At 39.0% G+C, this 57671-nt stretch carries 50 protein-coding genes (2 of these 50 cut by a window edge); 23 read left to right on the forward strand and 27 right to left on the reverse strand.

The window, feature by feature from the left end:
* The 5 genes from mreC to B7E04_RS04450 all read left to right on the forward strand — a co-directional run.
* Nucleotides 1–626, forward strand: the 3' portion of a protein-coding gene (gene mreC, locus B7E04_RS04430) for a rod shape-determining protein MreC (protein WP_080777550.1). Its footprint begins 229 nt before the window's first position; 626 of the gene's 855 nt are visible here — the last part of the coding sequence; the start codon falls outside the window, past its left edge; its stop codon occupies nucleotides 624–626.
* Nucleotides 619–1125, forward strand: coding sequence for a rod shape-determining protein MreD (locus B7E04_RS04435; protein WP_080777551.1), 507 nt, complete (start codon nucleotides 619–621; stop codon nucleotides 1123–1125). Before mreC ends, B7E04_RS04435 begins: the two co-directional genes overlap by 8 nt.
* Nucleotides 1122–3134 carry a penicillin-binding transpeptidase domain-containing protein gene (locus tag B7E04_RS04440; protein ID WP_080777552.1) on the forward strand — a complete coding sequence of 671 codons (2013 nt, stop codon included), beginning with the start codon at nucleotides 1122–1124 and terminating at the stop codon, nucleotides 3132–3134. The genes B7E04_RS04435 and B7E04_RS04440 overlap by 4 nt, the downstream gene beginning before the upstream one ends.
* Nucleotides 3131–4360, forward strand: coding sequence for a rod shape-determining protein RodA (gene rodA / locus B7E04_RS04445; protein WP_080777553.1), 1230 nt, complete (start codon nucleotides 3131–3133; stop codon nucleotides 4358–4360). Before B7E04_RS04440 ends, rodA begins: the two co-directional genes overlap by 4 nt.
* Nucleotides 4361–4442: 82 nt before the next feature.
* Nucleotides 4443–5021 carry a pentapeptide repeat-containing protein gene (locus B7E04_RS04450; RefSeq protein ID WP_080777554.1) on the forward strand — a complete coding sequence of 193 codons (579 nt, stop codon included), beginning with the start codon at nucleotides 4443–4445 and terminating at the stop codon, nucleotides 5019–5021.
* A 273-nt stretch (nucleotides 5022–5294) separates the two neighbouring features.
* On the opposite strand, the gene B7E04_RS04455 is transcribed toward B7E04_RS04450, so the two are convergent.
* The 4 genes from B7E04_RS04455 to B7E04_RS04470 form a co-directional block, all read right to left on the reverse strand.
* Entirely contained in the window at nucleotides 5295–6005 is a 711-nt protein-coding gene (locus tag B7E04_RS04455; RefSeq protein WP_062651462.1) for a C40 family peptidase, read from the reverse strand.
* Nucleotides 6006–6342: 337 nt separating this feature from the next.
* A complete protein-coding gene (locus B7E04_RS04460; protein ID WP_080777555.1) occupies nucleotides 6343–8538 on the reverse strand; it encodes a glutamine synthetase III family protein in 2196 nt (731 codons plus the stop codon).
* 182 nt (nucleotides 8539–8720) lie between these two features.
* Nucleotides 8721–9059 carry a type II toxin-antitoxin system PemK/MazF family toxin gene (locus B7E04_RS04465; protein ID WP_080777556.1) on the reverse strand — a complete coding sequence of 113 codons (339 nt, stop codon included), beginning with the start codon at nucleotides 9057–9059 and terminating at the stop codon, nucleotides 8721–8723.
* A complete protein-coding gene (locus B7E04_RS04470; protein WP_165439407.1) occupies nucleotides 9049–9543 on the reverse strand; it encodes a Panacea domain-containing protein in 495 nt (164 codons plus the stop codon). Before B7E04_RS04470 ends, B7E04_RS04465 begins: the two co-directional genes overlap by 11 nt.
* 282 nt (nucleotides 9544–9825) lie before the next feature.
* On the opposite strand from B7E04_RS04470, the gene B7E04_RS04475 reads away from it, so the two are divergent.
* From B7E04_RS04475 to B7E04_RS04485, 3 genes are all read left to right on the forward strand, one after another.
* Complete coding sequence (locus B7E04_RS04475) at nucleotides 9826–11517, forward strand: DUF6909 family protein (RefSeq protein ID WP_080777558.1); 1692 nt, start codon at nucleotides 9826–9828, stop codon at nucleotides 11515–11517.
* Nucleotides 11518–11738: 221 nt separating this feature from the next.
* Nucleotides 11739–12209, forward strand: a complete 471-nt coding sequence (locus tag B7E04_RS04480; RefSeq protein WP_080777559.1) for a DUF1572 domain-containing protein — start codon at nucleotides 11739–11741, stop codon at nucleotides 12207–12209.
* Between the two features lie 217 nt (nucleotides 12210–12426).
* The gene (locus B7E04_RS04485; protein WP_080777560.1) at nucleotides 12427–14265 is read left to right on the forward strand and encodes a M1 family metallopeptidase; all 1839 of its coding nucleotides are present in this window, start codon (nucleotides 12427–12429) and stop codon (nucleotides 14263–14265) included.
* A gap of 219 nt (nucleotides 14266–14484) precedes the next feature.
* Here B7E04_RS04485 and B7E04_RS04490 read toward each other — a convergent pair whose 3' ends face one another.
* Complete coding sequence (locus B7E04_RS04490) at nucleotides 14485–15087, reverse strand: hypothetical protein (protein ID WP_080777561.1); 603 nt, start codon at nucleotides 15085–15087, stop codon at nucleotides 14485–14487.
* 237 nt (nucleotides 15088–15324) lie between these two features.
* On the opposite strand from B7E04_RS04490, the gene B7E04_RS04495 reads away from it, so the two are divergent.
* The 5 genes from B7E04_RS04495 to B7E04_RS04515 are packed head-to-tail and all read left to right on the forward strand — an operon-like array spanning nucleotide 15325 to nucleotide 19044.
* Nucleotides 15325–16083 (forward strand): type III pantothenate kinase, encoded by a 759-nt coding sequence (locus tag B7E04_RS04495; RefSeq protein ID WP_062651450.1) that lies wholly within the window; start codon nucleotides 15325–15327, stop codon nucleotides 16081–16083.
* 50 nt (nucleotides 16084–16133) lie between these two features.
* Nucleotides 16134–16676, forward strand: a complete 543-nt coding sequence (locus B7E04_RS04500) for a GNAT family N-acetyltransferase (protein ID WP_080777562.1) — start codon at nucleotides 16134–16136, stop codon at nucleotides 16674–16676.
* 44 nt (nucleotides 16677–16720) lie between these two features.
* A complete protein-coding gene (locus tag B7E04_RS04505) occupies nucleotides 16721–17287 on the forward strand; it encodes a hypothetical protein (RefSeq protein ID WP_139785336.1) in 567 nt (188 codons plus the stop codon).
* A 43-nt stretch (nucleotides 17288–17330) separates the two neighbouring features.
* Nucleotides 17331–17903 carry a hypothetical protein gene (locus B7E04_RS04510; protein ID WP_080777564.1) on the forward strand — a complete coding sequence of 191 codons (573 nt, stop codon included), beginning with the start codon at nucleotides 17331–17333 and terminating at the stop codon, nucleotides 17901–17903.
* Nucleotides 17893–19044 carry a hypothetical protein gene (locus B7E04_RS04515; protein ID WP_080777565.1) on the forward strand — a complete coding sequence of 384 codons (1152 nt, stop codon included), beginning with the start codon at nucleotides 17893–17895 and terminating at the stop codon, nucleotides 19042–19044. Before B7E04_RS04510 ends, B7E04_RS04515 begins: the two co-directional genes overlap by 11 nt.
* A 199-nt stretch (nucleotides 19045–19243) precedes the next feature.
* Here B7E04_RS04515 and B7E04_RS04520 read toward each other — a convergent pair whose 3' ends face one another.
* From B7E04_RS04520 to B7E04_RS04565, 10 genes are all read right to left on the reverse strand, one after another.
* Nucleotides 19244–19675, reverse strand: coding sequence for a nucleoside deaminase (locus B7E04_RS04520; RefSeq protein WP_080777566.1), 432 nt, complete (start codon nucleotides 19673–19675; stop codon nucleotides 19244–19246).
* Nucleotides 19676–20302 carry an energy transducer TonB gene (locus tag B7E04_RS04525; RefSeq protein WP_228439813.1) on the reverse strand — a complete coding sequence of 209 codons (627 nt, stop codon included), beginning with the start codon at nucleotides 20300–20302 and terminating at the stop codon, nucleotides 19676–19678. It abuts the gene before it with no gap.
* A gap of 53 nt (nucleotides 20303–20355) precedes the next feature.
* Nucleotides 20356–21276, reverse strand: a complete 921-nt coding sequence (locus B7E04_RS04530) for a helix-turn-helix transcriptional regulator (RefSeq protein ID WP_080777567.1) — start codon at nucleotides 21274–21276, stop codon at nucleotides 20356–20358.
* Between the two features lie 148 nt (nucleotides 21277–21424).
* Nucleotides 21425–23299, reverse strand: a complete 1875-nt coding sequence (locus tag B7E04_RS04535; protein WP_080777568.1) for a hypothetical protein — start codon at nucleotides 23297–23299, stop codon at nucleotides 21425–21427.
* Nucleotides 23300–23361: 62 nt separating this feature from the next.
* Complete coding sequence (locus B7E04_RS21905; protein ID WP_139785337.1) at nucleotides 23362–27093, reverse strand: FliH/SctL family protein; 3732 nt, start codon at nucleotides 27091–27093, stop codon at nucleotides 23362–23364.
* A 27-nt stretch (nucleotides 27094–27120) separates the two neighbouring features.
* Nucleotides 27121–28383, reverse strand: a complete 1263-nt coding sequence (locus B7E04_RS04545) for a hypothetical protein (RefSeq protein WP_080777569.1) — start codon at nucleotides 28381–28383, stop codon at nucleotides 27121–27123.
* Nucleotides 28384–28400: 17 nt separating this feature from the next.
* A complete protein-coding gene (locus B7E04_RS04550) occupies nucleotides 28401–29042 on the reverse strand; it encodes a leucine-rich repeat domain-containing protein (protein ID WP_080777570.1) in 642 nt (213 codons plus the stop codon).
* Nucleotides 29043–29364: 322 nt separating this feature from the next.
* The gene (locus B7E04_RS22080) at nucleotides 29365–29535 is read right to left on the reverse strand and encodes a hypothetical protein (RefSeq protein ID WP_165439408.1); all 171 of its coding nucleotides are present in this window, start codon (nucleotides 29533–29535) and stop codon (nucleotides 29365–29367) included.
* A gap of 233 nt (nucleotides 29536–29768) precedes the next feature.
* On the reverse strand, nucleotides 29769–30806 hold the full coding sequence (locus B7E04_RS04560) for a patatin-like phospholipase family protein (RefSeq protein ID WP_062651428.1): 1038 nt from the start codon (nucleotides 30804–30806) through the stop codon (nucleotides 29769–29771).
* A 189-nt stretch (nucleotides 30807–30995) separates the two neighbouring features.
* Nucleotides 30996–31496, reverse strand: coding sequence for a M15 family metallopeptidase (locus tag B7E04_RS04565; RefSeq protein ID WP_080777572.1), 501 nt, complete (start codon nucleotides 31494–31496; stop codon nucleotides 30996–30998).
* 247 nt (nucleotides 31497–31743) lie between these two features.
* Between B7E04_RS04565 and B7E04_RS04570 the strand changes: the two genes are divergently transcribed.
* Together B7E04_RS04570 and B7E04_RS04575 are read left to right on the forward strand one after the other, a co-directional pair.
* A complete protein-coding gene (locus B7E04_RS04570; RefSeq protein ID WP_080777573.1) occupies nucleotides 31744–33327 on the forward strand; it encodes a Na+/H+ antiporter in 1584 nt (527 codons plus the stop codon).
* Between the two features lie 175 nt (nucleotides 33328–33502).
* The gene (locus B7E04_RS04575) at nucleotides 33503–34774 is read left to right on the forward strand and encodes a Y-family DNA polymerase (RefSeq protein WP_080777574.1); all 1272 of its coding nucleotides are present in this window, start codon (nucleotides 33503–33505) and stop codon (nucleotides 34772–34774) included.
* A gap of 7 nt (nucleotides 34775–34781) precedes the next feature.
* On the opposite strand, the gene B7E04_RS04580 is transcribed toward B7E04_RS04575, so the two are convergent.
* The 3 genes from B7E04_RS04580 to B7E04_RS04590 form a co-directional block, all read right to left on the reverse strand.
* Entirely contained in the window at nucleotides 34782–35432 is a 651-nt protein-coding gene (locus tag B7E04_RS04580) for a YdeI/OmpD-associated family protein (RefSeq protein WP_228439815.1), read from the reverse strand.
* A gap of 51 nt (nucleotides 35433–35483) precedes the next feature.
* On the reverse strand, nucleotides 35484–36617 hold the full coding sequence (locus B7E04_RS04585) for a serine hydrolase domain-containing protein (RefSeq protein WP_080777575.1): 1134 nt from the start codon (nucleotides 36615–36617) through the stop codon (nucleotides 35484–35486).
* 357 nt (nucleotides 36618–36974) lie between these two features.
* Nucleotides 36975–38516 carry a glycine--tRNA ligase gene (locus B7E04_RS04590; protein ID WP_080777576.1) on the reverse strand — a complete coding sequence of 514 codons (1542 nt, stop codon included), beginning with the start codon at nucleotides 38514–38516 and terminating at the stop codon, nucleotides 36975–36977.
* A gap of 206 nt (nucleotides 38517–38722) precedes the next feature.
* Here B7E04_RS04590 and B7E04_RS04595 point away from each other — a divergent pair, with 206 nt between their 5' ends.
* Both B7E04_RS04595 and B7E04_RS04600 read left to right on the forward strand, forming a co-directional pair.
* On the forward strand, nucleotides 38723–39418 hold the full coding sequence (locus tag B7E04_RS04595) for a pseudouridine synthase (protein WP_080777577.1): 696 nt from the start codon (nucleotides 38723–38725) through the stop codon (nucleotides 39416–39418).
* 259 nt (nucleotides 39419–39677) lie between these two features.
* Nucleotides 39678–40715 (forward strand): quinone-dependent dihydroorotate dehydrogenase, encoded by a 1038-nt coding sequence (locus B7E04_RS04600; RefSeq protein WP_080777578.1) that lies wholly within the window; start codon nucleotides 39678–39680, stop codon nucleotides 40713–40715.
* A gap of 29 nt (nucleotides 40716–40744) precedes the next feature.
* Here B7E04_RS04600 and B7E04_RS04605 read toward each other — a convergent pair whose 3' ends face one another.
* Both B7E04_RS04605 and B7E04_RS04610 read right to left on the reverse strand, forming a co-directional pair.
* On the reverse strand, nucleotides 40745–41632 hold the full coding sequence (locus B7E04_RS04605) for a hypothetical protein (protein WP_080777579.1): 888 nt from the start codon (nucleotides 41630–41632) through the stop codon (nucleotides 40745–40747).
* Between the two features lie 19 nt (nucleotides 41633–41651).
* A complete protein-coding gene (locus B7E04_RS04610) occupies nucleotides 41652–42896 on the reverse strand; it encodes a DUF445 domain-containing protein (RefSeq protein WP_080777580.1) in 1245 nt (414 codons plus the stop codon).
* 151 nt (nucleotides 42897–43047) lie between these two features.
* Between B7E04_RS04610 and msrB the strand changes: the two genes are divergently transcribed.
* Nucleotides 43048–43491 (forward strand): peptide-methionine (R)-S-oxide reductase MsrB, encoded by a 444-nt coding sequence (gene msrB, locus B7E04_RS04615; RefSeq protein WP_080777581.1) that lies wholly within the window; start codon nucleotides 43048–43050, stop codon nucleotides 43489–43491.
* Between the two features lie 128 nt (nucleotides 43492–43619).
* On the forward strand, nucleotides 43620–44369 hold the full coding sequence (locus B7E04_RS04620) for a murein L,D-transpeptidase catalytic domain family protein (RefSeq protein ID WP_080777582.1): 750 nt from the start codon (nucleotides 43620–43622) through the stop codon (nucleotides 44367–44369).
* Nucleotides 44370–44673: 304 nt separating this feature from the next.
* Here B7E04_RS04620 and fabF read toward each other — a convergent pair whose 3' ends face one another.
* The 7 genes from fabF to B7E04_RS04655 form a co-directional block, all read right to left on the reverse strand.
* Nucleotides 44674–45915: a beta-ketoacyl-ACP synthase II gene (gene fabF, locus B7E04_RS04625; RefSeq protein ID WP_080777583.1), complete on the reverse strand. Its 1242-nt coding sequence runs from the start codon at nucleotides 45913–45915 to the stop codon at nucleotides 44674–44676.
* Nucleotides 45912–46343, reverse strand: coding sequence for a PaaI family thioesterase (locus B7E04_RS04630; protein ID WP_080777584.1), 432 nt, complete (start codon nucleotides 46341–46343; stop codon nucleotides 45912–45914). The genes fabF and B7E04_RS04630 overlap by 4 nt, the downstream gene beginning before the upstream one ends.
* Before the next feature lie 10 nt (nucleotides 46344–46353).
* The gene (locus tag B7E04_RS04635; protein ID WP_080777585.1) at nucleotides 46354–47622 is read right to left on the reverse strand and encodes an acetyl-CoA C-acetyltransferase; all 1269 of its coding nucleotides are present in this window, start codon (nucleotides 47620–47622) and stop codon (nucleotides 46354–46356) included.
* A gap of 11 nt (nucleotides 47623–47633) precedes the next feature.
* Nucleotides 47634–48239, reverse strand: coding sequence for a TetR/AcrR family transcriptional regulator (locus tag B7E04_RS04640; protein WP_080777586.1), 606 nt, complete (start codon nucleotides 48237–48239; stop codon nucleotides 47634–47636).
* Between the two features lie 187 nt (nucleotides 48240–48426).
* On the reverse strand, nucleotides 48427–48879 hold the full coding sequence (locus B7E04_RS04645; protein WP_139785338.1) for a hypothetical protein: 453 nt from the start codon (nucleotides 48877–48879) through the stop codon (nucleotides 48427–48429).
* A gap of 206 nt (nucleotides 48880–49085) precedes the next feature.
* Nucleotides 49086–49502, reverse strand: a complete 417-nt coding sequence (locus B7E04_RS04650) for an OsmC family protein (protein ID WP_080777588.1) — start codon at nucleotides 49500–49502, stop codon at nucleotides 49086–49088.
* An 87-nt stretch (nucleotides 49503–49589) separates the two neighbouring features.
* Nucleotides 49590–50456 carry a helix-turn-helix domain-containing protein gene (locus B7E04_RS04655; RefSeq protein ID WP_080777589.1) on the reverse strand — a complete coding sequence of 289 codons (867 nt, stop codon included), beginning with the start codon at nucleotides 50454–50456 and terminating at the stop codon, nucleotides 49590–49592.
* A gap of 242 nt (nucleotides 50457–50698) precedes the next feature.
* On the opposite strand from B7E04_RS04655, the gene B7E04_RS04660 reads away from it, so the two are divergent.
* From B7E04_RS04660 to B7E04_RS04675, 4 genes are all read left to right on the forward strand, one after another.
* Nucleotides 50699–51577, forward strand: coding sequence for an AraC family transcriptional regulator (locus B7E04_RS04660; protein ID WP_062651383.1), 879 nt, complete (start codon nucleotides 50699–50701; stop codon nucleotides 51575–51577).
* 399 nt (nucleotides 51578–51976) lie between these two features.
* Nucleotides 51977–54874, forward strand: a complete 2898-nt coding sequence (locus tag B7E04_RS04665) for a SusC/RagA family TonB-linked outer membrane protein (protein ID WP_185117065.1) — start codon at nucleotides 51977–51979, stop codon at nucleotides 54872–54874.
* Nucleotides 54875–54884: 10 nt separating this feature from the next.
* Entirely contained in the window at nucleotides 54885–56510 is a 1626-nt protein-coding gene (locus B7E04_RS04670; RefSeq protein ID WP_080777590.1) for a SusD/RagB family nutrient-binding outer membrane lipoprotein, read from the forward strand.
* Between the two features lie 190 nt (nucleotides 56511–56700).
* A protein-coding gene (locus B7E04_RS04675; RefSeq protein WP_080777591.1) for an MFS transporter crosses the window boundary here: on the forward strand, nucleotides 56701–57671 show its 5' portion. The gene runs 316 nt beyond the window's last position; only the first 971 of its 1287 coding nucleotides appear in the window; it begins with the start codon at nucleotides 56701–56703; its stop codon lies beyond the right edge, outside the window.

The following is a 57671-nucleotide window of genomic DNA, read 5'->3' on the forward strand; positions in this document are numbered from 1 at the left end:
TTATGCTTCAGCTGTATGGTAAGGAAGGGGCGAAAAATCCTGTATTCAGAAAAGTTCATGATACATTGGGCGGTGGCCAGATCTATACCTTTGTGGATGGCGAGATCGTATTCAACAGTATCAACAGACGGAATAATTATTTTACCATCAACCGCGGCCGGAGAGACGGTGTATTCCCTCAGATGGGGGTAATGGCCCCTAAAGGAATTGCGGGAATTGTTATTAACTCTACAGACAGCTATGCCCTGGTTCAGTCTGTATTGAGTGTCAATAAAATCAGAATCAATGCTTCATTGAAAAATTCCGGATATTTCGGAACGTTAACCTGGAGCGGTGATAATTCCAGGGTGATGCATCTTGCAGATATTCCCAAATATGTTGCTTTAAAAGTAGGAGACACGGTTGTTACCGATGGTAAATCAGCTATTTTTCCAAAAGGGGTAATGATTGGAACCATTGCCGGATATTCCGTAGACAATAAAACCGGATTCTGGGATATTTCAGTTGAATTAAGTGAGAAGATGGGTGCTTTGAGTAAAGTGTTCGTGGTGAAAAACCTTAAGAAAGCTGAAGTACAGAGAATTCAGGATACATTACAGACCGTGATAAAAAAAGAAAATGATTAGCAGGACTTTATTTACCGATATATTGATCATGATCTTCCTGGTTGCTTTACAGATTTTTGTATTGAACAGGATCACTATTTTCGGGAAGTATACACCCGTTCTGTATCCGGTTTTTGTCATGTTCTATCCTTTTTTCAGAAATAAATTTCAATTTTTAGCATTAAGCTTTTTAATAGGACTTTCCGTAGATGCATTCCTCTACTCATGGGGAATCAATGCCTTTGCAACGACGCTGATTGCTTACTTCAGAACGCTGATCTTCAGGACTTCCACAGATACTTCCACAGATTTTTTCTCTTTTCAATCCCTTCAATGGGCGCAGTTTTTGCTGTTTCTGTTTTCAAGTATCTTTCTGCACCAGCTTTTAGTGCAGTACATAGAGTTTTTTAAATTTAGCCGTTTTTTTGAAATATTACTTAATGTAGTGATCACAAGTATAATTTCCTTTATATTTATAGTGGCTTACGCATTAATATTTAAAATCAAACAAAAAGTTTGAACACACGTTATTTAAAAATCTTTTCCATTCTCGTAGTTATTGCCCTTATTTTTGTGGCGAGGCTTGCTTATTTGCAGCTGTTTACAGATCGTTATGCCCTGAATGCGGCTAATACTTCCATTAAAATAGAATATGTGATCCCACAGCGGGGTGTCGTTTTCGACAGGAACGGAAAGATCCTGGTAGGAAACCAGCCGGCTTATGAAATTTCCTTTACACAGGCATTAATGAAACCGGACTTTGATACACTTGGCTTTTGTAATCTGATGCAGATCTCCAAATCCGATTTTATCAAGAGAATCGGGATCATCAAGAAGGAAAAATACTACTCCAAGCTGACCCCGATGACTTTTTTAAAAGACCTCAGTAGGGAAGATATTGCCAGGGTTCAGGAGATTATTTTCAAATATCCTGCGTTCAGTATTGTTTCAAGACCTCAGCGTCAGTATGAAGTGAGTACTTCCGGAAACCTTTTGGGATATACCAGTGAGGTGAATGAAAGAGAAATTAAAAAAGATTCCACGTATTATCTGCCGGGTGACTTTATCGGTAAAACCGGTGTTGAAAAATCTTATGAAAAAGATCTTCGAGGAGTAAAAGGAATGAAATATATCCAAAAGGATATTAAACTACGGAATATAGGTTCCTATAAAAACGGAGCTCTGGATAAGGATGTTATTACAGGAAAAGATATTACACTGACAATTGATTATGATCTCCAGAGAATCGCTGAGGAAATGCTGGTTGACAAACACGGAGCCATTGTAGCCATAGACCCGAATAACGGTGAAATCCTGACCATGGCAACAGGGCCGGATATTGACCCGAATTTATTTACAGGCCCTTATAAATCAAAAAATCTCTACGCCTTATCAAAAGATACGCTATATGAAAATAAGCCTACGTTTGACAGGTCTGTTCAGGCGGCTTATCCTCCGGGATCTACCTTTAAATTACTAACTGCTCTGGCGGGTATGCAGATGGGGGTTATGGATGAAAACACCATTTTCCCGTGTGGAGGAGGCTTCTATTATAAAGGTTTAAGAATTAAAGGACACGGCGGAGCAGATCCACTGATTCCTTCTATCCAGGTTTCCAGCAACTGTTATTTCTCCCATGCGTTTATTGCCATCATGAATAAATATCCCGGAGATCCTTCCAAGGGAGTTGATGAGTGGAAAAAGATCATGAGCAGTTTTGGTGTAGGGGAATATCTGAACAATGATATCGCCGTAGGTTCGCCGGGAAGAATTCCTTCCGGGAAGTTTTACGAAAAAAGAAGCGGCAAGAAAAACTGGAGCGCTGATTATACCATGAACGGTTCCATCTTTAACGGAATGGGGCAGGGAGATGTTCTGGTAACACCTCTTCAGCTGGCCAACTATGTGGCAGCTATAGCGAATAAAGGCTGGTATTACACTCCCCATATCGTTAAATCCATCGATGGAAAACCAAATCCGGACCCAAGATTTAAAACAAAACATAAGACTCTTGTAGATCCCAAACACTTCGAGCCCGTACTGAAAGGAATGGAAGCTGTGGTATTGAGAGGTACTGCAAGAAGTTTAAAATCCAATGACTTTACCCAGCTTGCAAAAACAGGTACGGCACAGGTTCCTCAGGGGAAAGATAATTCAATCTTCGTATTGATTGCTCCTGCAGATAAGCCAAGGATTGTCGTAGCAGCTGTGATGGAACATGCCGGGTTTGGAGCCACATGGGCAGGTCCGGCCTGTACAGTGATTGCTGAAAAATATATTACAGGAGATCTGAAAAGAGAAAATCTCTACAAAAAGATGACCGGAGCCAGCTTTATGCCTGAGTATAAAAGACAGTGGATTGCAGATCTGAAACGTAAAGGATTATACAAAGATCCTAAAGAAGATTCTGTAAAACTGAAAAGAAAACAGGACAGCCTGAATTTTATCAAAGAGCAGAAAATAAAACTGCAGAAAAAAATAGACGAGGAAACAAAGAACAACGCTAAAAATAAAAAGGTAAAGCAATGAAATGGGCAGAAGGAATAGATAAACTGGGCCTCGGGCTGTATTTCCTGCTTTGCATCTTTGCGATTGCAAATATTTACAGTGTTGACCAGAAACTGGGCGAAAAGCAATTGATTTTCTTCTGTATTTCTCTATTTGTGGGACTTGTTATCTTCGTTGGAAGGAGCAAGTTCTTCGAGAATATGTCCGGTATTATTTACATTGGCGGGGTCTTGCTGCTGATCGGACTATTCCCGTTCGGTAAGGAAATCCTTGGACAGAAAAACTGGTATAAATTCGGGAGCTTTACCATGCAGCCTGTTGAATTTGCAAAAATAGGAACAGCACTTATGCTGGCGAATTACGTTTCCGGTCCGGATTTTAATTTAAAAGTAAAAAAATCCCTCTGGACTGCACTCGCCATTATTGGGATTCCCGCCGCAGTGGTTCTGGCGATTCCGGATGTAGGTTCAATGCTGGTATTTATCGCGTTCTTTATCGCCCTGTACAGGGAAGGCTTAAGTGGACTTTTATTCGGTGTAGGATTTGTTTTTGCGGGTGTATTCTTGATCTCGCTGGCCATTCCTCCGCTGTATGTAGCATTGGCCGTGGTGATTATTGCCGGGGTTTTAATCGCTATGAATTACCACAGAATGTCATGGGATGTAATCTCCATTGCTGGGATTGCAGGCTCGGTGCTTTTGCTTTGCGGACTGGCTTTCGGGTCACCTTACGTTCTGGAAAAGCTTCCAAAGCACCAGCGTGAAAGAATTGAAGTTCTTTACAAGGGAGAAAAAGCATTCAGAGATACTTCAGGATACAACTTGCTGTATTCAAAAACAGCCATCGGGTCTGGTGGTCTATTAGGGAAGGGATACCGTGAAGGATCCGTTACCCAGGGGAAATTCGTTCCGGAACAGGAAACCGACTATATTTTCTGTACCGTGGGGGAAGAATGGGGATTTGTCGGCAGCGCAGTTCTGATCTTATGCTATATGGTATTCATCGGACGAATCTATTATCTCGCAGAACAGCAGAAATCTACTTTTAACCTGGTATTCGGGTATTGTTTTGCTTCCATCCTCATGATGCACTTTACGATCAATTTAGGAATGGTTATGGGCCTTTTCCCGACCGTAGGAATTCCGCTTCCGTATTTCAGTTATGGGGGAAGTTCGCTTCTTGCCTTTTCCATCATGACCTTTATTTTCTTTAAACTGAATTATTCGGATAAGAATAGTCTGGTGTAGGTTTCCAATTGTATCGTTACACTCAAGTTAGAACGCTGTACCTGCTAATCACGGGAGTATATATCTTATAAATGAAGGACAAATGAAACATGCCCATATCTCAGACCTGGATTTCCAGAATATAAACTATACCGAGCATTCCCCAGAAAAAGGAGAATACGAAAACTGCACCTTCAGAAACTGTCATTTTGAATATACAGATCTTTCAGGTTTCAGTTTTACAAACTGCGAATTTATTGGCTGTAACCTGAGCATGGCAAAATTGGTCAGGACTTCTTTTCAGGATGTTATTTTCAAAGAATGCAAAATGTTCGGCCTCCAGTTCAGCGAATGTAATCCTTTTGGTCTTTCCTTTAAGTTTGATGGATGCCTGCTCAATAATGCTGTATTCTATAAAACCTCAATTAAGAAAACCGTATTCAAAAATTGCAGATTAATTGAAGCTGATTTTGCAGAATATGACCTTTCGCAGTCCGTATTTTCCGGCTGCGATCTTTCCGGAGCCGTTTTCGACCAGACTAACCTTGAAAAAACAGATTTCCGGACTTCTTTCAGCTATTCCATAGATCCTGCCGTAAATCGCCTGAAAAAGGCCAGGTTTTCACTTTCTGAAGTGCATGGACTTCTGTATAAACTGGATATTGAAATAGAAAGGGATTAGAAGCTGAAAAATTAGAAGTTAGAAATTAGAGGTTAGAAGTTAGGAAGAAGGGAAATCTCCTGTACATTATAGGTAACGATAATTCAATAGAGGCAGGTTTTAGCCTGCCTTTGTCAGAGGTAATCCATAAAAGGCTTTAATCAAAACTTAATCATCTTAACCCCTCAATGGTTTAAAAACGTTTTCACTTCCGTTGTTTTTACAAAAAAGTTGTAGGCATAAAAAAACCATCAGAAATCTGATGGCTTCATTATTTAAATCAATTATTTAAAATTAAAAATTTGTTGCGGTGTTTGGAGTAGTAGAAGCAAGATTATTATAAGCTTCTCCGTTCTCATTGATCACTCTCTTGGCAAACCTGAATTTCGGTCCCCAGTAAGAATCATTCAGTGACGAGATCATTACCCCTTTTGAAGTCGCTGCATGGATGAATTTGATTTCACCTTCCTCAGTAACATTTTCTACGATTCCTACGTGAGAAATTCTTCTTCCGTGTGAAAAGAAGATCAAATCTCCTTTCTGAAGCTCGCTTTTATCGATGCTTTCTCCTTCCTGAGCCTGAGAAGCCGCTACTCTTGGTAAGCTAAGCCCTGCTGCTGCCCCGAATACAGAAAGAACGAAAGCTGAACAATCAATACCTCTTCTGGTCATTCCTCCGTATCTGTAAGGAGTTCCAAGGTAAGTTTCAGCTTCTGCAAGGATATTGTCGATGGTTTTATTGTATTTGACTGCTTTTGCAATCTCCGAATTCTTAATGGCTTTTTTCGCGCTGGCGATAGATGCCGCTTTTTCAGCTAAAAAAGAGTCTATAAGTCTTTGCTTATCCTGCTCCATTTTCTTCTGGTCTATAGAAGCTAGTTTGGCATCTGTTTTGTATTCTTTAGTGTAAGTTGCTGGTTGTGAAACTACATAATTTGTAGCACATGATTGAACCGAAACTGTAGACACCAAAGCAACTAAATAAAACAAAACTCTTTTCTTCATATATATTTGATTATCCGTGTTAAAAGGAATATTTATTTTTCAAAAGCATTACAAAAGTAGAGATTCCGGCCAAAAGACCCCAGATATGATTATTGTCAGGTTCTTTATTTAACACATTTTAACATATTATTTAAGTATGTTAAAGAAAAACAAACCGCAACCGCCTGTTTTTGGTGAGTGTGCGGTTTTTTTTATTAAGATTCTTTAACAAAATAAATCGCTTTTCCTTTATTAATCGGATTTTATGATTGAATACTCTAATTTTCATACCTGTTAATAAAACAAAAAAACTCCCCGGAAAACCGGAGAGTTTAACTAATATGGAACTTTACAGATGTTATTTTGTAAATAACATTTCTCTATATTTAGTCATTGGCCAAAGCTCATCATCCACCATCATTTCAAGGTCATCAGATGCTTCCCTGATACCGTCGAATAAAGGTTTTACTTTGTTGCAGTAAGCTTCTGCCTGCTTCTGACTATCTGATACAGCCTTCGCTGCTTCTCTTGCTTTGATAAGATCCTCAACGCCCAGTTTGATCTTGGAAACATTTTCAGAAATATTCGCAATAAGGCTCATCTGCTCTTTTGCCAGCGTTTTGAATTCTTTATCTCCGAAAATTTCTTTAAGACCTTTTACGTTTTCGATCAGCCTGTTCTGATAATTTAAAGCAGAAGGAATGATGTGGTTTCTCGCGATATCACTTAATACTCTTGCTTCAATATCAATAACAGTAGAATATTTTTCAAGTTTGATTTCGTTTCTTGCCTCAACCTCTCTGTGGGTGAATACTCCGATCTCTTCATACAGATCAAGGAATTTCTTATCCATTTCCTGCTTAAGGGCTTCAGGAGTGGTTTTTAAATTGTTCAGACCTCTCTTTTTAGCTTCTTTAGCCCAGTCATCAGAATATCCGTCTCCTTCAAACATGATGTTTTTACACTGCTTGATGTATTCTCTTAACACGTTGAAGATCGCTTCATCTTTCTTAAGTCCTGTTTCGATAAGAGCATCTACTTCTTTTTTGAAATCGTTAAGCTGTTTAGCTGCAATAGTATTCATTACAGTCATGGATTCTGCACAGTTGGCAGAAGATCCTACGGCTCTGATCTCAAATTTATTCCCTGTAAAGGCGAAAGGAGAAGTTCTGTTTCTGTCGGTATTATCCAGAAGAATTTCAGGAATTTTCCCAACAACGTTCAGTTTAAGATCTGTTTTTTCATCAGGAGAAAGTTTTCCTTCCGTTACTTTTTCCAGTTCTTCCAATACTCTGAAAAGCTGGCTTCCGATGAATACGGAAATAATAGCCGGCGGAGCTTCATTGGCACCCAGTCTGTGGTCGTTGCTTGCTGAAGCGATGCTTGCTCTTAAAAGGTCGGCATATTCGTGAACCGCTTTAATGGTATTCACGAAGAATGTTAAGAACTGAAGGTTCTTTTTAGGATTTTTTCCCGGGCTTAAAAGGTTTTCACCCGTGTCGGTTGCTAAAGACCAGTTGTTGTGCTTTCCGCTTCCGTTTACTCCGGCAAATGGTTTTTCGTGGAATAAAATATGGAAATGATGCTTGTGAGCAATTCTTGCCATGATGTCCATCAATAAAGAGTTGTGGTCTACAGCCACGTTTACTTCTTCGAACATCGGAGCGAGTTCAAACTGGTTAGGAGCTACTTCATTATGTCTTGTTGTTACAGGAATTCCAAGTTTCATACACTCAATTTCCAGCTCTTTCATAAAGTTCATTACCCTTGTCGGGATAGAACCGAAATAGTGGTCGTCCAGCTGCTGTCCTTTAGCAGGAGAGTGTCCCAATAAAGTTTTTCCTGTTAAAACAAGGTCCGGACGGGATTGGTATAATGCGGAGTCAACCAAGAAATATTCCTGCTCCCACCCTAAAGTAGGAGTTACTTTTGTTACATTTTTGTCAAAATACTGCATCACGTTGGTTGCAGCTTCATCTACAGCATTTAAAGCTCTTAAAAGAGGCGCTTTATAATCTAAAGTTTCTCCGGTATAAGAAATAAAGATAGAAGGAATACATAATGTAGTTCCCATGATGAATGCAGGAGAAGTAGGGTCCCATGCAGTATAACCTCTTGCCTCGAAAGTGTTTCTGATTCCCCCGTTCGGGAAAGAAGAAGCATCAGGTTCCTGCTGGATCAGTAGGTTTCCACTGAATCTTTCAATAGCTCTGCCTCCTTCAATTGGGGTGAAGAAAGAATCATGCTTTTCTGCAGTAGTTCCTGTCAAAGGCTGAAACCAGTGCGTGTAGTGAGTCGCTCCTTTGCTCATTGCCCAGTCTTTCATAGCTACAGCTACCTGGTCTGCAATATGTCTCTGGATTTGCGTACCTTTTTTGATGGCATCCATAATAGACTGGAATGCTTCTTTCGTAAGGTATTCTCTCATGGTCTCTTCTGAGAACACATTCTGGCAGAATAATTCTGACAATTTTCCAGGAATTTCAACAGAATTATCTCTTCTGAAATCCTTAAATGGTAAAGTTTCTAACGCTTTGAATCTTAAAGTTGACATAATAAGGTTAATTTTTACAGGGCAAATTTACAAAAAAAATGAATTCAAAATATTTTTACCCCAAAAAATATAGGGGTGTATGTGTTTTTTTTGTATTTTGTTGTTGGATGTGATATTGTGAAGGAAGTGTAAATAAAAAAACAGTTTAGAAAGTAAGCTCTAAACTGTTTTTTTAATATTATTTAAAGGTCAAAAACATTCCGTAATGAATCTTTAATAATTTCAAAGGTTGCGTCATCAATGATTCCAATTTGTTTATGAAACCGGCTGGTTGAGACGGATTTGACTTGGAAACAGTCAGCTGCAGAAACTTTTGTTAGATTATTGAATGCGTCAGAATTAATTTTTACCATCCAATCCGCATTATTGTATCTTTCATTCCAGTCAGTAATGGGTACAATAACACGTAGGGGTAAAATACCGATAGAGTCATCATTTACTATTATTGCCGGTCTTTTTTTACTGATTTCGGCACCTGTCGTCGGATTAAAATTGACCAGCCAGATTTCTTTAGTGTTCATAAATGTCTTCGGTGTCAGAAATTGTGGAGTCTATCAAATCATTGTCATACAGGTAATCCGTTAATAGAAACTGTGCCGCTTTTCTTCTTTCCTCTTTCTTATCAAAAATAATAAAATCATTTTTGAGATCGGATTTGCTGAAAAATTCTTTTAATTGTTCTTTACTTATAAACTGGCTTTTTCCATAGGCATTTATCCATGGTTCTTCCTGATGAGTCAGTTCCATCAGTTTAATAGATGAAAATTGCCTGTAATATCCATAAACTTTAGTGATGAAGTTCTTTTGATCAGAAGTTAAGTAATCGAAATTTGTATTTATCTCCGGAACTATTATCGAAGAATTTCCATAAGCTTTATAAATGTGATATTCGTCACAGACTACAGGCCCATATTTCCAAGCTTCTATTTCATCCTCAAATAAAGCATCATTAAAAATTGACAAATAATATCCCTGCAAATAATATAATATTTTTTGCAGTTTCATATTGGTTAAGCTTTCCTCAGAATTATTCTGGGTAAGGCTAATGACATAGGCTGAGATTTGATTTGCTTTCATAATGTTTGATGTTAGATAAATAGCCTGATTTTATAAAGCAAATATAAATTTACATAACGACAAAACTTGTCGCATTAAACATTTTATAATCTACAAATATATAGCCAATTTGTTGATTCACCAAAAGTTTCAAATTAGATAATGTCTTATTTAAAAGATACTTAAAATAAGTTGAGCCGGGATTTTGTATATTTGTGTGAAATTTATTTTATGACAAATTCTAGAGCAAGAGAAACAACAGAAGCTATTGAAAGATTATATATCTCTATGAGACACCTGTTTTACAGAGGATTTTTCAAACCGGCGGGTGTTTCAGGAGAAAGTATCAGAAGCTTGCTGAAAATCATTAACCCGGAGATCTACGGAACCATGAATATTCCGAACAAACTGGAACTTGATGGTTTAATGTATGTTTTAGACAGGCTTCCGGAAGGAATTGAAGAATGCGCTTTTATTCATCTTACATCAGATGAAGGGTTTGATAAAGGAAGTTTCGAACCTATCGTTCCAAAAAAGAGAAGAAGAAACTGCTATAGAATAGACGAACACCAGATGAATATCGAGGTTCTTTTAGGACGTTCGGAGATTTATGATATTCTTACCCACCTTACTTTCTTATTTATTGAAGCTGATAAAATCAGAAATCTGGCCTTCATCCAGGATGAAAACTGGAAACCGACCCGTGCTTTCAAAATTATTGAGGAAGTAGTAAAAGGGGAAAAGAAATTCAGCAGAAGAGAAAAAGAAGTGGCATTGATTCACCTTTCTTCTTTAATAGGAAGAACTTTTGACGAAACACTGAGAGCTTATAATACTTTTGGTGACGACAGCAATCCTGACCGTCTGTTTAAGATCATTTACAATTTAGGAAAAGTAAGTCTTGAAGACGCCAAGCAGACCAGAGAAAGGGAAATTCATTTCAGCGCCATATTAAAAGAAAGAGTGGGGCACCATTATTTTGGCGAAAAATGGGCCAATAAGGTGAAAGAAGTTTTATTTGAAAATGATCTTCATATGCGCCCGCTGCACATTATTTCAGCTAATATGCACTCTGTGAAAAATATGCTGTACGGAAATGATGCTTTAAAGAAAAAGGATAATAAAGAGGTAGATTATAAGTTGTACGGAGATATTTCCGACAAAAAAGAACTTCGCGACAAAGTTTCAAAATATGCTTTAGAGGAAGGGATGATCTATATTAATGATAAGAGCGGAAGTAATATTGATGTTCAGATCATTGATTTAAGCAAAACCAACCTTAAAAATACCCCTTTCAGCGGAGCAAAATACAGCGGAGAAGATGTCATTATGGTGTTCGATTATGCATTCGGAGAGCAGGCGTATGAAGTAATGGACGAATTGCTCAGACCCTACGAGCACAAAGGAGAAGTCTACATGATGAAAGTGAAATCTGTTTCCATCATGGGTAAAGCCGGAATTCTTGCCGGCGGAAAAGGAGATATTATGATCCCTACGTCCCATATTTTTGAAGGAACAGCGGATAATTATCCTTTCGAAAATGCTTTAAAGCTTGAAGATTTCCATGATGATGAGCTGAAAGCCTTCGAAGGACCTATGATTACCGTTTTGGGAACCTCGCTTCAGAACAGGGATATCCTTTCTTATTTTATGAATACTTCCTGGAAAGCCATTGGTCTTGAAATGGAAGGAGCACACTATCAGAAGGCCATTCAGGTGGCGTCTAAGATCAGACACCATATTTCCCCGGATCTGTTTGTGATGTATGCTTATTATGCTTCGGATAACCCGCTGGAAACAGGAAGTACCCTTTCTTCAGGAGGTTTAGGGCTTACGGGCGTAAAACCTACTTACCTCATCACGCTAAGAATTCTTGAAAAGATCTTACAAAGCGGAAAAAAAGAAATTCCGGCTAAGAAATAATTTGATTTTAAAATCATAACAGAACCTCAGATGTATTTGCATTTGAGGTTTTTGTTTTGAAACACCGAATGTCACCAATGCTTTTCACGAATATCACGAATTGATTAGTGTTTAAAACTGTGCTTTTATTTGCGCCATTTGTGTTTCAACAAGAAATCTGCATCATCTGCTCAATCAGCGTGAGCTTTAAACATTTTAATTATCTTTAGAAAAATAAAAAAATGAGTTCAGTATCACAACTGGCAAAAAGATTCCGGGAAGTCCTGCTGGATGGTCTCTGGATTGCCAATACCAATTTTAAGGACCAGCTTTCTGAGGTAACCTGGGAACAGGCTATTGAGAGAGTAGATCCTTTAAATACGATTGCTATGCTTACCTATCACATCGATTACTATATTGCAGGGGTTGTAAATGTGCTGGAAGGAGGAGCCCTTGAAATAAAAGACAAATTCAGCTTTGATCTTCCCCCGATTGAATCTCAGGAACAGTGGGACAGCTTGCGGAATAAACTTTGGGCAGATTCGGAAAAATTTGCATCACTGGTTGAGCTGCTGCCTGATAGTAAACTGGATGAGGTTTTCGTAGACGAAAAATATGGAACCTATCAGAGGAATATTGATGGAATGATTGAGCACGCCTATTACCATTTAGGACAGATTACTTTGATTAAAAAGTTGCTGACCCGTCAATAAGTTTTAATTAAACACGAATGACCCAAATGTCAAATAAGATTCGTGATGAAATTGTGCAATAATTTGTGCTATTTGTGGTTAAAAAAATCTCAATAAGTAAATCTAACCATCATGGTAAAAACCTATCTAAAGTTATAACATGTCAAAAAACCTTAAAATAACTCCATATTTGAGGGTTTTACATAAATTACCTACCTTTAAAAAAAATAAATTTTAAATGAAAAAATCGGCTGCAATCCTTTTTGCGTTTATCATTTCACAATTTCAGGCTCAGCAGGGAGCTTATTATCAGCAGGCTGCCAAGTATAAGATGGATATTGATGTAAATGCTGAGAAATTTACCTATCAGGGAAACCAGACTTTAGAATACACGAACAACTCACCGGATGAGCTGAATGTAGTGTATTTTCATCTGTACTGGAATGCTTTTAAGCCTAATTCAATGATGGACCAGAGAGTGGGCGGCCAGGGGAAAAACGGAGATTCCAGACTGCAGAAGGACGGGGTTTCAAGGCTGGCTTCGATTCCTAAAGACCAGGAAGGAGCACAGAATATCCACTGGATTAAACAGAATGGAAAAGAGCTGAAGTTTGAGATCCAGGAAACTATTATGAAAGTGTATCTGGCAGAACCGATCAAACCTAATTCAACCACTACTTTTACACTGGATTGGGATGCGGTAATTCCACAACAGATCAGAAGAAGCGGAAGAAACAACAGGGAAGGGGTTGATATGACGATGACCCAATGGTATCCGAAAATTGCAGAATATGATTATGACGGATGGGCTACATTCGATTATATCGGAAGGGAGTTTCATGCACCGTTCTCAGATTTTGATGTGACCATAAAAATCAACAAAGATTATGTAGTGGGAGCCGGGGGAATTCTTGAAAATCCGGCAGATGTTAAAGGGTATGATGCTGCGGCAAAAATTAAGGCCGATAAAAACAAAAAAGCGGTCTGGAGATGGACTGCGAAAAATGTGCTGGATTTTGCATGGAGCGCAGACAGGGATTATGTGGTAAAAAGTTTTGATGTTCCGGAAGGGCCGAAAGTATTTCTGGTGTACCAGCAGAATGACAAAACAAAAGTATGGGAAGAAGCCCAGCCTTATGTGACCAAATATTTCCAGATTATGAACAGCCATTTCGGCAAATATGTCTATCCTACCTATGCATTTATCCAGGGCGGTGATGGGGGTATGGAATACGGAATGTGTACCATGATTCTGGGTGAAGCGCAAGATATGAAAGGGCTGATGGGTCTCATGGCTCACGAAGGAGCGCACTCATGGTATCAGCAGATGCTGGCGACCAATGAATCTGTACGGCCATGGATGGATGAAGGGTTTACCAGCTATGCAGAAGGATATGTGATGAACCAGCTGTTTCCTGAAGAACTTCCGAATCCGTTTGTTCACACGGTGGAAGCGTACAGAAATTTTATTAAAAGAGGAATTGAGGAGCCGGCAGTATGGCTGGGAGACCACCATGATAACGGAACGGCCTACACCTACGCTTCTTATGTAAAAGGAGAATTATATCTGGTGCAGCTGGGATACATTATGGGCGAGCAGAATCTTGCAGAAACCTTAAAGCAGTATTACGACCAGTGGCATATGAAACACCCTTCAGACAGGGATTTTCTTCATATTGCCCAAAAAGTTTCAGGGATGGATCTGAAGTGGTTCCATAATTACTGGATCAATACCACAAAAACAATTGATTACGGAATCAAAGACGTAAAGTACGAAGCAAAATCTACGACCATTACTTTGGTGAATAACGGTCAGGTTCCGATGCCTGTTGATTTCAATGTGCTGACTGCAGATAAAAAAGTAGTTACTTATCAGATTCCAATGAATATGACGCATACCTGGAAGGAAAAAGATATTTACGGAGATTTTAAAACAATGCCTTACTGGCCATGGACCCAGAAGGAATATACCCTGACGATTCCTTACACAAAAGCCCAGCTGTCTGTTCTTGGAATAGATTTCAGCCAGAGAATGGCAGACGTGAATATGGAAAACAATATTGTAGAAGTAAAATAATACATCCAACAAATAAAAAGAAATCCCACAGACTTTTACTGTGGGATTTTTATTTAAATTAATTGTTTTATTGATGTGTGGCATATTAAATATCCCTCCGAAGCGTTCATCATTCACTTGCGAAGAAAAATTCACCATTCACCATTATCTAATATCTAAAAAAATCTCACCTCGCAAAAGTCTGACATCTGATGTCTAATATCTGATATCTAAGCAAATCTACTTAATCCCAAACTGCTGCACCATCCAGTGATTCGGGTGATTTTTCACCAGATCATTTCTTAATACCTCATCGTTTGTATTGAGATAGCTGTATACTTTTAAAGGAATAGAATCGGGATATTCTTTTAATCCCTGCTCAACAGTTGCTTTGGCTTCACTTTTTTTGTTACCTGCATCCAGAGCTTCTGCTTTATAGATATAGATAATTGCCGGTATTTTTCCATAAATATCTTTGGTCTCCGTCTCCAGTAAATTCATCGCTTCTATCTGGAAACCGGGATCAGATGGCTTTCCAACCATGGCGGTCCGGCTGATATGCTGCTGATACATAAGAAAGAGTAGCAGGATATGAAGGTTTTTGGTGTCAGGATTTGAGGCCGTTTTCTCAATTCTCTGAACCAGTTCGGGAGTCATTTCATCCTTTTCTGCCTGAAGGTTTTTATTGTAAAACTCATCCAGAAGATCATAAACGGTCTTGTCCGTCCCGTCAATCTTAGATTCCTGTTTTATTTTCTGGAATACTTCTCTGACCTGATTTCCGGTTTGGGCAAAAGTATTCAGGCCGATGCAGAGGAATAGGGCAAAGAGTATTTTTTTCATGAATGCAGGATAAATATTTTCAGTTTTTAAAGATAATTAATTGTTTTAATCTATCCAATCACCACACTAATTTTTCAAATGGGAAAATAAAATAATCAAGACTTTAGTATCAACCCTATCAGGAAGCTTAAGGAGAGAATCAGAAATTGTTCAAAATAATAGAGATATTGTTTATTTTTGGGGATAAAGCCTTATTTTTACATCTGTTTTTTAACCCAGACTAGCTTAAAAAATTAAATGAATTCAATCGTAATCAACGTAGGAAACAGCAATATCCGTTTCGGACTTTTCAATGGGGACAACTGTGATATTTCGTGGGTCATCAATACAAAACCTTACCGAACAGTAGACGAGCTGTATGTGCAGATTCTGATGCTGTATCAGACCTATAAAGTGGAGCCGGAAGATATCAGTAAAGTGATCATAGGATCGGTGGTACCTCAGCTGACCAAAGTGATGAGCTCAGCGATAAAAAAGATCCACGGAATCCAGCCAGTTATTGTGGATCGGTCTACCCCTTCAGGAGTTCAGGCCAAATCAAAACAGATGGGAACTGATATTTATGCCAATCTTGTTGCAGCCCATAATCTGTACCCGAACCAAAAGAAAATCGTCATTGATTTTGGAACAGCTCTTACCGCCAGCTGCGTTACGGAAACAGGGGAAACCCTGGGAGTAATCATTGCTCCGGGAATCGTTACTTCCCTGAATTCCCTGATCAGCCAGACGGCACAGCTTCCCGATATTGAATTGAAGAAGCCTAAATCTGTACTGGGTCTTGATACTGTAACGTGTATGCAGAGCGGAATGGTATACGGATTTCTCGGAATGGTGGAAGGTTTTATAGATCGCATCAACGATGAGGTAAATGATGAATGTTTTGTAGTGGCAACCGGAGGTGTTTCCCACGTTTATAAACCGCTGACGGAAAAAATTCATGTGATGGACAGGTTACATACGCTCAAAGGGCTTTATTTCTTAGGGAAAGATTTGTAGGTTGAGGCTAAGGCTAAGATTGAGGTTAAGAGTAAGATTAAGATGACAGCATGAAAGCATTAAAAGAATTTCCAAGAATAGAAACAGATAGGCTGATCCTCTCAGAGCTTAGGAAAGAGGATATCCCGAGTGTAGTGGACTATCTTCAGGATAAAATTTTTTCAGATCTTACCTCCAATATTCCATATCCTTACACTGAAAAGGATGCTGAATTCTGGCTGAACATGTCAAAGGAAGCTTTTGACAACCATACAGGATTTACCTTTGCAATCCGCAATAAAGAAGAACAGATTATAGGTGCTATAGGTCTTCACGACCGGGGTGATGATAAAGCCGAGTTGGGCTACTGGATGGGAAAGCCTTTCTGGAATAAGGGATATGTTACCGAAGCTGCAACGGCACTTATCAATTTTGGCTTCCTTGAGCTGGAGGTTAATAAAATTTTTGCTACTTATTTCCTGCACAATCCGGCTTCCGGAAGAATTATGGAGAAAGCAGGGATGGAAAAGGAAGCTCTCCTCAGACAGCATCTCAAAAAAGGCGGTGAATATTTTGACATTATGATGTATTCTGTTTTAAAAAATAACAGATGATTTAACTTTTCGTGGAAAAAGCTATCAAATTCCAAAATACTTCCATGAAAAATCCATACTCTTTTCTACTTTTGCTGATCTGCGTTTCTGCTTTTTCACAAACCAAACTTATTGCTTTTAAAAGCCACAGCGGACATGCTGACAACTTCAGTACGGCTGTTTCTGAGGATCTTTTTGATGCGAACTTTTCAAACCTTGGTGTAGTTCCGCAGAAATTTGTTAAAGATGCCAAACTGGATTCGGTAATTATTCTAAATGACGAAGAAAGTATTCTGGTCACAAGCTCGGCCAAAAGATTCGTTGATAAAGGAGTAAAAAGAGAATGGAAGCCGGGAAGGGAAACCGTTCGCAATCACAAGCTTTTTTCAAAAAAAAATATAGACAGTGTAAAAACAGTACTGAAAAGAGATTATAATTTTGTCAATGATATGGACAGTGTGATTTTTGTGGAGTATGATCAGGATAATAAGTCCTATAAAGAGATCAAGCCTTCCACGGTACAACCAAAAAACGAAAAACCAGAAAAGACACGGGGAGGGCTTTTGCTCGGTGTATTATTTATTTCCGGAGCCTCAGGATTTTACAGCTGGAAGAGATCCAGAAAGAAATAGTTAGTAAGCTGATCCGGTAATGATTCTAAATAAAATTAATTCCATGAGAACAAGCTCTATTTTTTTAGCCTTAATATTAAGCATATCTGTTTTTTCACAAACCAAAATCATTGCTTTTAAAAGTCATAGCGGACAGTCGGGAAACTTTAAAACAGCCGTTTCTGAAAATCTTTTTGACGCCAATCTTTCTAATTTAGGAGATCCCAAACCGTATTTCCAAAAAACAACACTGGATTCTTTAATTATTCTTGATGACGGGGAAGGTGTGCTGGTGGCAAGTTCAGTAAGTGACCTTGTTTTTGACGACGAAAAACGGGAAAAACAGCCGGAAAGAAAGGTTGTGCATAAACGGGCTTTATTTTCAAAAAAGAATATAGACAGTGTAAAAGCAATTCTGAAAAGAGATTATCATTTCGATAATAACGTGGATAGCGTTATCGTTGTGAAGTATAACAAGAAAAAGAAATCCTATAAAGAGGTCAGGCCTTCTACAAAAAAGCCAAAGAAAGATAAATCCGACAAGACGAGGGGAGGACTTTTGATCGGTGTTCTGATGCTTTCCGGTGTTTCAGGGTTGTACAGCTGGAAAAGGAATAAAAGAAACAATGAGAAGTAGGGTATTTACGGCTGCCGGAGTTTTCTTTGTACTCTTTATCCTCTTTTTTCCACTGGATTTTTTAGGAAACTTCCAAAAAGAATGGACATCATTTATATACGGAGATCTTACAGAATGGGTGCTGAATAATATTTTTAAAGCAGATCATACAAGGATAGATTTTTCTTCGGATAGTTTATCCATGCTTGTTTTAATGATAATTTTAATAATTATTTCCGCTTTAATTACAGCCCTGATCAGGAAAAAGCATCTTCCGGAAATCCTTCACTATTCCAAAGAGATAGTACTGGTATATATTGCTGTAGTTCTGATGAAATATGGTCTTGACAAAATTTTTAAAGCCCAGTTTTATCTTCCCGAGCCCAATATCCTCTACTCCCGTTTCGGAAATCTGGACCGGGATATCCTGTTCTGGAGCACCATGGGAACATCAAGGCTGTATTCCGTAGCTATTGGGATATTTGAACTGATCGCAGCGCTCATGATTCTTTTTCATAAAACTAGAACATTAGGGTTATTGTGTTCCATAGGAATTCTGGTAAATATTGTTTTCATCAACCTGGGGTTTGATATTTCCGTTAAATTCTTTTCCCTGATCCTTTTGTTGATGGCTGCTTTTGGGTTAAAAGATCAATGGATTCTGCTGTACAGGTTTCTAGTTTTAAAGCAGAAAATACAGCTTGATGAAGAACCTAAAATCCATGGGAAAATTTTCCCGGCATGGGTCTTTTTAAAAACAGCTTTTATTGGGTTTTCAATCGTTGCGATACTTTTTCCATACATTGAATCAGGAAATTATAATGATGATATTGCCGGGCGCCCTTCTCTTCACGGAGCTTTTAAAAATGTGGATGAAAGCTCAGATCTGCAATATATTTTCTTCCACCGGAATTATTATATCATCCTGATGGAACAAAATGAAAAAACTAAAGATTTCCATTACAGCCAGGAAGCAAAAAATCATCTGATTCTGGAAGATTACAATGGTAGAAAGATGAATGTCCCCTTTTCTTATCAGAAAAAAGACAGCCTTCTCACGCTCACCTTTGGAAAAAATAGGGTAGTGGCTAAAGAACAGAACTGGAAAAAGATGAATGCATTGCGTGCTCTTTTTCACATGACAATAGAAAACTCAAAGTAGGTGACCTGAGGTTTGGGTCAGAAAGTTAAGATTAAAATGCTGGAAGCTGGAGGAGGGATGCCGGAAGTTAGTATCGGACCGATTACTTTTTACAGCCATTATTGAATTGGTTAATCTAAAAAAAATCGGCAATAATGAATCTTCTGAACCTCAGGAGCTTCCTTCTTCAAGCCTTGGGCTTCCTTCTGCAAATACTTATTTATCTTTTGTTTCTAAAGAATTCTTTGACGATAGACGAACATTCATGTTCCATAATACCGGTGACCACTTCTGTTTTTGGATGCAGGGAAAGATGTTTATTGATAAATCCCCTTTGTTCATCTCTTGCCCCGATCACAACTTTAGAAATCTGCGACCAGGAAAGAGCTCCTGAACACATTACGCAAGGCTCCACCGTTACATAAAGCGTACAGTTGATCAGGTATTTTCCGCCCAGGAAATTAGCGGCAGAAGTGATGGCCTGCATTTCTGCATGGGCGGTCACATCATTCAGTGTTTCGGTGAGATTGTGGGCTCGCGCAATAATCCGGTTATTGGAAACCACTACACAGCCAATGGGTACCTCATCTTTTTCCAGGGCGGATTCTGCTTCCTGCAGCGCCATTTTCATATAATATTCGTCGGTAAACACTTAATTTTCAATATTTAATGTGAGTGGAAGCCTAAAACGGGAGCGTACGGCATCTCCTTTAGCTATGGCCGGGGAAAATTTATCCGTGATAGAATAAATGGCAATTTCGGCCTGTCTGTTAAACGTAAAATTATCACCTTCAGCCTGTACATTGCTGATGCTGCCGTCTTTTTCTATCATAAATACCACATTGGCCCTGGCCGTTTTTGTTTCAGTATACACTCCCCCTGTATAAAAAAGACCGGCAACTTCTTTTCTCAATGCATTCATTCCCCCGGGATACTCTGCAGGTTTTTCAAGGATTGAAGTACTCAAGGGAAGAAGGGTGGGATTATTTTCATTTTTTTTAAGAAACTGAAGGTCTTCGAGGTTCCTTACTTTTAAAAGCGCACCTATCATGGCTACATTTTCAATGCTGTCCATCTTTTTCATGAAAAAAAGAAAATCGTTTTTGATCATCGTTTTCTTCACCAGATTGGGCTCTGCGTCAAATTTCTTTTTGAACTCGGTATTCAGCATATTCCGGTGCTGGTTGTAATACGTTTTCACCTGCCGGAATTCTTCCTTCTGCTGGGAAAAGCAAAAAGAGCAAACAAAGCAGAACAGAAAAAAGAATAAAGCTTTCAAAGGAGTATATTTATGTAAATATAATCAAAAAATATGAGCTTTTAATTTTAAAATCAGATTTCAAGATATCGGTTCAGGGATTCCTGAAGATGGGCTCTGATCTCATCAACTAACCCTTTCGGTTCCAATACCGTTACTTCCTTTCCGTACGACAAAATTTCCTGCATGAAATCGTAGGTAGGGTGGAGAAAGAACTCAAAATAAATCTCTTCCGGAGTTTCCTTCGTTTCTTTCTGGGACTGGTGAAGTGGGAAACTTCTGATGTATTCCCCCTGATGCCTGCTGCATTTCATAACAATATTCTGTGGTCTTTGCTCAGCAAGGTTCATCACCCCGAATGCATTTTTGAAATGCTCCCTGAAGTTGTATTTGTACTTCTCCCGGAACTGGTTTTTGGCTACATCCAGATAATTGATCCTATCCAGCCCGAATGATTTTAAGACTTTGTCCTTCGTGTCAATAGCGATAAGATACCATCTGTCCTTGGATTCTTTTAATGCCAGGGGATGAACTTTCCGCGAAGTCATCATTTTATTTTTATAGTTGTAGTGCTCAAAAGAGACAACACGCTTATTGCGGATGGCGAAGAAAAGATCATAGAAGTTTTCTATTCCGGTGGGCTTCCGGCTTTCAAAAAAGATAAAATCTGAAAAATCCGGATGAAGGTTCAGTGCATTGCTCACCTGGAAAGATTCCAGTAATTTCTGGTTGTATTCATCCACTTCCATGATGGGGCGGCTCTCAATATAATACCTGTTGTCCCCCTTCTTTTTATTGTGAATAGAAAGGTTGAAAAGATCGGAAATCTCACGGATATCCCTCTGCAAAGTCCGGATAGAGTAGCTCTTGATCCCTGCATCCTGAAATTCGAAAGAGTTGAGAAGATAGTCCTCCAGCTGGGAATACGTAGCCGGAGAACTTTCTAATCTTTTGATAATTAAGGCATATCTTGTCAGATAAAAGTCTTTTTTCATTTGTCTATAATTTATGCTGCAGCATGCTGCGTTTCATGGTAAAATTTTATAAGACAAATATATAGGCTTAATGCGACAAAACGTGTCGTGTTTTATTTTTTTGTGGAAAGGTTTTTTAATTCCTTCCTCCTTTTCAATGATAGTATTATTATAAATTTTTGAAATAAGTCTTAAGAACATCAACAATTTGCAATAAAATTTTTTCTCTGTAGGCTAGTAATTTTGTATCATCCTGAAGATTATAAATACCCTGATATGAATCAAATAAATAGCGGCAGATATTTTTTGAAAAAGTCTCTAAATTTTTATCATTGGAAAAGTCTTTAATAACCATTTGCGGAGGATCTGCAACGGTTTCTTTTTCGATCACATATTTTAAATCATCTACATTGTATTTAAGCCTTTCTGAGTTTCTTCTTATCGTGTCAATTTGATAAGTAATAAAATTTTTGCAGTGATTGGCACGTGGAGATGCATTATCCGAAAGATAATCCATAATGTTCTCAAGTGTTTGCATGGGTTTTATCTTTATATCCCCTTTCTCGTGATTGGGCTTATCAAAAGTATGTCTGAGTCCAAAATTGTGCCCTAACTCATGAACTAAAGTCATAATGTCCGAAAGAGCATTTGAAGGAATTATTAATCCCTTATCTCTGTTAAATCCAGTGGCCAAATCATCTTTGGTAGCAACAATATTGTTACACATGAACATGGGATAGATGCCCAAACGGATACGATCAATATAACTGTAGAGATTTTCAACTAACCTGTCATACCATTTTGTGGCGGCTGTACTGCCATTGGGAGATTGAGAATATTGAGTAAACCAGTCTTGTAAGGTTTTACCGGGCTGGATTAATTTTCTGGTTGTTGTTCCGTCATTGATATCAAAATTTTGTAAATTTTTTTCTATTTCCTGAAGAATTTCTTTAGACATTTTTTCAAGAAACTTTGAAGTTACAATTTTTAGGGCTTTTCCCAAAGAATCACCTTGTGTAGTTTCATAATTTTTTGTTCCGGAGTTTTGCTGGAAATAGGGTCCCAAAGTATTGGTAGGATCTTTTAATGGAAAATCAGTATCCGATACATTGATAATTTGGTTTTTACCCAGAATAAAATTTACAGAAGCTTGATTAAAGCCTTTATTGTTGAGGTTAGAAGCTAAACCAATATAGTTGCTGGTTGTAGATAATGTATTTTTTTTATAAAATACATCCACAAAAATTAATTTAGGTTCATAAAGTTTGTTAGGCAGTATGGTAAGCCTCCCAATCTCGATGTCTTTGTCTGACGCATCTTTAACCGAAGCTATAATGCTTGACTTTGCATCCACTGTTTCATTTGTTTTTGTTTTAATTTTAAATTGAACAATTTGCTCGTTTTTATCTACAGTGATGTTTGGGGTGATGTATTCTATACCTTTAGAATCTGATAATTTAAATGAAATGTTTTGTGCAAGTGTTGATGAGTTGTCTGTGTCAAAATATTTTACAGAAATCACAACTTCCTTTCCAGGTTTGATAAGAATATTTGGCGCATAATATGCGGAGTCTCTTAAAGGGCTGTTTCCTCTTTTCAATTTGAACTCATCATTAATATGGTAGGTTCTGTTCCCATCTACCAGTACTAAAGTAGATGAAGTTTTATCGTAGGATTTTTCCAGAGTAAATCCCGTATCTGATTCAGAATACGTGTCTCCGTTTAAAATATAATTTCCATTGGAGTCTTCATTTATTTTGTAAATTTTGCTGTTGTTACCAAGCAGATTTTCCCTGAAGATATCAAACCCAAATGACTGGTCATATTTTCTGTCTTCTATGATATCTTTTATGGTATTGGTTAAATAAGTTAGAGTACGGTTGGAATTTTTATCTTCTTTGGGAAGGCCCATAGCTTGATCTTCAGATCTAAAGAACATTAATAATTTTGGAGATGTTGCAGAAAATGATTTTTCTCCTGTTTTATATACATCAATATCAGAAACACCAATATCCGCCGGATACCTTATATCTATATTTTTCATTTTAAAAGTTTTGGATTTGGGTTAAAAAACGGCGGCGGGAATTCCGCCGCCGTTCATGAAAATTATTTATTGATAATATTGGTTGGTAGAGTGGTTGGCTCTGTGCCGGCTACAAGTGTGGATTTATCCATCAGTTTGAAAGCACTCACCGTTTCCAGCTCCTTCGGATTCTCACAGTTTTTCGGATCATCCTCCTTGAAGATAGGAAGTGCCTGTTCTACTTCCAGACCTACAGACTGAGCCTGAAGAATCGTTAACGTAGTAGGAATTCTTGTGATCCAGTATTTACCCTGAGGTTCACCGGTTGGTTTTCTCAATTCATCTACAATAGACATGTACAACGGATCTCCGATGACAGGAACTTCACCGCCGTTCCAGATTTTTCCTGTACTCATGAAGAACTGTACAGCATCTTCGAAACCTGGTTTCACGGTTACAATCACTCTTGCCATACCGGCCTGAAGGAAGTTTCTGAACAATGGATCTGTACTTTGGGTAAGGTACATTTCCTGCCATTTCTTTCTGTCTGCCCAATAGTACGGGTAGAAGGTGTAGTCCATAATGCTCCATTCAAAAGCCTGTTCCATGAATTTTGCCAAGGCGGTGTACTGTTCAAGGTCTTCACTCAGGATCACTTTAAAATCGCTCATCTGGCTTCCGGAAGTAAATGACTGACCTAAAGTATTCAGATAGTCCTGAAGAAGATAGGCAATACAGTTGTGTTTCAGGATTACAGATTCCATTTCACGGTAGAAGTTCCCCAGTTTTTCTTTGTTGGCTGCTTCCTCTTCTTTTGCCTGAGCCTGAAGTTCTTTCTGCTTTTCAAGGAAAACCGCATACGCTTCATCATACGCTTTGATGATGTTGGTAAAGTTCTCCTGGATCCACGTTTTCATAAATGCCTGGGACAGTTTGCACGTAATTTCAAAAGCAATATTCACCGAGTCAATATTGATACATCTGTACGTAAAATCATAAGAACCCGTAACGTTCTGAGGCGTGAAATAAGCCGTTTCGTCAATAGAAGTACCTCCCGTTGAGAAAGGAACCATTCCTCCTGCAAAGTTGCTGGTATAAAGGGTACTTGTTCCTCTTCTGTTTCTTTCGAAGCCATAGAACATTTTTACGCTACTGGCTTCGTAGTTCGCAGGAATATCGATGGTTCTGTGTCTGTATTCCTCGTTTCCGTTTACTTTTTCCCATTGCTTTCCTAAGATCAGATTGATCGGTGATTTTGGAAGCTCGGTAAGTTTCACGTTGTAAATATTGGCCCAGTATTCAATCTGATCTTTGGTAGCCACCTGAGCGCTTGCCATACCCCAAGGTTTTTCAGCCTTTCTCGGATCAGCAGGAGCAGTTAAGGTATCTGCTTTGGATACGGCAGTGGCCAGAGTATGAAGTCTTGCAGGTTCAGGGATCATAAATTCGAACATCGTACGTTTACCATAGTTGTAGATCTGGTTTTTCATTTTCTTATCTACCCATCTGTATACGCCGGTAATATGCTGAGGATTTTCCTGGCTGGCCTGGCCTCTGTTATCAAATTCGTGAACGTTGGTTTCCGTATATTCCTTGATGATCTTCTGAACACGTTCATTATTGATTTTCGTAAGGACACGTTCCATAGCACGTTCTGTAATCTCCTGGGATTTTTTCACCGCCTGCTTGGTACTTTCCTGTTGGGAAGTATTATTGGCATAGCTCCCTCCGATCTCAAATTTATACACTTTGGTATCATAGGTGAATTTGGTATTGGCGGTAATGGCCTGTTCTTTTTTAAGCTCCTGGGCGATTTCCGTCTGTATTTCATTTCTGTCCGCTTTCGTAGTATCAGAGATCTTTTCAGTTTCTATGGATTCTGAAGTGGTATCCGTGATTTCAGAATAATCCCTTGCTACAGAAGACTTGTGACGCAGTTCGCTGGCCATTACGTTTTCAATATTGGAAACTTCTCCCGGAACGTAAGCGTGAACACTTTGCTCTACTTTAAGATAATCTGCAATACCCAGTCTCTTAACGCCGAAATGTTTCGGTATAAAGGTTCCCGGTTTAGGATTTTCGGTTCCTCCACCTGGATTTCCGGTTTCGTCTTTGATGTCCTCTACATACAATACGTCAGTATAAGCCTGATTCGGTTCCACTCCGGAAAGATCAAGCGTAGCTTCTTTACCGTTGTTGAAATAGATTTTAATCTGGATGTTTCTGATGTATTTGGCAAATTTGCCGACCATTACAGAAGCCAGGGTCACTTTATTATCTACGACTTCAATATTGTTATAGCTTTCATCAAAATTACCTACATCCGAGATGATTGATAATTTAGCGGAAGCCAGTCCCCATGCCGAACTTTCCGCCTGGTAATAGAAGGTAAGATAAGCCGGGCTGCCGGAGAAGATACTTCCCTGAGGAGTTGCCTTTAAATAATAGGATCTTGGAGCTACTTTTGCTGCATATTGCGTGAAAGAATCGGCTACAGGAACAAGGATTCCTCCAAGGCTGGCAAATGTCTGCTCCTGAGCCGGAGTCTTGTTGTAAAGTGCCTGGGATTTTTCCGCATGTTCTTCATCAATTTTTTCAAAAACTTCAGGATAAGTATCGAATTCATCAGTGATGGAAACCACAGCTTCACCCAATTGAAGCTGTCTGTCTGATACTACCTTTATTGCGGTGAAATCAAAACCGTCTTCAGGCTTTTGCCCGCTGGATAATGCGGTAAATTTATCAACGAAGATCTTTAAAGAGTCCAGTGAAAGCATTTCCGTGAAATCCCCGAAATTGATCTCATCCTTATAAGTAAAAACAAACGGAGGAATCGAAGGCTCTTCAAGCGTTGCATACAAAGCATTGATCTGTTCTTCCGTCATTTCTTCAGTAATTTTAGCCTGAACGTCTCTCAGCTGATTTCTGTATCTTTCCAGTGCAGGCTGATTAGCTGCAAGATATTCCTTGTAAGCCTGATCATAAGCCTTATTTCTTGCTTTCTGGTAGACTTTCTGAACTTTTTCCATTTCAGATTTCAACTTGTTTAGGCCGTCTTTTTCCAGATTAAGGTTCGTAAGCTCCAGGATTTTTTCTCCTTCGGCTTTCAGCTGTTCTTTAGCAGGAACGGAAAGAATTGATTGACCGCCATTGATTGCGTCAGTTCCGATAGGAGATTCCGCTACTGTAAACGCTTTGGAGGAAGTGACAGGAGGGGTTCCCTCACCTTCATAGCCGTCTCCGAAAAATTTCATCGGAAGAACTATTCTTGCTTCAAGGGCTTTTGCTTTCAGATCGGCTCCATTTATTTTGGTAAGCTCATCGGTAGGCTGAAGTGTGCATACATATCCGAAATGAATCGCTTTCAGAATGTGGGCTACCGCTTCTTTTACATAAAAATTGTTCTGGGAAGCCGTCTGATACATCAGGTTGTCCCATAAAATACCCAGCTGTGCCGGAGAAGTTATTTCGTACGCATTCACTGCCAGGCTTTCCTCTAGCGGTGAAAGAGCTTCCTGTTTTGAAATCTTTCTACCAATTTTCAGGGCTTCTCCAAAGCTTCCTTCCTCCACTTTAAGTTCGGTCTCAAAACCGGCAGGGCTGAAAGTTTTTGAAGCACGTTCCATCGCCTGGAATTTTATCAGTGCAGAATCTGAAGGATTGATATAAGAATCGAAAAAGCTGGTCAAACCTTTTTGTGGTCTGTGAATGAACCCTAAGTTTTTGGTTTTGGTTTCTGTTAATTGTGGGTTTCTAAGGCTTACAAATCTGAAAAGAGTCTGTGAAGCATTGTTGGTTGTGTCGTTTGTTGCCATTTTAATAATTGTGTTGTTGTTGAGTTGTTAATCTGTTCTTTTAGTATATTCCAGGGTGATGGTAAAGGAGTCGATTTTGGAATAATCGTAATCAGGTTCCTTGATGAATTCAATTTTGATGAGCCTGGTTTCTACCGTGATGAAAATCTGGCTTCTCCATTGGTTACCTGCGAATGCGTTATCTAAAGCCCACCATTCGGTAAACATTTCGTTGGAAACGATGGTCTCGATTTCCGGAATTTCCCTTTCCAGATCGATCTCTCCGGACCTTGGAATTTCGTCGAAAAACAGGGTTCGTTTGTAAACCGGTTTACCATTGATCCAAGTTCCTCCTGTTTTTTCCTCTTCTCTGGAATAAGACATTTTTTTGTCGACGTACTGTTTCTGGATATAGTCGTTAGGTTCCGCACCATCACCGAAGTATTGCTCACTTGAAAGGCCTCTTGGTTTGCTTGAAGACCTGTGACTGATCATAATAGGACTTTCCTGATCGGAATCTAATATAATGGCCTTCATATCTCTGCCGGCATAATAAGCCAGAGTAGTCCTGTACTGGTCCATAGACAATTGTGAAGACGGACCATACAAAGAAAGGGCATCATTGGAAAACTCAATTCTGGATCTGACTATATTCTGATTCGTATTGATGGATGAAAGCGTCATTCCTTCAGGGAAAAACCCGATTTCATTCCTTACGCCGGTTTCTCTGTTATTCCTGTAGATCAGATTGTTTTCTTCCGGAAGTTCCGTCATCAATTCAAGATTTCCTGAAATAGGGTTGTCAGGGGCGGTTCCTGTTAACGGAATATAAGATCCGGAGAAGCCTGACTTTGTTTCCCATCCGATGGTTCCGTCATCTTTTGCCACCAGGTTTCTGGTGAAACTGAGGTTGGCTGCCGGAAGATTAGAGACCATCAGTCCCGATGTTTTAATATTCCCTGCCACTTCAAGCATTTCGGAAGGCATTTGCGTTCCTATTCCTGTTTTATCATTGCTGTGATAAATGTTGCTGCTTGAAAAGCTGGATCCGGCCCAGTAAGGGATATTGTAGGATTGCAGGTTAAGCTTGGAATAATTGGTGATATCGCCGTTATGGGCAATGATATAGAACCCGGTTCCTGCCTGCGGCCTGTTGAGCTTCGTATTTAAAGCATCTTTCAGTCCGCTGATGTTATCCTGCGCAATGCTTTCCTCTTTATGCCAGTAGGAATCCTGCCACTCCCAGAATTGTTCCTGAGTAGGAATATCCCCGTTTTCGAAGTATAATTTTATTTCCTGTTTTGTTTTCATTGTTGTTGTTTTTGGAGTTACATATCAGCGATTAAGGTTCCGCCGATAACCCTTGTGTTGGCTCCAAATGCATCAGCATAATACTGAGTGGCTTTGTCCAGCATGACAGAGGATAATCCCGGGTTAAAATTGAATGCATTCGGACGGATCAGAGTAACACTCGGCGGCACATATAATGACGTAAGTTTATTATCGGCGAAGGCCGAATCCTTGATTTCTTTGACTCCCGGTAAGATCGTTAATGAAGTCAGATAAGTGCCCATAAATGCCCGTTCACCAACAGTGGCAACCTGTTCAGTGATTGTTACTGATTTTAATACATTATTGCTGAAAGCATCAGCTCCGATACTGACCACGCTGTTGGCAAGGATCACTTCCGAGATTCCTGTATTGCTGGCAAACCTATCCGGAATATGTAATGTTCCCGGCTTTATAAATAATCTTCGGACCTGTAAATGGGCCAGAGATGCATTTCCTTCTTCGTCAATTTCAGCGTAAAAGTCATTGAAGCGGGGAAGTCCGTTTTCCAGACCGGCAATTTTAGCCATCTCTATTTTCTCGTCTTTGTGCCAGTAAGAGTCCATCCATTCCCAGAAATTCTCCTGTCTGGGCCTGTCTCCGTTCTCGAACTTGAGCCTTAATTCTTCTTTTGTTTTCATAATAAAAAAGATGTGATTTTGTTTGGGTTAATTAATTGGTTGTGATTTGAAAAGTCTTTATATAAAGCTTTTTACGTTAATTGGTTTAGTTTTTTATTGGGCCGAACCCATGCCCACCTGTGCATTACATGTTGTGATTCATTGGATATTGTTTTTTAGGTTTTAGGTTAGTTTTCAGACATAGTTCCGGCTGTCCGGCATTTTGTGAATGATGGATTCAAAGGTGTATTTGAATGATGTATGGAGAGGTGTCGGGTATCCTGATCTGGTGTTTCAAAGATAATTCCGGACAGCGTCAGAACTCGTCGTATTTAAAATTTTCTTAGTATATATCTTCTTCAGAAAGTTCGTTTTCGAAATCTTCCCTGAAGAAATTTTCAATGTCATTGAGATAGTTTTCATAGTCCATCTCTGCATTTTCGATATCGCTCCATTCTACGGTATAGAGATCCTTATCGAAAAGTATATCTGGATTGTGATTGGTGGTTTCCATGGGATGTGTTTTAAGGTTGAGGTTGTTTTGTGAACATATTTCTGGCTGTCCAGCATTCATAAATGTTGAATTCAAAGGCTTTTTAAAATTTTTATGATTGTTATTTTTGTGTCTTTGTTTATACTCCAAAAGTAGTGGCAGAAGACGACAAAACTTGACGTGTTTGAAAAACTTTTTGATTTTTTTTAATATTAGCTTTTTTACTTATATGGGTCCTTTATAAGGTAAAAAGCTTATATTTTATTCCGGATCAGTTTCTGTACAATCTGGTTCAGGGTTTCCCTGTTATCATCAATATAGCTCAGTCCTGCCTGGATCAGGTTTTCGATGTTTGATCTTCTTACATTATCCATAGCAGGAGATGCATTTTTTAATGATGGATTCAGGCGGTAATAGTTTTTCTGATTCCGCTGCCCCAACGTCTGAAACATCTGGCAGAGCTGGTAATCCACCGTTTCTGCATTGGCAGACATCAGGATATCAATGATGGGATTTACCCAGCCGATTTTCCCCGATTTCTGCAGTTTCCTGAAAGAATAAGGTCTCGCCTCAATACCGGTTCCTATGGAGATCATGATCATATCATTCACACCCGGATGATTCGCTTTCTGATGATTTTTCAATACTTCTGCAAAAGGGATCTTTCGGGCTTCTGCATAAGCACATAGCGCCGGATTATTCGCAAACATACCGCCGTCTATAAGGCTGAAGATCTGCCCGTACATGGATTTGATCTGTACAGGAGTGAAATACGTAGGTGCAGCCGAAGTAGCCCTGCAGATGTCTTTTACATAAAAATTATCTGTGCTCAGATTCGCTTCCCAGGAATTAAAGAGCTTGGCTCTTCTGTTTTCAATGTCATAGCTGGTGATTAAGCATGGTTTTATAAATTCTTTAAGTTCTAAAGTTCCAAAAAAGTCATTCAAATTTTTTTCAAGGGCTTCCTGGGAAATTTTTTCATTAAGCAGGCCAAACGGATTGACCAGCTTTTCCCAGAAAGAAACCTGAAAGATGTCGCCTCCCTTTTCAGCGTATAATTCTAATCCTTTCTGGATAGAATATTTCGCTTTCCGGTGTTCATCGGGACACAGAATAATAGAAGCAATCAGTCCGCCTGTGCTGCTTCCGGCTACCAGATCAAAATAGTCACCGAGCTTGGCCCCCGGGTTATCATGATACTGAAGCTGCTCTTCTATGTAGCGGAGAATAATGCAGGTGATAATACCCCTTATTCCGCCCCCGTCCAAAGAAAGAATGGTTGTCTTTTTCATGTGATGTTTGTTGGTTTTTAAAAGAAAATTTAAGGTCCTGAGACAACTAAAACCAACTTTCTGCCTGTAAAAGCGGATGCTGGTTTTAGTGTTGAGATCTCAGTTAACTAACATTTTCTTATAAAACAAAGGTAGGCCGGGGAAGCGACAGAACTTGTCGTATTATAATTATTTTCAAATAAAAGGGAATTAAAATAGGATATAATTCTGTTTATCTCTTGGCATCCTGGATAGCGTTCGCCAGGCGGTTTTAATCAGGCCTTTTTTGGTCCGGATATTCTTTTTTTCAAAGTGCGGAAGGTCTTTGAACGTCTTCCAGTTTCCGCCCCAGTCCCAGCCGTGTCGTGCGAAAATCTTTACACATTCATACCAGTCTGCTACCTGATCATTGTCCCAGTCTTTTGCGGTATCCCAGCTTGCTGTTTTTCCGTCAATCATCAGGCAGATGTCAACGGCAAGTCCATAATTATGGATACTCTGTCCGGCTTTGGCATTGGTTACTTTTTTTCCTGAAGTGATTCTTCCTATCGCATAGAGTTTTTCCTGTTCCTCAAAGGATCTCAGTCCCTGTGTGATTCTTACTTTTGCTCTTCCTGTTAAGGCCTCATCACATTCTTTGATTATTTGTTTCACTTCATCCCTCACAGAAGGATGGAGCTTGTCTATTCTTTGTTGTGTTATTTTGTCCATGATGTTTGTTGTGTACTGCAAAATTATAGGTACGCAACGACGAAACTTGACGTATTTAATTAAATTTCCTGAATGAATAAAAGACTGAAGCCCATGGAACGGCAAGTTTTTACAATTCTTTGATTTAAGTTCAATTAGGATCATAAAAATTAATACAACAAATACCAATTGACTGTATATTTGTAAAAAACATGCTTGTTCAGATTAAAAAACTGAATGGGCACATGATAAAAAACACAATATTTCAATGCATACCAATTTACCTTTTTTCCTGGCGATGATTGCCGCTATCGTTCTGCTGAATATGTGGGCGACCAAACTGAAGATCGCATACCCGATCCTGCTGGTGGTATTCGGGCTGCTGGTAAGTTTTGTACCCGGCCTGCCGGTGGTAAAAGTAGATCCCGATCTCATTTTCTTTATATTTCTGCCGCCGCTCCTCTTTGAAGCGTCCTGGGCCATTTCCTTTAAAGAGATGAAAAGATGGTGGCGTATTATCGGCAGCTTTGCATTTCTGGTCGTGTTTTTTACGGCACTTTCCGTGGCGGTGGCTGCTAATTATTTTATTCCCGGATTTACCATCGCACTAGGCTTTTTATTGGGAGGAATTGTTTCCCCGCCTGATGCTGTGAGCACGGGAGCCATCATGAAATTTGTAAAGATCCCGAAAACCACTTCAGCCATTTTGGAAGGAGAAAGTTTATTGAATGACGCTTCATCTCTTATCATCTTCCGGTTTGCGCTCATAGCGGTAGGAACAGGACAGTTTGTTTGGCAGGAAGCCTCCCTGAGTTTCCTGTGGATGGTCATTGGCGGAGCGGGAATCGGGCTGCTGCTGGGGTGGGTTTTTGTTCAGGCCCATAAACGCCTTCCTACAGATGCTCCTTCTGATATTGCGCTTACGTTTGTGGAACCTTATCTTATGTATTGGGTGGCGGAACAGATGCATTGCTCCGGTGTGCTTGCTGTAGTATGCGGAGGCTTATTTATGTCCACAAGGCGTATGGTTTTTCTGAATAGTGCCAGCAGGATAAAAGGGCTTAGTGTCTGGGAAAGTGTTGTTTTTATTCTGAATGGAATTGTATTCCTGCTTATCGGTCTGGAGCTTCCGGAAATTGTAGGGGGACTGCGTGCCGAAGGAATTCCGCTGGGAACGGCAATTAAATACGGAGTATGGGTAACCCTTGTCCTCATATTGGCCCGAATCATCAGTGCCTATGCTGCCATGATGGCTACCCTGATCTTCAGACCAAATGTGGCTCCACGTGCATCCACCAGAAGGAGAAGTCTTCTGATGCCTCTTTTTCTTGGATGGACCGGAATGCGGGGTGTGGTGTCTCTGGCGGCAGCACTGGCTATTCCTATTACGCTTGAAAACGGAATGCCTTTTCCCTACAGGAATTTAATACTCTTTATCACATTCGTGGTTATTCTGCTTACTTTGCTGGTTCAGGGGCTTACGTTGCCTTATTTCATTAATAAAGGTCATGCATTTCAGGATTTTATGAATGAAGATGAGGAAGAAAAGACCAGACAGAAAATAAAACATGAGCTGAGGCAGCATGTTTATCATTTCCTTAAAACCAAACACGAAAATGAACTTCAGGGGCATGCGGGCATAGAAAGAATGCTGAAACACTGGGAAGAAAAAACAAAAGCCAATGATGATGGCTGGATGAGCGGAAAAAATAAAATGATTTTTATTGAAATGCTGGAAAGTCAGAGACAATATCTTTCAGAACTGAATAAAGACATCAGCATCAATGAAGAAGTGATCCGTCAGCATCTCTATCAGATAGATCTTGAGGAAGAACGGTTAAAAATGATCTGAAACCATTGAATTCAGGGCGGATAAGTTATACCGTTAATGCGACAAAACGTGACGTGTTTAAAATAAATTAACTATATCATATTCAGTGTGTTAAATGTGGTGTTAATTTTAATTTTAAAAGAGAATAATTGTTTTTTTAAATGTAATTTTGCATTAAAATCATCATTATTCTGTCATGTATGCTTTGGTGGACTGCAACAACTTTTTTGTTTCCTGCGAGAGGACTTTGGATCCGTCCCTTGAAGGAAAACCTGTTGTGGTGCTCTCCAATAATGATGGTTGTGTAGTCTCCAGGAGCAAAGAAGCCAAAGACCTCGGTATTCCTATGGCAGCTCCTGCATTCAAATACAAAGACCTTTTCAAACAGCATGATGTGAAAAGTTTTTCTGCGAAATTTGAACTTTATAATTACAAAAGCCAGCGCGTCATCGATATTTCAAAGTCATACGTCCTGGAATATGAAATTTACAGCATTGATGAGCTTTTTCTGAATCTTTCCGGATTTAAATATGTTGATATTCATGAGTATTGTTTAAAGATCAAAAATGAAATCCTGATTCAGGAAAATATCCCCGTAAGCATAGGAATTGCTCCCACCAAAACACTCTGTAAAGTGGCGAACAGGATCGTAAAAGAGTATCCGGAAAAATTTAACGGAGTTTATATCCTTGATACACGTGAAAAAATTGAGAAGGCCCTGAAATGGCTCAATATCGGGGATGTGTGGGGAATAGGACGAAAGCTTGCGGCAAAAATGCATGACAGCGGGGTTTATAAAGCCTGGGATCTTCTTCAGAAGCCTGAGATGTGGGTCCGTAAAATCATGGGTATTCATGGCGTAAGGATGCTCAATGAGCTGAAAGGAATCCGGCAGCTGGAACTGGATACGCCTTCACCTAAAAAATCAATTGCGGTTACCCGGAGCTTTATGGAAATGCTGACCCGGAAAGAAGAGGTAAGGGAACGTGTGGAAACTTTCGGAATGTATTGTTCCGAAAAGCTTCGCAAGCAGAATACCTGCTGCAGGATGGTTACTGTTTTTGTCCAGACCAACCGCTTCAGAAAAGATCTTCCCGAATACCGGAATGCCATAACACAGATTCTTCCCAATCCTACCAATTCCTCTATTTTGATCGGCAGGGTGGTAAATGATCTTTTTAATGCCATTTACCGGGAAGGGTTTCATTATAAAAAAGCAGGTGTTATCGTGAATGATTTCGTTCCCGAAAACGAAAGGCTCATCAGCCTTTTTGAAGAAGACACCCAGAACCAGCATCTTCCGGTGATGAAAGCAATGGATGCCATGAATAAAAAGTTCGGAAAAGATAAAGTACGTCTGGGAAGCATGAGCGGAAAAAACACATTCGGACGTGCGCAGCTTTCCCCGGAATACGAAACTTTCTTAAAAAATAACACCCTTCCTGAAGCGAATTTCAGATTTCATTAATCCTCCTTTATTTTTTTTCGTACTTCCAGTGTCTGGCTTTGCCTTCAGAAATCCATTCCAGGGCTTGTTCCATTCTTTTATTTCTGGTAGCTTCCGTTTTTGCATCCGTGATCCAGCTGATGTATTCTTTCCTGAAAGACGGCGATTTTTTTTCAAAGACGTCCAGGGCTGTTTTATTTTTACTTAAAGCAGTCTGGAAATAATCCGGGACTTCGGTTTCCGTTGTGGAAGGTGCGGTTTTTTTCAGCGTAACCCCCATGTCCGTAAGTTCCATCGCTTCTTTAATCATTTTTTTCAGCTGGGCTTTGGAAGGAAGATCCTTTATCTGGGTAATTTTGCCGAGGCTGAACATAGAACTTTCTTCAACGGTTGTTTGCCGGTCCTTTAATGTTTTCATTTCCTGATGCAGCCAGAATCCCATGCTGCAATATTGTTTGAAGGAAGCCATGGCACAAAGGATTTTTCCATGATACATAAAATGCGGATAGCTCCATTTGATGGCTTCTTCCACTTCAGGACAAACTTCGTGGATGATTTCCCTGAGATAATGTAAAACAGGTTGTGCAAAATCAGGAGATTTTTCTATGTATTCATCAATTTTTATATGGTGTTTTTCCATAGTGTTTTTATCTTTAGTATTGTTTTTATCTTTTTTCAAAAGGAGAATTTAGTTTTTACCTTTTTGCGATTTAGCCTTTTCGCTTTAATTTTATTGAAATAATTGTACGGTTTCATTCACAAGGAATTTTACCTGGTCAGGTCTTCCCCTGTCATTTTTAGGATTATTGCTGTAGCTTCCGGTTCTTACAATCACCATTTTGTGCTCGGGAACCATAATGATATACTGCCCCTGAAGTCCGAGGAAATAATAATGTTTGATAGGATTGTCATAATTGATCCAGAGGCCCATTCCGTAGATCTCTTTGGATTTTTCCGTAGGGGTTCTCATTTGCTCTATAAAATCTGTATTAAGAATTTGTTTTTCGCCTACCTTTCCGTCATCCAGAAATAATTGGCCCAGCTTTGCATAATCCCTCGCATTGGAGTGGATGCAGCAGTATGTTTTCTCCATTCCGTAATGGTCCGTACTCCATGACGCATTCTGTTCCATTCCCATCGGGATCCAGAATTTTTCGGATAAATAGCTTGCCAGTGTCTGATTAAATGCTTTTTTTAAAGCAAAACCAAGAAGCTGGGTAGATCCGCTCTGGTATTCAAAGCGGTTACCGGGTTCTTCCTTAAATCGTCTTGAAAATACCGTTTTTAGCAGGTTTTTGCCATAGTAGGCTTTGGCGTTCGGAAGAAAGGGGTTGTTGTAATCCTCGTCCCAGTCAAGCCCCGCTTCCATTTGAGCTAAATGTTTAAGCGTAACCTTATTCCCGAATTCTTTTTCTTTAAATTCAGGATAAAAATCGGAAAGCTGTTCATCAATATTTCCGATAATTCCTTCCTCAAGAGCCTTACCCAAAAGCATGACCGTAACCGCCTTTGCCATGGAGAAGGAGTTGGTATGAGAAAGCTGATTATAACCATCCCAGTACTGTTCATGAAGGATTTTCCTGTTTTTGATGACTACAAAAGCAGCGGTTTTGGAATGTTTTAAATTTTCAACCATATTTTGCGGCAGTTCCTTATGGTTGTATTCAGCATCTTCTGTCCATAGCTCCGGTTCTTCCGTAGCGATGAGGTTGCCCGGAAACAGGTTTCCATCATCAATATACGCACTGGATTTTCCTTTGAGATAGGTTTTGGAAATTCCACTGAATAAATAATCGTATCCCAAAAGATAAACAGCAGCTACACCTACGGCTGCTCCGCCTAGTACATATTTTAAAACCTTCATATGGTTATGAGTATCAGTCTTAAACAAATTTAAAATAATTTTGATAAGAAAATGAGAATAGAAGGCTAAATAAACTATTCTTTATTAAAAAAAACGATCTCTCGCAAATCAGGCAGATTGAGCTGATTTTTAGCTGCATAAATAAGAATCTTTTTGTACTTACGGATTTCAGGGATGAATTTGTGGTACCTTTTTGAAACATTAGAATGAGTGAAGGGAAGAAGAATAGTTATGGAAAGAAAGATTTTAAAGTGACTGCCTTAAAGCGAAGTTTAAAACATAATACTCTTATCTTACTGATTCAAATGACTACAGCTATATCATAAAAAAAGCCCTGAACGGATCAGGGCTTTTGATTTATATTTTAGAGAGTAAATTTCTGAAGTTTGTTTTCTCGTCGATGATTCTTCTTAAATCCGAAACGGGAACTCTTTCCTGCTTCATGGTATCTCTGTCTCTGATGGTCACCGTATGATCTGTCAGTGAATCGTGATCGATGGTGATACAGTAAGGAGTACCGATAGCATCCTGTCTTCTGTAACGTTTCCCGATGGCATCTTTTTCTTCGTAGAATAAATTGAAATCATATTTCAGGTCATTGAAGATCTTTTCAGCATATTCGGCAAGACCGTCTTTCTTCATCAATGGAAGAATCGCTGCTTTAATTGGCGCTAAAGCCGGAGGTAAGGATAAAACCGTTCTTTCCGAACCGTCTTCCAATACTTCATCTTTTAAGCAATGTGCAAAGATGGAAAGGAATAATCTGTCTAAACCTACTGAAGTTTCCACCACATAAGGAACATAGTTTTCATTTCTTTCAGGATCGAAGAACTGAAGTTTTCTTCCTGAGAACTCTTCATGCGCTTTTAAATCGAAATCCGTTCTGGAGTGGATACCTTCCAGCTCCTTAAACCCGAACGGGAAGTTGAATTCAATGTCCGCAGCAGCATTTGCATAGTGAGCCAGCTTCTCATGATCATGGAATCTGTAGTTTTCATTTCCTAAACCAAGGGCTAAGTGCCAGTTCAGACGTTTCTGCTTCCAGTTTTCGTAGAATTCCAGTTCTGTTCCCGGAGCCACAAAAAACTGCATTTCCATTTGTTCGAATTCACGCATTCTGAAGATAAACTGTCTCGCAACAATCTCATTCCTGAAAGCTTTACCGATCTGAGCGATTCCAAAAGGAAGTTTATGTCGCGATGTTTTCTGTACATTCAGGAAGTTAACGAAGATCCCCTGGGCAGTTTCAGGTCTCAGATAAAGATCCATCGCAGAATCTGCAGACGCACCCAGTTTTGTTCCGAACATCAGGTTGAATTGTCTTACTTCCGTCCAGTTTTTAGAACCGGTATCAGGATCTGCAATTTCCAATTCTTCAATTAAAGCTTTTACATCAGCAAGGTCTTCATTTTCAAGAGATTTGGCTAATCTTGAAAGAATGGCTTCTCTTTTTGCCCTGTATTCTAATATTTTAGGATTGGTAGCCTCAAACTGAGCCTTATCAAAAGAATCTCCGAATCTTTTGGCTGCCTTTTCAATTTCTTTGTTCTCTTTATCTTCAATCTTAGCACAGTAATCTTCCACCAAAACGTCTGCTCTGAAACGTTTTTTAGAATCTTTATTATCAATCAATGGATCGTTGAAAGCGTCTACGTGGCCTGATGCTTTCCATGTGGTAGGATGCATAAGGATCGCCGAATCAATTCCCACAATATTTTCGTTAAGCTGTACCATAGCTTTCCACCAATATTGTTTGATATTGTTTTTGAGTTCGGCACCGTTCTGTCCATAATCATAAACAGCGGATAAACCGTCATAGATCTCACTGGAAGGGAAAATAAAACCATATTCTTTCGCGTGAGAAATCACTTTCTTGAAAACATCTTCTTGCTTTGCCATAATCTTTTTTACGTCTGATGTGCAAAAATAGTGAAAATGTGGGAAGATGGAAGCGGAAGATGGAAGTTTTTAGGGGTATGATAATCAGAGGGAGGGAATTGCTTTTTGCTGCCTGTTATTTTTAAGTTTCTGCGCGGCGGCGGAGCCGCCGCGCAGAAACTTAAAAAAGCTAAAACAGATCAACCAAAAATCTCTACTTTTGCCCCATGTTAGAAATTCTGTATCGCGACGAACATCTTATTGCCATCAATAAACCCAGCGGGTTACTGGTTCACAAATCTTTTTATTCAGGAGAAGCAGATACCTATGCCATTCAGGAACTGAAAAAACAGATCGGGCAGAAAGTGTATCCGGTGCATCGGTTAGATAGGAAGACTTCCGGTGTTTTGCTGTTCACTTTAGATAAAGAAACTTTGAGAATGATGAGCGAGCAGTTTGCAACACGGGAGGTTGAAAAAAAATACATAGCGATTCTTCGTGGCTGGGTAAAAGAAGAAGAAACTATCGATTACGATTTGGTTAATGAAAATGAAGTGAAGCAAAATGCAGTCACTTATTACCGCCGTTTACAGACTTCGGAAATTGATTTACCATTTTTAAAACATCAGACTTCTAGATATTGCCTGGTAGAAGCCATTCCTGAAACGGGGAGATTTCATCAGTTAAGAAAACATTTTAAGCATATTTTACACCCGATTTTAGGCTGTCGGAAACATGGCTGCAATAAACAGAATAAACTGTGGCTTCAAACATTTGAAATCAGCAAAATGACGCTTCACGCCCATCAATTGATTTTTAATCATCCGGTTTCCAACGAAAGAATTACAGTAAATGCAACGATAGATAATGAATTTAAAAGAGTAGGTGATATTTTGAATTTTGATTTGAATGCATATTCTTAACAGTCTGAATTTTTAAAGACAATATATTTGCCCATCAAGCTATCATCAAGCTTCATCAAATCAACTTGTTGATTTCTCTTTGCTGCCTTAAAATATTACATTTCATAATGAAATCTTTGTCTGAAAAAACACTTCCCTGATTTGTAAGATCAGGCAGACACTCAGTGTATAGATTCCATATATAAAACATTTTGATAAAATATCACAGGTTAATCCGGGGTTAATTTTAAAATGAGTAATTTTGTAAAACTTTTTTTCAATGTACAAAAGTATCATCAGACCCATTCTCTTCAAATTTGATCCCGAGGAAGTTCATTATTTTACATTTTCAATGCTTAAAAATTTTGGATTTCTTACCCGTTTATTTTTCCCAAAACCTATTGAAGACAAGCGTCTGGAAAGAGAAGTTTTCGGACTGAAATTTAAAAATCCGGTAGGCTTAGCCGCAGGTTTTGATAAAAATGCAGTTTTGTTTAATGAATTAGGTGATTTGGGTTTCGGATTTGTAGAAATCGGGACGGTAACGCCAAGGGCTCAGGCCGGGAACCCTAAGAAAAGACTGTTCCGCCTGATAGAAGATGGAGGAATAATCAATAGAATGGGCTTCAATAATGATGGCCTTCAGGCTGCCATTGAAAAATTGAAGGGAAACAAAGGAAAAATTATCATCGGTGGAAACATCGGAAAAAATACGGACACCAGCCCTGAAAATTATACCCAGGATTATCTGGATTGTTTTGAAGGACTTCATCCGCATGTAGATTATTTCGTACTGAATGTGAGCTGCCCGAACGTGGGAAGTCATGCAAAATTGGAAGATGTTGAGTACCTGAGAGAACTCATTACCGAAGTAAAGAAAATCAATCAGTCAAAATCCGTACAGAAGCCGGTATTGCTGAAGATAGCACCGGATTTGAATAACAATCAGCTTGATGAAATTATTGAATTAATAGCAGAAACCAGGATTGATGGAATCGTAGTTTCCAATACATCAGTAAACAGGAAAGGTCTGAAAACTTCACCGGAAGTGTTGGAACAGATAGGAAATGGCGGTCTAAGCGGAAAACCTATCCGCGAGAGAAGTACAAAAATGATTAAATATCTCTCCGATAAGAGCAACAGAGCATTCCCGATCATTGGAGTGGGTGGAATTCATTCTGCAAAAGATGCGCTTGAGAAGTTAGACGCGGGTGCAACTTTGGTCCAGCTCTACACAGGGTTTATTTATGAAGGTCCGGAACTGATCAGTGACATCAATAAAGAGCTTTTAAAACGGGCCGGAAGGCTTCCAAGATAATAGAATAAGAGAGTTTTGAGCTCTCTTTTTTATTTTGACCTGATGACAGATGCACTTTTTACATCTACAGTAAGGCCATATGCCGCAGTAGATGAGGATTTCTTGATTTTGTATTTTAAGATTTTCCGGTCCTGGGATTTTGTTTCTGTTGTATCATAAATGTTTTCCAGACAGCTTTCCGTCAGAAATTCTTCGTAGTTTTTGTAATTCCAGTCTTTTGTAAAGTACAGAACGCGGTAGCCTTTTTCTCCTTCACTGGCTCCACATCTTCCGCATGCATTAAAGTTGGAAGAATGGTCAAAATACAGTAAAATACGGTTTCCTTTTTCTCCTGAAGCATAGGAAATCAGCTGGTTTCCACCATATTTATTAATGAAATCAAAGGTGTTGATCCTTTTATTATTGGGTAAGATGAGGTAGTTATTCAAGCGGTAAATCATATTATTTCCGGTAAATAATGCAGCCGGCTGAACTTTTTTGTCCATGTAAAAATTCCCCGAAATGACATTGTCTTTTGGGTGATCCTGATCAAATACAATAGACTCTTTTGGAGACAGCGCCTGTGCAATTTCAGCAGTCTTTTCCACTTTTTGAGGCGAGGTGATCTGGTCTTTAAGCAATTCGGTATTCTTCTTCTGTTTATTTCCAAAATGGTACAGATACAGTTTTCCATAATCATAGATACCTGTCAACGGAATTTTTTTCTGGTATTTGTCATAAGAATACCAGCCCTCCACAAAATACTGATACAGGCTGCAATCTGCAATTCCGGCAAAATACAGCTGTAGGGTAACGGGCATTCCGGCGACCTCTCCTTTGAAGATCTGTGAGGAGTCTTTTACTGCTTTTAATTCAACTTTCTGGCAGAAACAGAGGACGAAAAAGGGTAGAAATGCAATGGTTAATAGTTTTTTCATGGTTGGTGGTTAATAGTTTTTAAAGGAAGAAATGGGCAATGGTATAGATAATCAGGCCTACCAGACCGCCAACAAGCGTTCCGTTTACCCGGATAAACTGAAGGTCTTTTCCTACTTCCAACTCCAGTTTTTCACTCAGTTCCTTGCCCTGCCAGTTGCCTACGGTTGAGCTGATGAGGTTTCCGAACTGGTGGGTGTTTTTAAGAATATATTTATAGGCGGTTACCCGTACCCAATGGTCAATTTTATTCTGAAGATTTTCGTCTGTTTTAAGATTTTGAGAAAATTCATTCAGGTTTTTGCTGAGGTAGTTTTTCAGGGAAGACTGGTCGTCCTGCAGCTCTTTCATCAGTGTTTTTTTGATGGAAACCCAGATGTCGCTGGAATATTCATCCAGTTTATCGCTTTTCAGAAGGCCGTTTTTAATGCTTTTAAATTCTTCGTCCCATTTCGGATCTTCTTTCAGATCAGTAGAGAACTCACGGATTTTTTGAGTGACCAGGTTCCGGATTTCATGTTCCGGTTCCTCTTCAATTTCCCTGAAAAAGTCTGAAAGTCCGCTGGCAATTTTATCTGCAATCTTATTGTCGACAAAAGCAGGAATAAACGAGTAACTCCCCTTCTGTACGCGGTCTTTGATCATTTCATCGTTTTCAATGATGTATTCCTTAATCTGTTTGGAGAGGTTGGTGACGATTCTCTGATGATCATTTTTTTCCAGAATGTAGCCGATCCCGTTTCCGACAACTTTATTCAGTTTGATATCATCGGTCATTTCAGAGACTTTTTTGCTGATAAACTGGCTTACAGAAGTATCATCAAGTTTGTTGAGAATATCCAGAACAATATCGGAAAGGTTTCTGATCAGGATTTCCTGGCTTTTTTCCTTGGCCAGCCATTCCCCTACAAAACCGGATATTTTAAGTTTCTGGATATAGGGACGAATGTTTTGTGGCGAAAGGAAATTGCTCACCACAAAGCTGCCCAGATTATCACCCAATCTCTGCTTACTGTTTTCAATAAGATTGGTATGCGGAATCGGAAGACCAAGCGGATGGCGGAACAATGCGGTTACCGCAAACCAGTCGGCCAGGGCACCTACCATAGCTGCCTCAGAAAATGCACGGACATATCCGACCCAGTGGGAAGAATTTGACTTCTGAAGTATAGTGGTGCCGATAAAAATAAGGGCCATCAGGACAAATAATCCGGTGGCAAACATTTTATATTTTCTCAGCTGTTTTCTTTTCGCTTCGTCATTCATATTCTCAAATTTACTAAATTTGGTTGTGAAGTTTACTATTAATATATAACCACAAAAGTCACAAAAGAATTAAACACTTATAAAAAGCTTTTTATCTTTTTGTGGTTAATTTCTTAAACTTATTATCAAAAATATTTGAAATCATTATTTTATGGAAAACCAAGCAAAAAACAATCCATACTATTCCAGAACAGACACCGCAAAGCTGAACATTTCCAATGAAGAATGGAAAAAAATCCTTGCTCCTGATTTGTATGCCATATCCAGGGAAGCGGCTACGGAAAGAGCATTCACCGGAAAATATAATGACTTTGATGAAATCGGAGACTATTACTGTGCCGTTTGTGGAAATCATCTTTTCCGTTCCACATCAAAATTCTCAAGCAGCTGCGGCTGGCCAAGCTTTTTTGAAGCCGATAAAGAAGGCGTGTATTACAAAAGAGATACAACGTACGGAATGGAAAGGGTAGAGGTACTCTGCAAGCGTTGTGATTCCCATCTGGGACATGTTTTTGATGACGGTCCAAAACCTACGGGACTGCGGTATTGTATGAATTCTATCAGTCTCGAATTCGTTGCGGATTCAGAGAAATAATATGCTTTAATTCACAAAATCAAGAAGTTAAAGTTTCTTAAATTCAGTTAAACTTTGTGGAAATATAGGAATCCCGTAATTATGTTTTTATAATTTTGCTCCACTAATTTTGAATTTAACCGTATTGAATGAGAGGAATTTATAGTGTATTAGGCCTGGTTTATTTGGTCACGACTTCATTCTATCTTTCGCCGGGAAAGGCCGTAAAGAATGAGAATGTAAACACAACAAAAATTGAAAAAAGAGTAGAAACGAAATCTGAGAAGGTCGCTGTATCATCATCAGAAGAATTGTACAAATCAATTCAATTTGATCCTGAACATGAACTGAATTACGAAGTTTTCGTAAAAGCAGTAACAGGATTTGAAAATTTAAAAAAAGCAGGATTGCTGAACCAGGACTCGCATTTATTGACTATCTGCGATTTTTCTATGTCTTCCAATACAAAAAGACTTTGGGTGATAGACACCAATGAAAGAAAAGTACTGTTCAATTCACTGGTGGCACACGGAAAAAATACAGGCGAAGAATTTGCGACGAATTTTTCTAACACGGAAAGTTCGCTGCAGAGCAGCCTTGGATTTTATATCACGGATGCTACTTACCAGGGAGACAACGGATATTCTCTGAAATTGCTGGGGATGGATAAAGGGTTTAATGATGCCGCTTACAGAAGGGCCATTGTGATGCACGGAGCAGATTATGTAAGTGATGAATTTGCATCCATGCACAAAAGAATCGGGAGAAGCTGGGGGTGCCCTGCCGTACCGAGAGCTTTGACGCAGCCGATCATTAATACCATAAAAGGACGAAACTGTCTCTTTATTTATTACCCCGATCAGAAATACCTTTCTTCCTCGGAATGGTTGAAAGCATAAACATAAAAGCAGTCAGATTTGGCTGCTTTTTTTATAGATAGTAACCCAAATCTCTGTGTTGCCACACTTTTTCAGGAAATAAAATTCAACCACAAAAGGTGCAAAAGATTTTTGACACTTAAGTTATATGGAAGTGAAAAACTTTATGAAGAAGAAGTACACATAAGTTTTTCAAAAATCAAAGATTTTATAGTGAATAATATGCATAAGCATCTGTGAAAATCTGTGTCCTCTGTGGGAAAAAATAAAAAAATCCCTTTGCCACACAGCAAAGGGATTAAAAATATAATCAATTAAATACTATTTATCTAAACTTTTTGAAGACCAAAGTTGCATTGTGTCCTCCGAATCCAAACGCGTTGCTTAATGCAAAATTGATATCCTTCTCCTTGGCTTCTCCAAAAACAATATTCACATCTTTCGGGATATTTTCATCCAGACGATGAAGATTAATGGTAGGAGGAATAATTCCTTTTTCTACAGCTTTAATCGAAAGGATAGCTTCTGCTGCTCCGGCAGCTCCCAGTAAATGTCCGGTCATGGATTTGGTAGCGCTGATGTCAAGGCCTTTATTTCCTCCGAATAATTTGCTGATCGCGTTCAGTTCCACAAGATCTCCCATAGGCGTAGATGTGGCATGTGGATTCAGATAATCAATATCCTCAATATTGGCTCCTGCTTCCTGCATGGCCAGCTGCATCGCTTTAATGGCACTTACTCCTTCCGGATGTGGCGCAGTCATATGATACGCATCGGCAGTCATTGCAGCACCCGCCAGTTCAGCGTAGATTTTTGCACCTCTTGCTTTAGCATGCTCGTATTCTTCAAGAATCAATGCGCCGGCACCTTCTCCCATCACAAAACCATCTCTGTCTGCATCGTAAGGACGACTTGCGGTCGCAAAATCATCATTTCGGGTAGACATGGCCTTCATCACAGAAAAACCACCTATGGAAGCAGGGGTAATGGCAGCCTCAGAACCTCCGCTGATAATTACTTTGGCTTTTCCGAGACGGATGTAGTTAAAAGCGTCCATTAATGCTGTATTTCCTGTAGCACAGGCTGAAATAGTCGTGTAATTGATCCCCTGCAGTCCGAATTTCATAGAAATCATTCCTGAAGCCATATTGGCGATAAATTTAGGCACGAAAAAAGGATTGAACTTCGGTGTCCCGTCTCCCTCTGCAAAATTCATCACCTCTCCTTCAAAGGTAACCATTCCGCCCTGCCCGGTTCCCCAGATGACGCCGGTATCAAACGGATCCATTTTTTCCAGGTCTAAACCTGAATCCTGTAGCGCTTCCGTAGATGCATACATGGCATATTGTGAGAATAGGTCGCTTCTTTTTATTTCATTGTGCGTCAGATAGACTTTCGGATCAAAGTTTTTCACCTCACAGGCAAAATGTACCTTGAACTTCTCCGAATCAAAGTGTGTAATCAATCCTGCTCCACTGACTCCATTAATACTATTCTGCCAAAAATCTTCGACATTGTTACCCAAAGGCGTCACTGCGCCCAGTCCTGTAATGACCACTCTTTTCATACCTGATTATTAATTTTGAATAAATTAGAGGTTCCTCTGGCAATCAGTCTTGTTTTATCTGCATTCCATATTTCGCATTGAGCATTGACGAACTGCCTGCCTCTTTTTATAATTTTTGTTTCGGCTACAATATTATCACTTTCTTTCGCAGTTGAAAAATAATCGATCACATTATTAATAGTTGTTATGAAAGAATTTTCATTCAGGGAGAACATGGTGGCACCAATGATGTCATCCACAATGGCTGCCGTTACACCGCCGTGAAGGTTTCCGATGGGGTTAAGCCACTCAGGTCTTACGGTATACTGAAACTCCAGATGTCCTTCTTCTGCTGAAAGAACAACAGGATTAAGCCATTTCATAAATGGGGATGGTGACTGGTCAAATTCTTTTCCGATGAATTGCTGCAGCTGTGCTAATCTGTCCATATTTTTTGTTTTATTTTTCTAAAATCATGGTTACACCTTGTCCGCGGGCCGCACAGATGGAAATAAATCCTTTTCCGCTGCCCTTTTCGTGAAGCAGTTTGGCCAGAGTTCCGATAATTCTTCCTCCTGTTGCCGCAAAAGGATGTGCAGCCGCCAGACTTCCTCCTTTTACATTCAGCTTATTTCTGTCAATTTTCCCCAATGATTTTTCCAGTCCGAACTGTTTAGCCAGATCATCATTTTCCCAGATTTTAGTGGTCGCAAGAACCTGTGCCGCAAAAGCTTCATGGATTTCATAATAATCAAAATCTTCCAGCCTCATTCCTGCTTTTCTAAGCATTCTGTCAGCCGCAAAAACCGGAGCCAGCAATAAATTCTGTTTGTTTTCGACATATTCTATGCCCGCGACTTCTGAAAAAGTGATATACGCCAGAACAGGAAGGCCGTTTGCGTTGGCCCATTCTTCACTTGCTAATAAGACTGCTGAAGCTCCGTCTGTAAAAGGGGTGGAGTTTCCTGCGGTCAGGGTTCCGCTCACTTTATCAAAAGCAGGTTTCAGCTGTGACAGCTTCTCAAGACTGGTATCCCTGCGCAGGTTATTGTCCTGGTTTAAACCGAAGGCTGGTGTAATCATATCATCAAAAAAACCTTCATCATAAGCTTTGGCCATATTCTGATGGCTTTTCAACGATAATCCGTCCTGTTCCTCACGGGAAATCTGATAATATTTTGCAGTGATTTCAGTGTGTCCACCCATCACCAGACCTGTTTTGGGTTCCTGTCCTTTGTAGGGTATGGGCATCCAGTCTTTCAGTTTAGGGCTTAAAAGCTGCTTTAATTTTCCGAATGTAGATTTCTCTTTATTGGCTTTTAACAGGGCCTTCCTTAATGCTGGTGCAGATTCAAAGGGAATATTGCTCATGGCTTCCACTCCGCATGCTATACCGCTTTCAATTTGGCCTAGGGCGATTTTATTGCCGATGTAAATTGCAGCTTCAATTCCTGTATCACATGCCTGCTGAAGATCACAGGCAGGAGTGGCAGAATCAAGGGCTGTATTCATCACGGATTCCCTGATGAGGTTGCTTTCTGAAATGTGTTTAATCACCGCTCCGCCGGCTACTTCGCCAAGAAGTTTTCCCTGCAGATGATATTTGTTGATTAGTCCATTAAGGGAAGCTTCCAGAAGTTCCTGGTTTCCCTGGTCTGCATACGCTGTATTGATTCTGGCAAAAGGAATTCTACTGTATCCTACAATGGCCACTTTTTTTGTTTCCATATGGAATGATTTTATGATGGAAGTATTTTTAATTCTTTGTCGATCATGAATAGTATCCTGTCCAAAGCCAGATTCAGATATTTTTCGTCTTCTGTGGTTTTAGCAAGCAGGATTCCGCCCTCTACCATCATGATGAATAATGATCCGTATTCGTCTGCATCTATCATAGGGTGTATCTCCCCATTTTCCTGCCCCTCTTTAATGACGGATGCTATTTTTTTAATCCATCCTTCAAAAGATTTGATCACATGTTTTTTCAGACCTGGAAAAGTATCATCTGCTTCGGTGGCCGCATTCATTAAGGGGCAGCCTCCGTTTTCAAATACTGCTTTCCAGTTTTTGCGGTAAAAATTCACAAAGGCGTTTAATTTATCAATCGCGGTTGGAAATTCATCTCCTAAAGATCTTGCCATATTTTGGGAAAGTAGGCCGGAGTTGTATTTGTAAACCTCAAGTGCGACTTCGTCTTTGTTTCCGAAGTTTCCGTAGATACTTCCTTTCGTAAGGCCTGTAGCTTCTGTAATATCAGATAAAGACGTAGAGGTATAGCCTTTTGTATTGAATAAAGAGGCTGTTTTCTCAATGATAAATTGTTTGGTCTTTTCTGCTTTTGACATTTAAGTGTTTAATTTTAATGCAAATATACAAAAATATACCAATCGGTATATTTTATTTTGAAGTGATTTCCTGTATTCAGTATTTACAGCTATTCATGGATACTGCTCAAGGGGTATGTGTACTTCTATGCATAAAAAAAGACTGCTCTTTTGAGGCAGTCTCCGGTTTTCATGTTAGTTGAAGTTTTTAAAGTGAATAGCTTTTAAAATAAGTTTCTCCACTGGAAATGATGATCGTTTTTTGATCTATAATAATGTCATTTGTTTTTATGGTGTAAGTTACCGTATAAGGTGCTTTGCCAATATTATAAAAAGTAAAGCCTACGGAACCTCTAAAAAATGGAGAAACAGATTTTACAATAATATTACTTTTGCCACCGTCCACATAATGATCATCTATAGATACATCACCTGCAATTTTTCTCCCATCCAATTTCCAGTCTACAATAGTTGTGTCATCCCTGCTTCCTTCAGCTCCAAAAATAAAATGGTCGCCAGCTGCCTTACTGAAAGTGTTGGAAACGGAAAAGGTGATTACCGAATTTTTGATATTCCGGGACTCATCCTTATCCTTCGCACAGGCACTGAGAGCAAAAGATATCATTGCCACAACAATTAACAGCATAAGTAAATGTGTCATGACATTTGGTTTTCCAATTTTCACTAACAAAATTATTTTAGAAAGTCTCTTAAGGCAATACCTAAACTTCGGTATTTTTTTCTCAATGTTTTTAGGGAAATTGCTGCTTTTGCGGATAGGAATTTTTGTATAATATACCATCAATAAAAAAGACGGAAGTGTAATTTCCGTCTTTTAGTCTGTGTAGGGTTTAAAAACCTTGCCTTTTATGCTAAAGTAGCATTTAAAGTGATTTCAAAATTGAAAGCAGCGCTTACAGGGCATCCTTCCTCTGCTATTTTAGCATATTTCTGGAAATCTTCTTCTGAAATTCCCGGAACTTTTGCTGTTAAAGTCAGTTCAGATTTTGTAATTTTCCCAATGTTTGGGTCCAGTGTGATTACAGATGTTGTTTTAAGCTCTTCAGGGGTAAATCCTGCCTGGGAAAGCTCTGCGCTTAGCTTCATCGTGAAACACCCCGCATGTGCAGCGGCAAGCAATTCCTCCGGGTTGGTTCCCACACCGTCTGCAAAACGGCTGTTGAAAGAATACCGGGTTTCATTTAAAGTTGTGCTTTGAGTGGTTAAATGTCCTTTACCTTCTTTGATGTTACCGTTCCAAACGGCTGTTGCGTTACGTCTCATAATGTTTGTATTTGTTTTTTAATATTGTTTGATTTTGATGGTACAAAGATAGGTCTGTAGAAAAGCAGATTCAATAGATAAAAAGGCTTAAATATTGTACTTTTTTCCCGATGAGTAATTTTTTTTAAAATTCGAAGGAGTGCTTCCTGTTTTATTGGTGAAAAGCCGGTTGAAATAGGCCGGATCTTCGTAGCCAAGGTCATAGGCGATCTCCTTGACCGGTTTATCCGTATAAAAAAGGAGCCGTTTGGCTTCCAGTAAAATCCTGTTGATAATAAGTTGGTTGGGAGATTCCAGATTCAGGCTTTTAAATTTATGGGTTAAAGTTTTCGGAGCCAGGTGAAGGAGTTCTGCATATTCCGCAACATTATGTTTTTTTCTGAAATGAATTTCCAGGTACCGGCTGAAATCCCTGAAAACATCAAGCTCGCTGCCGGGTATTTTGATGATGCCATTGCTGAGGTGCTGTTTCTTCCAGTTCCTAGTGGCCCGTATGATGATCTGTTTTACGTAGGTCCTCATCATTTCCTCGGCAGAAGAATCTTTCCATACCAGTTCATCTTTGATGTGATGGAATAAATTTTTGATCTCGGAAGTTTCCAGATCATCTAGTTCTACAAAAGGTATTTCAAACACATTGTGAAAGAGGAGTCCGTCACAGGCCACTTCCTTGTCATGGATCTGAATACAGTAAAAATCGCGGTTGTAATACAGCAGCATAGATTCTTCTTTTCCTTTTTCTATTTTCAGATGCTGGCTGGTGAGAAAGAACAGGGAAGGTCTGGAAACTTTATAATGATTAAAATCTATGGTAAGTTCATAGCCTTCCGAAATGAAAAGGATTTTAATATCATACCTGAATTGGGTTCCGTTGACTGTTTCCAGGTTTTCCTCGGAGAATATTTCAAGCCCCAGTTTTTTATAATGATCTTCAAAAATAAGCTGCTCCGGCATACAATTACTTTAGTTGAAAGATACAAAAAAGATGGTTTTATCCATTAATCAATAAAATAGATTTATAAAAAAGTTAGTTTTTATAGGATAAATAAGATTTTCATTGCCTTATTTTGCTTTTTGATTTCATTCTTTTAACGAAATCAGAGAAAAAATAAAAATTATATATTAGTAGATTGGTTTTTATTAATTGTATAAAACGTTTTATATTGAATTATAACTTTAATTTCTTCAAAGAGTAGATGAGCAAGCTAGAAAATATTTTGAGAGAAATAACACCGCTATCTCCTGAGGACAGTTTTCTTGTATTTGACAGAATCAAGACATCTTTTGATTTTCCATACCATTATCATCCGGAAGTCGAGATCAATTTTATCATTAAAGGCAAGGGCTACCGCAGATTAATCGGAGACCATACAGGAGAAATCGGCGATATTGAGCTGGTTTTGGTGGGACCTAATCTTCCACACTGCTGGGCCAACCATAAATGCAAGACTAAAAAGACACATGAGATCACCGTGCAGTTTAATCAGGATTTTTTTAAGCAGTCTATGATGGATAAAAATATCCTGAAGCCGATCAGTAATCTGATGAAAGACTCGATCCGGGGAATTTTATTTTCGCAGGAGACCGCTGAAAAACTAAAGGATTCTTTTCTCAACTTATCCAAAATGAACAGTTTTGAATCGTTCATTGAGATCATGAAAATCCTTAATGAACTGGCTATAGCAGAAGACAAAACCCTTTTATCATCATACAGCATAGAGCTCGAAACCTTTGCAGATAATGACAAAATGAAGATTGTACATGATTTTGTCCATAAAAACTTTGAAAGCAAAATTACCCTTCATGATGCCGCTTCACTGATCAATATGAGCAGTGTAACCTTCAACAGGTTTATCAAGAAAAGAACGGGAAAAACTTTTGTAAATTATCTGAACGAAATCAGGATTAGCTATGCTGCCAGATGGCTCATGGAAAAGAACCTGACTGTTTTTGAAACAGCTTTTGAAGCCGGATTTAATAATATTGCGAACTTCAATAAGGTGTTTAAATCCATCAAAAAGACGACCCCCACTGAATTTAAAGAGCTTTTTAAAGGAGTGAAAAAAATCGAGTGATATTTTAGCATAAGTAAATGCATGCACATAAAGATCCGGATCATTGTATCCGGATTTTTTTGATTCGCGTCAGATCAATTTTGATCATGAAATGTTAAAAAAGCACCATGTTTTACCCATTGGGTTTAAAAGCTTGAATCCGGGTACTGGTCTGCAAATCAGTGTATAATCACGGTATTGTGAAAATGACTGAAAAAATAATATCGTTTTATGATAAAATAACATTATATCTGACTGTTAACAAAATTTAGATTTGCTAATATGAATTAAATCTTAACAAAACTTTAATTATTTGATGCAAATATTGCAGAAAAACGAAGATAAATCTCTTTTTAAAATCTAAACAATATTTAAAGTGATGTAATTGATTCTCAAACAAATCTTAATAAAACTAACCTTATGAGAAAAACTGTTATACCGGTTTTATTAGCTATTTCTTTATCTGCCTACGCACAGGAAACAAAAAAGGCAGATACTGCTAAAACAACCAAAATAGAAGAGGTGGTTGTTACTTCTTTGGGAATAAAAAGGCAGGCGCGGTCTCTAACGTATTCGAGTCAGCAAATCGGTGGAGATGAGCTTACAGAAGTAAAAACACCCAATCTTTTGAATTCAATCAACGGAAAGGTTTCCAACGTACAGATCAATAAGACCAATGGTGGGGTTGGTGGATCGGTGAGGGTTGTTATGAGGGGGGATAAATCTACAAGAAACAGCCAGCCGTTGTATGTAATTGATGGTATTCCCATTATTAATAACACGAAAGGGCCAAATGTTGATTTTTTTGCATCGATGCCTGATACAGGAGATGTATTGAGTTCTATTAATCCGGAAGATATTGAAAGTATTAATTTCTTAAAAGGAGCTTCAGCTGCGGCTCTGTATGGTGGTGCTGGAGGAAATGGTGCTGTATTAATTGTAACCAAAAAAGGAAAAGCAGGCAGAAGTAGAATATCTTATAACACAAGTTTAACTCTTGATAAGGCCTACAGTCTTCCTGAGTTGCAGCACAGCTATCTGCAGAGCATTCCTTATGATCCTGCAAATGGGCAGACAGGTTCTCAACAAAGCTGGGGGGAGAAGGGAGCGTCAAAAGACTATCTTAAAGATTTCCTGCAAACGGGAGCTACATGGGTTAACAATGTTTCATTTCAATCAGGAAATGATAGATCCAACAATTTCTTCTCTATAGGAAATACAACTAATAAAGGAATTATCCCGACATCAGTATTTGACCAGTATAATATTAACTTCAGGAATTCAAGTAAGTTTCTGGATGATAAGCTCACCTTAGATGCCAATTTTATGGGATCTTTGCAAAACGGTAAAAATAGGTTGACTCCAGGTTCCTACTATTCTCCATTGGTAAATCTATATTGGTTACCGAGAGGTATTGATTTTGATCAATTTAGCGGTTCAAATTATTCTTATTTAAATAGCAACAGACTGCTTCCTGCTCAAAACTGGTGGGCAATAAAACCGGACGGAAGTTTTAGTGTGGAATCTCAAAATCCATATTGGATTCTCAATCAAAACCCGGTTACAACAAAGAATAAAAACCTTTACAGTGCTGCTACGCTAAGCTACCAACTTAATCCGTGGCTGTCTGCACGAGTAAGAGGAAATTACAGTTATACTACCTCAGATAGTCAGCGTAATGTCGCGGTATATTCTCTACCAGTGTTATTAGGTGGAAATGATAATGGTAAACTTTACAAAGATGTTGTGGAGACTTCATCTACATATGGTGATGCATTGTTAATAGGAAGTCCAAAAATCACAGATGATATTTCCCTGGATTTTACAGTAGGTGGAAGTATTAATACGCAAAGATACACTTCAAGCAGTATTGAAAATAATCTTTTGGTGATCCCTAATTTATTTACACAAAACAATTTGCAGTGGCCTGGTCAGAATGGAAATGGTATTAGCTATTTACAATACAGCACAAAAAAACAGGTACAATCTGTTTTTGCAAGTGCCAATATCGGATATAAAAAATTCCTATACCTTGATGTGACATTTCGAAACGATTGGGATTCCAGTTTAGCTAGTGCCAGTCAAAAATCATTTGACTATGAATCAGTGGGTGTGAATGCTATCATATCGGAAATTTTTAATCTTCCGAAGTCTATTAATTTCTGGAAAATAAGAGGATCCTATGCAAAAGTAGGATTAGGTTTACCTCCCGCCTTTTTAACAGGCTCACAAGTCTATCAGGTGAATGCTGGTACTGTAATAAACCCTGCTTCCTCTCCTGTGACTAATCCTGCCTTTTCTGATCTTTTTCCTAAACCGGAACTTAATGAAACTTTTGAAGCAGGTACAGAGCTAAGGCTTTTCGATAATCGTTTAACTTTTGATTTCACCTATTATAACTCAATTGTATCAAACCAGTTGCTCCAGGCTATTGAAATCTCTTCAAATTTAGGATTTGGAACAGGAAGATTTGATATAAATGCAGGTAAGATTCAGAATAAAGGTTTTGAATCCAGCCTATCCTACAAAATATTCGGTGGTGAAAAATTTGGATGGACAACAACAGTTAATGCATCTGCAAATAAAAATATTATTAAAGAGTTATTCCCTTCCAGCTTAAAGTTGTCGGATGACAAAACCTTTGTATTAGCAGGTGGTGGATATAACAGGTTAAAAGTAGGAGGTTCGTTTGGTGATATTTACGGATCAGTATTCAAAAGAGATGGTGAAGGTAGAATCATTGTGGATGCAGATGGCGTTCCGTTAAGAGATGAAAACCAGGTACAATACCTTGGGAATCCGAATCCTAAATTTATTCTTGGGTTTAACAACTCATTCAATATAGGGAAATTGGGAATCAGCTTCCTTATTGACGGTAAGTTTGGAGGGAAAGTTTTGGGTTATACACAGGCTAAAAATGATCAGTTTGGGGTAAGCCAGGCTACGGCAGATGCCCGTGATAATGGAGGAGTAAGCATCCCAAATGCGGTATATGAAAATGGAACCCCTTATACAGGGCTAACTGATGCTGAAAAATACTATTCAAAAGTGTCTGGATCTATTGATGAACCATATATGTACAAAGCTACAGCAGTACGTTTAAGGCAGGCATCAATTTCATATACGTTTGACATCCGTTCAAAATATATGGAAAATGCTACAGTAAGTTTGATTGGAAGCAATTTGTTCTTCCTCTACAAAGATGCTCCATTTGATCCTGAACAAGTATCCGGAGTTAATCCCGGAGGTGTAGGGATCGATATGTTTGGAATGCCAATTACCAGATCAATTGGTCTATCATTAAAAGCTAACTTCTAATTTTAACAAAATGAAAATATCTCGTATTAAAATAATATCATTCAGTGCGCTTATGCTGTTTTCTGCGTTAAGCTGTACGAGTGAATTTGATAAATATAATCAGGAATACATCGGAGGACCTGAAAATTTTAATGCCGATTTTACTCAAATCGTAAATCCTTTAAAATTGATGCAGAGAAATCAGCAAAGCTCTACCAACTGGATCTATCAGCTGCAAACCAACCTTAATGCAGATATGTTCAGTGGTTTATTCAGTACAGCTACACCTTATAACGGAGGAAGAAATAATACAACTTATTTCATGATGGATGGCTGGAATGAGAGAGTTATGATGACACAGCTGGAAGATGTTTTTGATAAATCAAAAGCTATTAATACTGTGATACAAAAAAACTATCCTGGTATTGACTTCAAGGCATCACTTGCTCTGACTAAAATTCTTAAAGTAATTTCTGCCAGTAAAGTGTCAGATGCCCATGGCCCGATTATTTACAGTAAGTTTGAAACTCCTAATTCTGCAGGGATTACTGATTTTGATTCACAGCAGGAAGCGTATAACAACTTTATCACAGATTTAACTTCAGCCATATCAGATTTACAGCAAACGCCTGGTACAGAAGATAAAGCGGTTATCACTAAGTCAGACCTTATGTATGGAGGAAACCTTGTAAATTGGGCAAAACTGGCTAATTCTTTAAAGTTAAGATTTGCTATGAGAATCAGTTATGCTGATCCTGCTAAATCAAGACTGTATGCAGAACAGGCTTTGGCCTCTCCGGTAGGGTTTATTGATGAAAACTCTTCAAATGCTCTAATTAATTATGGAGGAGCATCTCCTCTCAGCGATATTATCTATTCCTGGGGTGATTGCAAGATCGGAGCTCCGTTAATGTCTTATATGAATGGGTTTAATGACCCTAGAAGATCTGCTTATGCTAAACCCGCTACCGATCCTACTGTAGCCGGGCAATACATTGGAATAAGACAAGGGGTTGATATGGGAGGAAGTAAGGACCGTTATGGAGACTTTTCCCAGCCAATTGCAGCATCTGCTACCGGAGACTATTTTTCCAACAGTAACGGTAAAAATAAAGTATTTACTGCCGCAGAAATTTGGTTCTTAAAAGCCGAAGCGGCTATCAGGGGTTACGCCGGAGCGGGTGATGCAGGAACAAACTATAACAAAGGGATTGAAATGTCATTTGCAGAATGGGGGAAAAGTGCTTCCTATGCTACGTATATTGCAGATGCTACTTCAAAAGAAGCACCATATATTGATACTAAAAATGCATCAAACAGCATTCTCGCAGGAAGCCCGATGCTAAGTACCATTACCATTAAGTGGAACGATGGTGATACCTTCGAAAGAAAACTAGAAAGAATCATGACCCAGAAATGGATCGCTATCTATCCTGACGGTGCAGAGGCCTGGGCAGAACAGAGAAGAACCGGATATCCGGTTATTTTCAAAAATGTCCTGAATGACAGCCAGGGAACCATCAGTACTGATGCTATGATCAGAAGAATACCTATCCCAACCAAGTATAGAAATAATACCCTCAACTATGCACAGGCTCTGCAATACCTTGGAGGTCCTGATACAGGAGGCACTAAACTGTGGTGGGATAAAAAATAATAAGGGGTAAGCAGAACAATTAAAAGATAAAGAGGCCATCTCAAAAGTTAGATTTAATTTGGTTTTTTTTCATTCCGGCGGAGAAATCTCAGATACACGTTAGTTTTAGGATTCTTCAATTTTAGTTTCGTTTCAATTTGGGAATGATGCTTTTGGGTGGCCCTCTTTTCTTTAGTATTTTAGTTTGAATATGGGAAACAACAGCTCTGAAACACGTTCGGTAAAACCGATCTTCTGGATATCAACATTATATTTTGCAATGGGAATCCCTTTTGTAACCATTAATGCAGTTTCCGGGATTATGTACAAGGATATGGGGATTTCAGATTCCAGGATCACATTCTGGACCGCTCTGATTATGTTTTCCTGGACGTTGAAACCGCTTTGGAGCCCTTTTCTGGAGATCTACAAAACAAAAAAATTCTTTGTTGTAGCTACCCAGTTTGCCATAGGAATACTGTTTGCACTCATTGCATTAAGTTTACCGATGCCGGATTTTTTCAAATACAGTATCGCTCTTTTTGCTGTTGTGGCATTTTGTGGTGCAACCCATGATATTGCTGCAGACGGAACCTATATCAATTTTTTAACGAACAAAGAACAGGCAAAATATATCGGCTGGCAGGGAGCTTTTTACAACCTGGCGAAGATTATCAGCAGCGGAGTTCTGGTTTATTTCGCAGGAGTTTTGGAGAAAACACAGGGAGTGACCAATGCCTGGATGATCATCATGGGAATTTATGGTCTTCTGTTTTTTGCTCTGGCTGTGTATCATTATGCGGTTTTACCCAAAGAAAATAAACAGGAAAAGCAAACCAAAAAAGCAGGGAATGTCCGTCAGGAGCTGCTGGAAGTGATTATCTCTTTCTTTAAAAAAAAGAATATCATGTGGGCCGTACTCTTCATTATTCTTTACCGTTTTGCAGAAGGTTTTGCCATTAAAATTGCCCCTCTGTTCTTCAAGGCGCCGAGAAGTGCGGGAGGGCTGGGATTATCCACATCAGATATAGGACTTATTTATGGGACCTACGGTTCAGCTGCGTTTATTTTGGGATCGGTACTGGCAGGCTATTTCATTGCTGCAAGAGGTCTTAAAAAGTCATTGATCTGGCTGTGCTCTGCCTTTAATATTCCGTTTGTAGTGTATGCCTTGCTGGCTTA

It is taken from the genome of Chryseobacterium phocaeense (assembly GCF_900169075.1).
GTDB classification, from domain to species: domain Bacteria; phylum Bacteroidota; class Bacteroidia; order Flavobacteriales; family Weeksellaceae; genus Chryseobacterium; species Chryseobacterium phocaeense.

Bases quoted from the DNA above. Each gene is read 5' to 3' on its own strand.
- B7E04_RS04435 (WP_080777551.1), top strand. From the start codon at position 619: ATGATTAGCAGGACTTTATTTACCGATATATTGATCATGATCTTCCTG.
- rodA (WP_080777553.1), top strand. From the start codon at position 3,131: ATGAAATGGGCAGAAGGAATAGATAAACTGGGCCTCGGGCTGTATTTC.
- B7E04_RS04450 (WP_080777554.1), top strand. From the start codon at position 4,443: ATGAAACATGCCCATATCTCAGACCTGGATTTCCAGAATATAAACTAT.
- B7E04_RS04455 (WP_062651462.1), bottom strand. From the start codon at position 6,005: ATGAAGAAAAGAGTTTTGTTTTATTTAGTTGCTTTGGTGTCTACAGTT.
- B7E04_RS04460 (WP_080777555.1), bottom strand. From the start codon at position 8,538: ATGTCAACTTTAAGATTCAAAGCGTTAGAAACTTTACCATTTAAGGAT.
- B7E04_RS04465 (WP_080777556.1), bottom strand. From the start codon at position 9,059: ATGAACACTAAAGAAATCTGGCTGGTCAATTTTAATCCGACGACAGGT.
- B7E04_RS04470 (WP_165439407.1), bottom strand. From the start codon at position 9,543: ATGAAACTGCAAAAAATATTATATTATTTGCAGGGATATTATTTGTCA.
- B7E04_RS04475 (WP_080777558.1), top strand. From the start codon at position 9,826: ATGACAAATTCTAGAGCAAGAGAAACAACAGAAGCTATTGAAAGATTA.
- B7E04_RS04480 (WP_080777559.1), top strand. From the start codon at position 11,739: ATGAGTTCAGTATCACAACTGGCAAAAAGATTCCGGGAAGTCCTGCTG.
- B7E04_RS04485 (WP_080777560.1), top strand. From the start codon at position 12,427: ATGAAAAAATCGGCTGCAATCCTTTTTGCGTTTATCATTTCACAATTT.
- B7E04_RS04490 (WP_080777561.1), bottom strand. From the start codon at position 15,087: ATGAAAAAAATACTCTTTGCCCTATTCCTCTGCATCGGCCTGAATACT.
- B7E04_RS04495 (WP_062651450.1), top strand. From the start codon at position 15,325: ATGAATTCAATCGTAATCAACGTAGGAAACAGCAATATCCGTTTCGGA.
- B7E04_RS04500 (WP_080777562.1), top strand. From the start codon at position 16,134: ATGAAAGCATTAAAAGAATTTCCAAGAATAGAAACAGATAGGCTGATC.
- B7E04_RS04505 (WP_139785336.1), top strand. From the start codon at position 16,721: ATGAAAAATCCATACTCTTTTCTACTTTTGCTGATCTGCGTTTCTGCT.
- B7E04_RS04510 (WP_080777564.1), top strand. From the start codon at position 17,331: ATGAGAACAAGCTCTATTTTTTTAGCCTTAATATTAAGCATATCTGTT.
- B7E04_RS04515 (WP_080777565.1), top strand. From the start codon at position 17,893: ATGAGAAGTAGGGTATTTACGGCTGCCGGAGTTTTCTTTGTACTCTTT.
- B7E04_RS04530 (WP_080777567.1), bottom strand. From the start codon at position 21,276: ATGAAAAAAGACTTTTATCTGACAAGATATGCCTTAATTATCAAAAGA.
- B7E04_RS04535 (WP_080777568.1), bottom strand. From the start codon at position 23,299: ATGAAAAATATAGATATAAGGTATCCGGCGGATATTGGTGTTTCTGAT.
- B7E04_RS21905 (WP_139785337.1), bottom strand. From the start codon at position 27,093: ATGGCAACAAACGACACAACCAACAATGCTTCACAGACTCTTTTCAGA.
- B7E04_RS04545 (WP_080777569.1), bottom strand. From the start codon at position 28,383: ATGAAAACAAAACAGGAAATAAAATTATACTTCGAAAACGGGGATATT.
- B7E04_RS04550 (WP_080777570.1), bottom strand. From the start codon at position 29,042: ATGAAAACAAAAGAAGAATTAAGGCTCAAGTTCGAGAACGGAGACAGG.
- B7E04_RS22080 (WP_165439408.1), bottom strand. From the start codon at position 29,535: ATGGAAACCACCAATCACAATCCAGATATACTTTTCGATAAGGATCTC.
- B7E04_RS04560 (WP_062651428.1), bottom strand. From the start codon at position 30,806: ATGAAAAAGACAACCATTCTTTCTTTGGACGGGGGCGGAATAAGGGGT.
- B7E04_RS04565 (WP_080777572.1), bottom strand. From the start codon at position 31,496: ATGGACAAAATAACACAACAAAGAATAGACAAGCTCCATCCTTCTGTG.
- B7E04_RS04570 (WP_080777573.1), top strand. From the start codon at position 31,744: ATGCATACCAATTTACCTTTTTTCCTGGCGATGATTGCCGCTATCGTT.
- B7E04_RS04575 (WP_080777574.1), top strand. From the start codon at position 33,503: ATGTATGCTTTGGTGGACTGCAACAACTTTTTTGTTTCCTGCGAGAGG.
- B7E04_RS04585 (WP_080777575.1), bottom strand. From the start codon at position 36,617: ATGAAGGTTTTAAAATATGTACTAGGCGGAGCAGCCGTAGGTGTAGCT.
- B7E04_RS04590 (WP_080777576.1), bottom strand. From the start codon at position 38,516: ATGGCAAAGCAAGAAGATGTTTTCAAGAAAGTGATTTCTCACGCGAAA.
- B7E04_RS04595 (WP_080777577.1), top strand. From the start codon at position 38,723: ATGTTAGAAATTCTGTATCGCGACGAACATCTTATTGCCATCAATAAA.
- B7E04_RS04600 (WP_080777578.1), top strand. From the start codon at position 39,678: ATGTACAAAAGTATCATCAGACCCATTCTCTTCAAATTTGATCCCGAG.
- B7E04_RS04605 (WP_080777579.1), bottom strand. From the start codon at position 41,632: ATGAAAAAACTATTAACCATTGCATTTCTACCCTTTTTCGTCCTCTGT.
- B7E04_RS04610 (WP_080777580.1), bottom strand. From the start codon at position 42,896: ATGAATGACGAAGCGAAAAGAAAACAGCTGAGAAAATATAAAATGTTT.
- msrB (WP_080777581.1), top strand. From the start codon at position 43,048: ATGGAAAACCAAGCAAAAAACAATCCATACTATTCCAGAACAGACACC.
- B7E04_RS04620 (WP_080777582.1), top strand. From the start codon at position 43,620: ATGAGAGGAATTTATAGTGTATTAGGCCTGGTTTATTTGGTCACGACT.
- fabF (WP_080777583.1), bottom strand. From the start codon at position 45,915: ATGAAAAGAGTGGTCATTACAGGACTGGGCGCAGTGACGCCTTTGGGT.
- B7E04_RS04630 (WP_080777584.1), bottom strand. From the start codon at position 46,343: ATGGACAGATTAGCACAGCTGCAGCAATTCATCGGAAAAGAATTTGAC.
- B7E04_RS04635 (WP_080777585.1), bottom strand. From the start codon at position 47,622: ATGGAAACAAAAAAAGTGGCCATTGTAGGATACAGTAGAATTCCTTTT.
- B7E04_RS04640 (WP_080777586.1), bottom strand. From the start codon at position 48,239: ATGTCAAAAGCAGAAAAGACCAAACAATTTATCATTGAGAAAACAGCC.
- B7E04_RS04645 (WP_139785338.1), bottom strand. From the start codon at position 48,879: ATGACACATTTACTTATGCTGTTAATTGTTGTGGCAATGATATCTTTT.
- B7E04_RS04650 (WP_080777588.1), bottom strand. From the start codon at position 49,502: ATGAGACGTAACGCAACAGCCGTTTGGAACGGTAACATCAAAGAAGGT.
- B7E04_RS04655 (WP_080777589.1), bottom strand. From the start codon at position 50,456: ATGCCGGAGCAGCTTATTTTTGAAGATCATTATAAAAAACTGGGGCTT.
- B7E04_RS04660 (WP_062651383.1), top strand. From the start codon at position 50,699: ATGAGCAAGCTAGAAAATATTTTGAGAGAAATAACACCGCTATCTCCT.
- B7E04_RS04665 (WP_185117065.1), top strand. From the start codon at position 51,977: ATGAGAAAAACTGTTATACCGGTTTTATTAGCTATTTCTTTATCTGCC.
- B7E04_RS04670 (WP_080777590.1), top strand. From the start codon at position 54,885: ATGAAAATATCTCGTATTAAAATAATATCATTCAGTGCGCTTATGCTG.